General features: G+C 68.4%; 56 protein-coding genes (2 of these 56 running past the window's edge). 18 read left to right on the top strand and 38 right to left on the bottom strand.

Features of this window, described 5'->3' with window-relative positions; all coding sequences use genetic code 11:
• From ABT313_RS41800 to ABT313_RS41730, 15 genes are all read right to left on the bottom strand, one after another.
• Nucleotides 1–1,133, bottom strand: partial view of a phage baseplate assembly protein V gene (locus ABT313_RS41800; protein ID WP_350866169.1) — the 5' portion only. The gene continues 547 nt to the left of window position 1, outside the view; 1,133 of the gene's 1,680 nt are visible here — the first part of the coding sequence; its start codon is at nt 1,131–1,133; the stop codon falls past the left edge of the window.
• Nucleotides 1,130–1,819: a CIS tube protein gene (locus ABT313_RS41795; protein ID WP_350866167.1), complete on the bottom strand. Its 690-nt coding sequence runs from the start codon at nt 1,817–1,819 to the stop codon at nt 1,130–1,132. Before ABT313_RS41795 ends, ABT313_RS41800 begins: the two co-directional genes overlap by 4 nt.
• Before the next feature lies 1 nt (nt 1,820).
• Nucleotides 1,821–2,771, bottom strand: coding sequence for an eCIS core domain-containing protein (locus ABT313_RS41790; RefSeq protein ID WP_350866165.1), 951 nt, complete (start codon nt 2,769–2,771; stop codon nt 1,821–1,823).
• Between the two features lie 27 nt (nt 2,772–2,798).
• Nucleotides 2,799–2,951 carry a DUF6760 family protein gene (locus ABT313_RS41785; protein ID WP_350866163.1) on the bottom strand — a complete coding sequence of 51 codons (153 nt, stop codon included), beginning with the start codon at nt 2,949–2,951 and terminating at the stop codon, nt 2,799–2,801.
• Nucleotides 2,948–3,316, bottom strand: coding sequence for a hypothetical protein (locus ABT313_RS41780; protein ID WP_350866161.1), 369 nt, complete (start codon nt 3,314–3,316; stop codon nt 2,948–2,950). The genes ABT313_RS41785 and ABT313_RS41780 overlap by 4 nt, the downstream gene beginning before the upstream one ends.
• The gene (locus ABT313_RS41775; RefSeq protein WP_350866159.1) at nt 3,313–3,753 is read right to left on the bottom strand and encodes a phage tail protein; all 441 of its coding nucleotides are present in this window, start codon (nt 3,751–3,753) and stop codon (nt 3,313–3,315) included. The genes ABT313_RS41780 and ABT313_RS41775 overlap by 4 nt, the downstream gene beginning before the upstream one ends.
• A gap of 10 nt (nt 3,754–3,763) precedes the next feature.
• On the bottom strand, nt 3,764–4,912 hold the full coding sequence (locus tag ABT313_RS41770; RefSeq protein ID WP_350866157.1) for a phage tail sheath family protein: 1,149 nt from the start codon (nt 4,910–4,912) through the stop codon (nt 3,764–3,766).
• 25 nt (nt 4,913–4,937) lie between these two features.
• Entirely contained in the window at nt 4,938–5,762 is an 825-nt protein-coding gene (locus ABT313_RS41765; RefSeq protein WP_350866155.1) for a Pvc16 family protein, read from the bottom strand.
• A 60-nt stretch (nt 5,763–5,822) separates the two neighbouring features.
• On the bottom strand, nt 5,823–7,934 hold the full coding sequence (locus ABT313_RS41760) for an AAA family ATPase (protein WP_350866154.1): 2,112 nt from the start codon (nt 7,932–7,934) through the stop codon (nt 5,823–5,825).
• A 70-nt stretch (nt 7,935–8,004) separates the two neighbouring features.
• The gene (locus ABT313_RS41755) at nt 8,005–8,208 is read right to left on the bottom strand and encodes a hypothetical protein (RefSeq protein WP_350866152.1); all 204 of its coding nucleotides are present in this window, start codon (nt 8,206–8,208) and stop codon (nt 8,005–8,007) included.
• 24 nt (nt 8,209–8,232) lie between these two features.
• Nucleotides 8,233–8,937: an AfsR/SARP family transcriptional regulator gene (locus ABT313_RS41750; protein WP_350866150.1), complete on the bottom strand. Its 705-nt coding sequence runs from the start codon at nt 8,935–8,937 to the stop codon at nt 8,233–8,235.
• A 121-nt stretch (nt 8,938–9,058) separates the two neighbouring features.
• Nucleotides 9,059–10,510, bottom strand: coding sequence for an MGH1-like glycoside hydrolase domain-containing protein (locus ABT313_RS41745; RefSeq protein WP_350866148.1), 1,452 nt, complete (start codon nt 10,508–10,510; stop codon nt 9,059–9,061).
• A gap of 12 nt (nt 10,511–10,522) precedes the next feature.
• Entirely contained in the window at nt 10,523–11,269 is a 747-nt protein-coding gene (locus tag ABT313_RS41740) for a GntR family transcriptional regulator (protein WP_350866146.1), read from the bottom strand.
• Between the two features lie 63 nt (nt 11,270–11,332).
• A complete protein-coding gene (locus ABT313_RS41735; RefSeq protein ID WP_350866144.1) occupies nt 11,333–12,307 on the bottom strand; it encodes a glycoside hydrolase family 16 protein in 975 nt (324 codons plus the stop codon).
• 216 nt (nt 12,308–12,523) lie between these two features.
• Nucleotides 12,524–13,885 carry a M1 family metallopeptidase gene (locus ABT313_RS41730; protein WP_350866142.1) on the bottom strand — a complete coding sequence of 454 codons (1,362 nt, stop codon included), beginning with the start codon at nt 13,883–13,885 and terminating at the stop codon, nt 12,524–12,526.
• A 174-nt stretch (nt 13,886–14,059) separates the two neighbouring features.
• On the opposite strand from ABT313_RS41730, the gene ABT313_RS41725 reads away from it, so the two are divergent.
• On the top strand, nt 14,060–14,818 hold the full coding sequence (locus ABT313_RS41725) for a PIG-L deacetylase family protein (RefSeq protein WP_350866141.1): 759 nt from the start codon (nt 14,060–14,062) through the stop codon (nt 14,816–14,818).
• Between the two features lie 40 nt (nt 14,819–14,858).
• On the opposite strand, the gene ABT313_RS41720 is transcribed toward ABT313_RS41725, so the two are convergent.
• Nucleotides 14,859–15,671 carry a hypothetical protein gene (locus ABT313_RS41720; RefSeq protein ID WP_350866139.1) on the bottom strand — a complete coding sequence of 271 codons (813 nt, stop codon included), beginning with the start codon at nt 15,669–15,671 and terminating at the stop codon, nt 14,859–14,861.
• Nucleotides 15,672–15,839: 168 nt separating this feature from the next.
• On the opposite strand from ABT313_RS41720, the gene ABT313_RS41715 reads away from it, so the two are divergent.
• Complete coding sequence (locus tag ABT313_RS41715; protein WP_350866137.1) at nt 15,840–16,478, top strand: alpha/beta fold hydrolase; 639 nt, start codon at nt 15,840–15,842, stop codon at nt 16,476–16,478.
• A 133-nt stretch (nt 16,479–16,611) separates the two neighbouring features.
• Nucleotides 16,612–17,259 carry an orotate phosphoribosyltransferase gene (locus tag ABT313_RS41710; RefSeq protein WP_350866135.1) on the top strand — a complete coding sequence of 216 codons (648 nt, stop codon included), beginning with the start codon at nt 16,612–16,614 and terminating at the stop codon, nt 17,257–17,259.
• Nucleotide 17,260: 1 nt separating this feature from the next.
• On the opposite strand, the gene ABT313_RS41705 is transcribed toward ABT313_RS41710, so the two are convergent.
• From ABT313_RS41705 to ABT313_RS41690, 4 genes are all read right to left on the bottom strand, one after another.
• Nucleotides 17,261–17,890, bottom strand: coding sequence for an alpha/beta hydrolase (locus ABT313_RS41705; protein ID WP_350866133.1), 630 nt, complete (start codon nt 17,888–17,890; stop codon nt 17,261–17,263).
• Complete coding sequence (locus ABT313_RS41700) at nt 17,890–18,819, bottom strand: ring-cleaving dioxygenase (RefSeq protein WP_350866131.1); 930 nt, start codon at nt 18,817–18,819, stop codon at nt 17,890–17,892. Before ABT313_RS41700 ends, ABT313_RS41705 begins: the two co-directional genes overlap by 1 nt.
• Nucleotides 18,820–18,965: 146 nt before the next feature.
• A complete protein-coding gene (locus ABT313_RS41695) occupies nt 18,966–19,637 on the bottom strand; it encodes an alpha/beta fold hydrolase (protein WP_350866130.1) in 672 nt (223 codons plus the stop codon).
• A gap of 17 nt (nt 19,638–19,654) precedes the next feature.
• A complete protein-coding gene (locus tag ABT313_RS41690) occupies nt 19,655–20,125 on the bottom strand; it encodes a hypothetical protein (protein WP_350866128.1) in 471 nt (156 codons plus the stop codon).
• Between the two features lie 218 nt (nt 20,126–20,343).
• Here ABT313_RS41690 and ABT313_RS41685 point away from each other — a divergent pair, with 218 nt between their 5' ends.
• Entirely contained in the window at nt 20,344–20,874 is a 531-nt protein-coding gene (locus ABT313_RS41685; RefSeq protein ID WP_350866126.1) for a DUF1440 domain-containing protein, read from the top strand.
• Nucleotides 20,875–20,897: 23 nt separating this feature from the next.
• Nucleotides 20,898–21,767 carry a universal stress protein gene (locus ABT313_RS41680; protein WP_350866125.1) on the top strand — a complete coding sequence of 290 codons (870 nt, stop codon included), beginning with the start codon at nt 20,898–20,900 and terminating at the stop codon, nt 21,765–21,767.
• Between the two features lie 66 nt (nt 21,768–21,833).
• Here ABT313_RS41680 and ABT313_RS41675 read toward each other — a convergent pair whose 3' ends face one another.
• Entirely contained in the window at nt 21,834–22,445 is a 612-nt protein-coding gene (locus ABT313_RS41675; protein WP_350866123.1) for an HdeD family acid-resistance protein, read from the bottom strand.
• A 108-nt stretch (nt 22,446–22,553) separates the two neighbouring features.
• On the opposite strand from ABT313_RS41675, the gene ABT313_RS41670 reads away from it, so the two are divergent.
• Nucleotides 22,554–22,937 (top strand): PLDc N-terminal domain-containing protein, encoded by a 384-nt coding sequence (locus ABT313_RS41670; protein ID WP_350866121.1) that lies wholly within the window; start codon nt 22,554–22,556, stop codon nt 22,935–22,937.
• An 88-nt stretch (nt 22,938–23,025) separates the two neighbouring features.
• On the opposite strand, the gene ABT313_RS41665 is transcribed toward ABT313_RS41670, so the two are convergent.
• From ABT313_RS41665 to ABT313_RS41640, 6 genes are all read right to left on the bottom strand, one after another.
• Nucleotides 23,026–24,519: a DUF2252 domain-containing protein gene (locus tag ABT313_RS41665; protein WP_350866119.1), complete on the bottom strand. Its 1,494-nt coding sequence runs from the start codon at nt 24,517–24,519 to the stop codon at nt 23,026–23,028.
• A gap of 173 nt (nt 24,520–24,692) precedes the next feature.
• Entirely contained in the window at nt 24,693–26,261 is a 1,569-nt protein-coding gene (locus tag ABT313_RS41660; RefSeq protein WP_350866118.1) for an MFS transporter, read from the bottom strand.
• Nucleotides 26,262–26,269: 8 nt separating this feature from the next.
• Complete coding sequence (locus ABT313_RS41655) at nt 26,270–26,605, bottom strand: SHOCT domain-containing protein (RefSeq protein ID WP_350866116.1); 336 nt, start codon at nt 26,603–26,605, stop codon at nt 26,270–26,272.
• 10 nt (nt 26,606–26,615) lie between these two features.
• Nucleotides 26,616–27,062 (bottom strand): DUF6325 family protein, encoded by a 447-nt coding sequence (locus ABT313_RS41650; RefSeq protein ID WP_350866115.1) that lies wholly within the window; start codon nt 27,060–27,062, stop codon nt 26,616–26,618.
• 100 nt (nt 27,063–27,162) lie between these two features.
• Nucleotides 27,163–27,411 carry a hypothetical protein gene (locus tag ABT313_RS41645; protein ID WP_350866113.1) on the bottom strand — a complete coding sequence of 83 codons (249 nt, stop codon included), beginning with the start codon at nt 27,409–27,411 and terminating at the stop codon, nt 27,163–27,165.
• Nucleotides 27,398–27,664, bottom strand: coding sequence for a DUF8691 family protein (locus ABT313_RS41640; RefSeq protein ID WP_350866112.1), 267 nt, complete (start codon nt 27,662–27,664; stop codon nt 27,398–27,400). The genes ABT313_RS41645 and ABT313_RS41640 overlap by 14 nt, the downstream gene beginning before the upstream one ends.
• A gap of 270 nt (nt 27,665–27,934) precedes the next feature.
• Between ABT313_RS41640 and ABT313_RS41635 the strand changes: the two genes are divergently transcribed.
• On the top strand, nt 27,935–30,541 hold the full coding sequence (locus tag ABT313_RS41635; protein ID WP_350866110.1) for a helix-turn-helix transcriptional regulator: 2,607 nt from the start codon (nt 27,935–27,937) through the stop codon (nt 30,539–30,541).
• Between the two features lie 9 nt (nt 30,542–30,550).
• Here the strand turns inward: ABT313_RS41635 and ABT313_RS41630 are convergent, their stop codons facing one another.
• The 6 genes from ABT313_RS41630 to ABT313_RS41605 all read right to left on the bottom strand — a co-directional run bounded on the left by ABT313_RS41630 (nt 30,551) and on the right by ABT313_RS41605 (nt 36,155).
• Nucleotides 30,551–30,976 carry a DUF7144 family membrane protein gene (locus ABT313_RS41630; RefSeq protein ID WP_350866108.1) on the bottom strand — a complete coding sequence of 142 codons (426 nt, stop codon included), beginning with the start codon at nt 30,974–30,976 and terminating at the stop codon, nt 30,551–30,553.
• Nucleotides 30,977–30,986: 10 nt separating this feature from the next.
• Complete coding sequence (locus ABT313_RS41625; protein WP_350866106.1) at nt 30,987–31,469, bottom strand: RDD family protein; 483 nt, start codon at nt 31,467–31,469, stop codon at nt 30,987–30,989.
• Complete coding sequence (locus ABT313_RS41620) at nt 31,466–32,032, bottom strand: hypothetical protein (protein WP_350866104.1); 567 nt, start codon at nt 32,030–32,032, stop codon at nt 31,466–31,468. The genes ABT313_RS41625 and ABT313_RS41620 overlap by 4 nt, the downstream gene beginning before the upstream one ends.
• Before the next feature lie 70 nt (nt 32,033–32,102).
• The gene (locus ABT313_RS41615) at nt 32,103–33,698 is read right to left on the bottom strand and encodes a phospholipase D family protein (RefSeq protein ID WP_350866102.1); all 1,596 of its coding nucleotides are present in this window, start codon (nt 33,696–33,698) and stop codon (nt 32,103–32,105) included.
• Nucleotides 33,695–35,761: a phage holin family protein gene (locus ABT313_RS41610; protein ID WP_350866100.1), complete on the bottom strand. Its 2,067-nt coding sequence runs from the start codon at nt 35,759–35,761 to the stop codon at nt 33,695–33,697. Before ABT313_RS41610 ends, ABT313_RS41615 begins: the two co-directional genes overlap by 4 nt.
• Nucleotides 35,745–36,155, bottom strand: coding sequence for a DUF7144 family membrane protein (locus ABT313_RS41605; protein WP_350866098.1), 411 nt, complete (start codon nt 36,153–36,155; stop codon nt 35,745–35,747). Before ABT313_RS41605 ends, ABT313_RS41610 begins: the two co-directional genes overlap by 17 nt.
• Before the next feature lie 233 nt (nt 36,156–36,388).
• Between ABT313_RS41605 and ABT313_RS41600 the strand changes: the two genes are divergently transcribed.
• Together ABT313_RS41600 and ABT313_RS41595 are read left to right on the top strand one after the other, a co-directional pair.
• The gene (locus ABT313_RS41600) at nt 36,389–37,534 is read left to right on the top strand and encodes an AI-2E family transporter (RefSeq protein WP_350866096.1); all 1,146 of its coding nucleotides are present in this window, start codon (nt 36,389–36,391) and stop codon (nt 37,532–37,534) included.
• Between the two features lie 10 nt (nt 37,535–37,544).
• Entirely contained in the window at nt 37,545–38,159 is a 615-nt protein-coding gene (locus ABT313_RS41595; protein ID WP_350866095.1) for a hypothetical protein, read from the top strand.
• A 2-nt stretch (nt 38,160–38,161) separates the two neighbouring features.
• Here the strand turns inward: ABT313_RS41595 and ABT313_RS41590 are convergent, their stop codons facing one another.
• From ABT313_RS41590 to ABT313_RS41580, 3 genes are read right to left on the bottom strand one after another with little or no spacing between them, the layout of a single operon-like run.
• Nucleotides 38,162–38,581 (bottom strand): DUF7144 family membrane protein, encoded by a 420-nt coding sequence (locus ABT313_RS41590; protein ID WP_350866093.1) that lies wholly within the window; start codon nt 38,579–38,581, stop codon nt 38,162–38,164.
• Between the two features lie 58 nt (nt 38,582–38,639).
• Nucleotides 38,640–39,209: a phosphatase PAP2 family protein gene (locus ABT313_RS41585; protein ID WP_350866091.1), complete on the bottom strand. Its 570-nt coding sequence runs from the start codon at nt 39,207–39,209 to the stop codon at nt 38,640–38,642.
• Nucleotides 39,209–40,495, bottom strand: coding sequence for a diacylglycerol/lipid kinase family protein (locus ABT313_RS41580; protein WP_350866089.1), 1,287 nt, complete (start codon nt 40,493–40,495; stop codon nt 39,209–39,211). Before ABT313_RS41580 ends, ABT313_RS41585 begins: the two co-directional genes overlap by 1 nt.
• Nucleotides 40,496–40,747: 252 nt before the next feature.
• Here ABT313_RS41580 and ABT313_RS41575 point away from each other — a divergent pair, with 252 nt between their 5' ends.
• The 7 genes from ABT313_RS41575 to ABT313_RS41545 all read left to right on the top strand — a co-directional run bounded on the left by ABT313_RS41575 (nt 40,748) and on the right by ABT313_RS41545 (nt 53,018).
• Nucleotides 40,748–42,247 (top strand): DUF2252 domain-containing protein, encoded by a 1,500-nt coding sequence (locus ABT313_RS41575; RefSeq protein ID WP_350866087.1) that lies wholly within the window; start codon nt 40,748–40,750, stop codon nt 42,245–42,247.
• 17 nt (nt 42,248–42,264) lie between these two features.
• Complete coding sequence (locus ABT313_RS41570; RefSeq protein WP_350866085.1) at nt 42,265–43,950, top strand: SulP family inorganic anion transporter; 1,686 nt, start codon at nt 42,265–42,267, stop codon at nt 43,948–43,950.
• A 25-nt stretch (nt 43,951–43,975) separates the two neighbouring features.
• On the top strand, nt 43,976–46,843 hold the full coding sequence (locus ABT313_RS41565; RefSeq protein WP_350866083.1) for a cation-translocating P-type ATPase: 2,868 nt from the start codon (nt 43,976–43,978) through the stop codon (nt 46,841–46,843).
• 22 nt (nt 46,844–46,865) lie between these two features.
• Nucleotides 46,866–47,804: a polyphosphate kinase 2 family protein gene (locus ABT313_RS41560; RefSeq protein ID WP_350866081.1), complete on the top strand. Its 939-nt coding sequence runs from the start codon at nt 46,866–46,868 to the stop codon at nt 47,802–47,804.
• 20 nt (nt 47,805–47,824) lie between these two features.
• A complete protein-coding gene (locus ABT313_RS41555) occupies nt 47,825–49,597 on the top strand; it encodes a SulP family inorganic anion transporter (RefSeq protein WP_350866079.1) in 1,773 nt (590 codons plus the stop codon).
• 79 nt (nt 49,598–49,676) lie between these two features.
• The gene (locus tag ABT313_RS41550) at nt 49,677–52,031 is read left to right on the top strand and encodes an arylsulfatase (RefSeq protein ID WP_350866077.1); all 2,355 of its coding nucleotides are present in this window, start codon (nt 49,677–49,679) and stop codon (nt 52,029–52,031) included.
• A gap of 9 nt (nt 52,032–52,040) precedes the next feature.
• Nucleotides 52,041–53,018, top strand: coding sequence for an HAD family hydrolase (locus ABT313_RS41545; protein WP_350866075.1), 978 nt, complete (start codon nt 52,041–52,043; stop codon nt 53,016–53,018).
• On the opposite strand, the gene ABT313_RS41540 is transcribed toward ABT313_RS41545, so the two are convergent.
• Together ABT313_RS41540 and ABT313_RS41535 are read right to left on the bottom strand one after the other, a co-directional pair.
• Nucleotides 53,015–54,868, bottom strand: a complete 1,854-nt coding sequence (locus tag ABT313_RS41540) for a glycoside hydrolase family 15 protein (RefSeq protein WP_350866073.1) — start codon at nt 54,866–54,868, stop codon at nt 53,015–53,017. The genes ABT313_RS41545 and ABT313_RS41540 overlap by 4 nt on opposite strands.
• Before the next feature lie 18 nt (nt 54,869–54,886).
• Nucleotides 54,887–55,387 (bottom strand): DUF1269 domain-containing protein, encoded by a 501-nt coding sequence (locus tag ABT313_RS41535; protein ID WP_350866071.1) that lies wholly within the window; start codon nt 55,385–55,387, stop codon nt 54,887–54,889.
• A gap of 187 nt (nt 55,388–55,574) precedes the next feature.
• On the opposite strand from ABT313_RS41535, the gene ABT313_RS41530 reads away from it, so the two are divergent.
• Complete coding sequence (locus ABT313_RS41530) at nt 55,575–55,874, top strand: hypothetical protein (protein ID WP_350866069.1); 300 nt, start codon at nt 55,575–55,577, stop codon at nt 55,872–55,874.
• An 88-nt stretch (nt 55,875–55,962) separates the two neighbouring features.
• A protein-coding gene (locus ABT313_RS41525; RefSeq protein WP_350866067.1) for a hypothetical protein crosses the window boundary here: on the top strand, nt 55,963–56,162 show its 5' portion. It continues 1,105 nt past the right edge of the window; 200 of the gene's 1,305 nt are visible here — the first part of the coding sequence; its start codon is at nt 55,963–55,965; its stop codon lies beyond the right edge, outside the window.

Genomic DNA, 56,162 nt, shown 5'->3' with positions numbered 1-56,162 from the left:
TCGATCACCTCGGCGACCATGACGCCGTAGAACTTCTCGGCGTGCTCAGGGCCGGGTACGTCGACGGCCTTCTTCCGCAGCAGACCGAGCAGACTGGACTGTCCGCGCTGGCTGATCGAGAAGGTGGTGCGGAACCCTCCCGAGTCGATCGTGTGGGTCACCTTCCGCGCCCGGTAGGTGCCGGAGAAGCGCTTGCCGACGCCCTGGATCTCGACGTACTTGCCGGCGGTCAGGTCCGGGAGACCGACGCACGACCCGCTGCCTTCGTACATGCCCTCCAGCAGGTCGGCGAGCACCGAGCGCGCGATCTCCACCGCGCTGAAGGAGCTCGCGATGGTGTGGTCTCGGATCCCCTCACGGACCAGTGACATGAGCAGGTCCACGGCGGTGCTGCCCAGCCGTTCGAGCAGGTTGTCGGTGTTGAGGTCCGTCGCGAGCGCAGCCGCGTAGATGCTCTGCGCCAGCTCCTGGTTGTATCCGCGGATCACCTGTAAACCGGCCAGGCCGGCGCCGGAGATGCGGGCGTTGAAGCTGGACAGGTTCCGGCCCCACTGGAGGACCTCGGCGGCCAGTTGGGGTCGGGGGAACTGGAAGTGCAGTCGGTCCCATTCGACGTACACATCGAAGTAGTGGCGCTTGGCAAGAGACTTCAGCAGGGTGAAGTCGCTGTCGGTCTGCGAGAGGGGTTCGAGCAGTGGCGGCGTTGGGTCGACCAACGGAATGAGGCCGTTCTCGACAGCGATCCGGGCCGCGATCACGCTCGGGCTGGTGAGGCCGTACGTCGTCGGTTTCGGCTGATTGCGCCGGAGCCTGTGCGACTTGTCGTACCCGGTCACCTGGATCGTGGGTGGGCCGTCCGGCGGGAAGCTGGGCGCGACGGAGGTCACCTCACCGAGGAACGCCGGCCGAAGATCGTTGCCGTACCCGAGGTGGATCTCAACCGTCTTGCCGATGTCCAGGAGGGCGGAGTCGAGCAGCGTGTTGTCCGGGTTCCGCAGTACCAGCGTGAACGTGCCTGCCAGGTCAAGGTCGGTTTCGACGGTCAGGCTGATGATCTGCTCGGTGAGGTCCGAGGCCAGGGTGACGCCGGACAGCACGATCTCGAAGCGCGGTGCGTAGAAGGGCTGGGTCATGGCACCCGTCCTCGCGGTGGGATCACCAGCGTCGTTCCCGGCGGCACGCCGAGCGGGTCGTCGATCTTGTTCGCGCGAGCGATCTCGCGCCACAACGCGGGATCGCCGAGGTACGCCGCTGCCAGACCGGCGAGGGTGTCGTTGGCGCTCATGACGTGCAGCGTGGTGGTGACGCCGATCATCGCGCCGACGGCGTTCGCGGCCGCTGACACGGTCGGCGAGCCGAAGAACACGCCCTGATGGATATCGACCTCGAGACGCACGTACTCCTGGAAGCGGACGGACAGGCTGCTGCGCACCGGCGTACCGTCGGGCAGGAACATCGTGTAGCGCTGACCGGCGTCCACCAGCACGCATTGGAACTGCAGCCGTCCCAACGAGAACAGCAGAATCGGCGGCGCCTGCTCCTGCGGATCCTTGTCGAGCAGCTGGACGACCGGGGCTGTGAAGGTACGGACGTCCTCGCCCGTCTCGTAGGTATCGAAGAACAACTCCATCGACAGGGTCCGGGCCTTGCCGCGGACGTACTGCACCGGCGGGGTGCTCAGTCCTGGAATGCCTACCTCTGCGAAGGTGTTGCCCTGCTCGAGCTTCACCTCTTCGGGGTTGTACATCACCGAGTGGACCTCGTGCGTGAAGGTGTTGATGATCGTCGCCTTGGCCAAGGCGCGAGTCGGCTCGGTCATGTCAGCCACCTCGCTCGTACTCGCTCATGATCTGGCGCATCACGTCTGCCACCACGCCCCGCCGCAGCGACTCGAGATCGACGGCCGGAGGGCCCTCCAGATCCCGGTCGGTCGCCGCACGGGCGGCCTGGGGTGCCGTGGCGTGCACAGTCGTCCCCGGCACGCTGGCTGCTTGACTCGGCGCGCCCGTCCCCCCAGGGAAGCTCGCCAGCGTGGCACCGCTGACAGTGCCTGCCCGGGAGACACCGCCGACCGGCTGCGCGTCTGAGTCCGTACGCCGATTGTCGTCACGACGCGCACGCCCCGTCGGCTCGTGAACCGTGCCGGCGAGGACTTGGCGTTCATGGTCCCGAGCCAGTGGCTCACCGGCGTCCGCGCCGACAGCGCGCTTCCATCCCGTGCCCGGGTCGAGCAGCGCGGCGACGTGGGTGGCCTCGTGCGCGAGCAGCGCGACTCCGTCCTCCCGCTGCGGCGCATACCGATCCCGGCGTACATGGACGTCGCGGCCGACCGTCACGGCGTCCGCGTCAGCCGCCCGCGCGACCGCGTCGGCGTCCGGGCCGACGTGTACCTGCATGGCATCAGCCGCTGGGCCGACGATCTCGCGCAACCGGGACTGCACCTGCGAGGGGACTTCCCGTACGTCGCCCTGCCGAGCCTCGCCATACTCCGCAGTGCGCTCAACTGGACGGGCAGGCTGCTGGGTGGCTGCCGAGGACCGCGGGCCACGCGCTGCGATGTCCGTGCGCGGCCGTTGTTCGACGCGCTCGAACCGCTCGCCCGACATCTCCGCGAGCTGTTCGACCCGCCGCGCGAGGACAGCGAACGGCCCGGCCCACGCCAGGCTGGGCATGTAGCCGGCGATCCGCGCGCGGGCCTGCGCGTCCAGCAGCTGACCGAGTGTGGGCCGCGTCGACGTACTCCGCTCCTCCGCGGGCGATTCGTCGTCCATTGCGATCCTCCTCTCCAGTCTCCGCTGCTAGCCGTCGTCCGCGAGTTGCGCGCCGACCTCGCCGACCCAGCGCAGCCGCTGTGCGTGGTCGAGGTCGAGCAGCTCCTCGAGGGTCCAGTGGACGTGACGTCCGAGGAAGGCGACCTCGTGGTGAACCCGGTCCACGGGGTAGCCGGTCATCCCCCCAACGGCATCACCTCGACGACGTGCTGGGCGCCGCACTGCGGGCAAGTCACTGCCAGCTGGGTCGCGGTGAGCCCGTTCAGCCGGTTGTAGAGGTCCTGCAGGTACGCCAGATCCTCGGAGAACAGCCCTTCGACCACGCCGGCATGCACCTCCGGCAGGCTGCCGAGCTTGGTCACCACCCGGGCCAGCACCAGCACGACAAGGTACGCCGGCCAGTTGCGGACCCGAGGGTCCTTGAGCGGGTAGATCTCGTCCGCGGCGGTCGCCAGGCGCATCACACCCGTCCGGTGCACGGTGCCGGTCGCGTCGACGTACCCCTTCGGCAGCTCGAACTCGACCTCGGTGACGAGGGCCGTCACGCTCGCGTCAGCCCTTCGTGCGCGAGCGTCAGGGTCTCGATCGCCACCTCGTTGCCCTTGGCCGAGAACGACGGGAGCTCGCACTTCGTCGGCCAGGCGCGGATGAAGTTCCATCGGGCCCGCTCGGTACTCGCGTCGAAGTCGAACAGGATCAACGTGCCGTGCTTACGCACGACCTGACCGTCGATGATCTGCTGCCGCCAGTTCCACAGGTCGAGGTTGTCGGTGACCCCCCACTTCAGCGTGATGTCGCCGTACGCCGTCTTGCCGGGCAACTTGTGCACCGTCGTGTTGTCCCCGCCCTCGCGGTACTCGACGACCTCGGTCGTCGACGACAGGCCGCTGCACTCGCTGAAACCGGCCTGCGTGATCCCGTCGATCTGCACCAGGAAGTTGAAGTTCCGGTACGGATCGACGAGCTGTCCTGTCTGTGCCATCGTGGTCTCCCTAGCTTTCGGTGGTCCGGGAGCCGTCGTCCCACAGTCCGATCCGGATCACGACGAACTCCGCCGGCCGGACCGGCGCCACCCCGATCTCGATCACCACCTGCCCGGCGGCACGGACCGCCGCAGGGTTGAGTTCCTCGTCGATCCGCACGTAGAAGGCCTCCTTCGCCGTCCGGCCGAAGAGCGCACCGGACTGCCACACCCTGGTGAGGAACTCCGTGACAGTCAGCTCGAGGCTCTTCCACAGACCGGTGGTGTTGGGCTCGAAGACCGCCCAGCGCAACCCGTCCAGCAGCGAGGCCTCCAGGAACGCGACCAGCCGACGGACGTTCACGTACCGCCACTCGGTCCCGTCGGTGAGGGTGCGGGCGCCCCAGAGCAACGGCGGACGGCCGGGGAACACCCTGACGGCGTTGATGTTTCCGTGGTTCAGCGCACCCTGTTCGGTGTCGTTCAACAGGTACGACACGTCCCGAGCACCCCGAACCACCTGGTTCGCCGGTGCCTTGTGCACACCGACCGTGGCGTCGCAACGAGCCATGATCCCCGCCACGTGACCCGACGGCGGCGTGAACGTCGTGGACGACGGTGTCGGCGCCGGATCGTCGACGAGGATCCACGGCCAGTACAGACCGCCCCAACCGCCCTTGGACAGCAACGCACCGCGCTGGGTCTGCAGTGGCCCGTCCGCCTTGAGCGGCGCGGTGTCGTTGGCGCCGTCGAGGATCGCGAACCGGTTGGCCATCACCTCGCAGTGCGTGAGGATCGCGCCCTGGATGCCGGAGTCGACCGCGCCCGGCGCGCACACCAGGCTCGCGTCCCGCACCCTGGTCAGGCTGTCGAGCGCCGTCGTCATCCCGGCGGAGTCCTTGATGTCCTTGACCGGGACGACGTACGCCGCCGTACCGCCGTTGTCGAAGAATCCACGGACGGCATACGGCAGCGGCTCGCCGGTCTTGAAACCGCCGAACTGGTCGACGTACTCCGTCCAGGTGGTGATCGGCACGGGGATGCCGAGGTTAGCGGCCGGGACGGTTCCGACGGCTTTGCCGATCAGTGCGGCGGTACTTGTCCCGACACCCGTGATCGGCCCGGCGGCCTGTTGCTCCTCGATGTAGACGCCTGGCGCCTTGGTCTCGTAGTCGACCATGCTTTCTCTCCTCGGCGATGCCGGGTCAGGGCCCGGTCAGGATGACGTCGTGAACCTGCGCGTCGGCCGCGTAGTCGACGTGCTTTGTGGTGTCGGGACTTCCGGCCGTCTGAACGGTGAGGGTGTAGGCGCCGAAAGGTACGTCGGTGAAACTGAAGCCGCCCAGCGCATCGACACCGGCGCTCCGGCCGGCCTCCACCAACTGGACGGTGGCTTCCGGGACCGCGTCGAGTGCACTGGTCAGCACTCGACCGCGCAGCACCGGGTCCCCGACCAGTCCGCTGCGTAGCTGCACGGCTGTGACCTGTGGGTCGGTGCGAGTCTCGGGGAACGGGACCGCTGCCAGCGTCACCGTCAGGGACAACGCAGGTCGCGGCGCGATCCCCAGCGCCGTCCAGAACTCGCCGATGGACTGCCCCTCACGACGCTGGGCAACATTGACGATGACGGGGTACGGCTGAGGTGGGGACTGCAGAAGCCCTTGCAGATGGCCCGTGTCCAGCACCGGGAACCTGCAGAGCCATTGCAGCGTCAGGCCGAGGATCTCGTGCTCCTCGGCAGTCTGCAGACCGCCGGTCTTCGTCGACCAGGCTGTGACGAGGTAGGTGCAGTCGACCCGGACGGCAGGCCTTCGGGTCAGATACCCCTGGGCGACGCGTTCCGTCACCGGTGTGTCGTCTCGCAGTGCGCGGTTCTCCTCCACTTCGTGCAGGAAGAGATTGAGCGTCGCCTGGGTCGGCGCGAAGGTCTTGTCGGGCACCGCGAAACTCACCTCGGCGGTACGTACCGGCGACGGGGCCGCCGGGTCGTCCAGCATCGCGGCCAGGGTCGCGTCGAGATCGTCGAACATCCCGCCCTCCCCTCAGCTCGTGCCGGCCCGACCGATCGTGTACGCGGAACCGCGCTCCGGTCAGGGAGAGGGACCGGTTGCGACCTTGCCGATCTTTTCGTGCTCGCGCCGGGTCGCGGCGAGCAGTTGGTCCATGCCGATCGGCGTACCCTCGGCCGCCGCGAGGAACGCCGCGGCGAGCACGATGTTCTTGATGTTCCCGCCGGACAGCCGGTGTCGCGCCAGCAGGTCGAAGTCCACGTCCGCCGCCAGCGGCGCTTCCGGAGGCACACACGCCTGCCAGATCCGGAGGCGCTCGGGGACGTCCGGGAACGGGAACTCCACGACCACCTGCAACCGCCGTACGAACGCGTCGTCCAGGTGATGCCGCACGTTCGTGGCGAGGATCGCCAGCCCGTCGTACCGCTCCATCCGCTGCAGCAGATAGGCGATCTCCATGTTGGCGTAGCGGTCGTGGGAGTCGCGCACCTCCGAGCGCTTTCCGAACAGGGCGTCAGCCTCGTCGAAAAACAGGATCGCGTCCGTGTCCGCGGCGGCGGAGAACACGCGCTCGAGGTTCTTCTCGGTCTCGCCGATGTACTTGCTCACCACGCTGGACAGATCGATCGTGAAGAGGTCGAGACCGAGCTCCCCCGCGATCACCTCCGCCGCCAGGGTCTTGCCGGTCCCGGGCGGGCCGGCGAACAAGGCGGCGTTGCCCTTGCCGGTGGACAGCTTCGCGTCGAACCCCCAGTTGTCCATCACCTCGGCGCGGTACTCGATCCTGGCGGCCAACTCACGCAGCTGCTCGATCGCGTGGGCGGGCAGGACGAGGTCAGCCCAGGTGCGAGTCGGCACGATCCGGCGCGCGTAGGACTCCAGGCTCCGGCTGCCTGCTCGGCGCCCGGCGGCGTACAGGTCCGTCAGGCGAAGCCAGGTTTCGTGGCCGTTCGCTCGCAGGAGAGCACTGGTGGCGGCGGTGAGGACCGCGTCTTCGATCTGCCCGGCCGATAGGCGGAAGCGCTGCGCGACGGCGGACAGGTCGCGGTCCTGTGCACGTGCTCCGGCCGCTCGCAGCGCCTTGTCCCAGAGGCGCCGTCGACTCGCCGCCCCAGGCAGCTGGAACGGTACGTCGAGCACGCCGAGCGGAGCGTCGGCCGCGGACGGGACCCAGCGGTCTCTCGTCGCCAACACGACGGTCCCCTGGAACTGGGCCAGGGCGGCGGCGAGCTCGGCAGTCTCTGCCTCGACGTTCTCGAGGTACACCAGTGAGCCGCGCATCAGCGCCTCGCGGAAGACCAGCCGGAGCCGGTCAGGTACCTCGGCGGATTCGTCGCTGAGCGTCTTCAGGTCGACAACGAGCATTGGTAGCCCGAGGCGCGACGCGACCAGCTTCGCCGTACGCAGTCGTCCGCTGCCGGGCGGTCCGCTGAAGGACAGGCGCAGTGGGGATCGGTTCAGTGTCCGGGCCACCAGATCGGCAAGGGGCCTGACCAAGTGATCGGCATCCTCCAGCCCGGGCGTCGCCGGCACTGTGCGGCAGAACGGCACCAGTCGCGGGTCGAGGCCGTCCTGCCCGAGCAGGGCCGACGCGATCTGCGGGTCCACGGCGATGCGGTGCGCGATCAAAGGGCCATCCTCTGCGCTGAGACCGACGAGCCCGTTCGCGATCAGCGGTGCCTCGGGACCGAACAGCCCGAGTACGGCGATCCGCTGCGGCGGCGAGACCGTCAGTAGATCGAGTGCGAGATTGACGGTCGGACGGCGGGCGGTCACGTCGTCCTGGAGGTACCCGTACAACCGCTCGTACCGCAGATCGACGTCCGGACCCAGGGCGAGCAACACGACGTCGAGCTCGAGGTCGGTCAGCCCGTAGGTCTCCCGGAGCCAGCCCCAGCGAGGGCTGTCCTTGGCCACGTCGTTCCAGGACGGCAGGTCGGCGTCGAACATCGCGTTGAACGGCTCCGCCGGTGGACGGGCCAGGGACAACTCCACCTGCTCAGCCGTGAGATACAGGCCGCGGTAGTCATCAGATGCGGCGCCTGGACCGTACCGCTGTCGCGCAGCGGTGACAGCCCGGGAGAGGAAGAGGTCAAGACGGCGGAAGGCAAGGAAGCCTGGAAGTGGAGTCGGCAGCTCTGAGACAGCTGACGTAGCGTCCGCCCGGTCGGACCCCGCCGCGGCGCCGAGCATGCCGTCTCCTTTCACCGGAGTGCCCTGCGGTGCGCTCCTTGCTGAATCCCCAAGCCAACTCCGCGCCGCGTCACGGCCGCGTCACCGGACCGAGTACGTCGTCGAGCCAGCTCTCGACCAACTCGACCGCCTCACGCCGGCTGGTGACGACCTGCGTCCGTTCGGATTCCAGCCGCAGCCTGGTAGAGCTGGTGACGCGCATCCGGATGCCGCCGTCGACCTCCGTCCACAGGCGGATCACCAGGAGATCAGCAGAACGCCTGTCTGTGTCCACCACCCCATTGACCCGCCGCAGGCGTCACGTCCGCGTCAACGTCGCCCTACGCTCGGGCAGCAGGCCGGCCAACCGCCGTGACGGTTCCAGGCCCAGCTCGCGTCGAAGGAGTGCACGAAACATCTCGTACTGGTGTATTGCGTCCGATACGTTGCCCTCGGCGAGGTAGACCGACATCAGCACCGCGTTCGCGGTTTCACGCAGTGGCTCTGTCCGGACGGCTTCCAACGCGAAGCGCAAGGCCAGATCAAGCCGTTGCCTCTCCGTGAAGCGTTGCGCGGCGACTTCGAGCGCGTGCAACCGTAGCTGGTTGAGCCGTTCGCGTTCGAAGACGACCCAATCGTCGTACCAGCCGGGCAGCAGCTCAGGCTGACAGAGGATACCGACGACCGACTCGTCGACCTGCCGCGAGTCGAGCACCCTGCTGACGGCTTGCTCGAGCGCGCGGCTGTCCACCCACGCCTGCGACGACAACTGCATCCCGTCGCCGTCCACCTCGAGCAGACCCGGGGCCAGGCGCTTCGTCCGCCAGACCGCCGTACGCAAACTGGCCAGCGCCTGCTGCTCAGGCACCTCAGGCCACAACGAGCCCGCGATCAAGCACCGGTGCGACGGCCCACGCAACCCGAGAAACGCAATCAGCCGCTGCATCCCGAACGGCGACTCGATCGGCCGACCCTGCCGCTCGCACAAGAACCGGCCAAGCAGCAACAGCCGTAACCCATCCATAGCGCCCCCTGCCCCCAAGCGTCCAAGACGCCCCTGCTCCACTCTGGCACGCCCCCACGCCCCCCGCCATGCCGGATCCCCTTCCACACAACGAATTCACAACCTCAAACGTTTGACCGCCCTACCCCAGAGTGATGTCGATGGCGTGGTGTCCGTGCAGGGAGGACGGTACGGCGTGGTCCGTGCGTTCGGTGCCGTCGAGGGTGAAGGTTTGGATGGTGGTGCCTGTGCCGTGGAGGGTGACTGTTAGGACGGCGTCGCGGTACCGGATGCCGGTGAGGGTCACGTCTCCCCAGCCGGGTGGGAGGGTCGGTGCGAAGGTCAGGCCCTGGTCGTCGAAGGTCATTCCGAACAGGCCGGTGTGCATCATGTCGATGAAGGCTGTCGCCGACCAGGTCTGGTCGGGCTGTGAGTCCCAGCGGCGCTTCAGTACGCCGGTTGCGCCCTGGTAGCCGCCCTCGACGGCGCCGGTCTCGCCGTCGTAGATCTCCCAGAAACCGCCGCTGTCCCTGACCAGCTCCGCGAGCAGTCTGGTCTCGGTTGCGAAGCTCTCCACAGCGCCGTGCTTGGCCAGGGCTTTGGCCCAGAGTCCTTGCACGAGCGGCCAGACGATCGCGTTGTGCCTTCCGGGTTCCGCGGCGGAGTACCTGTCCCAGTGCGGAAAGGTGTCCGGCATTCCCCAGGTCATCCGCTGCGCATTTGCGATCACGGAATCGGCTTGCGCGGCGTCGGCGATTCCGAAGAGCAGGGTGAACGCCAGTCCCGTACCTTCCTGATATGCGCCGGGCTTTCCGTCGGCCGTGAGTTCGTAGTTGTAGCTTCCGGTGCTCGGGTTCCAGAAATACTGGTTGATCGCCTGCTTGATCGCCGCCGCCTTGGCTCGATGGCCGTCGGCGGGCCGGCCGAGCGCGTCGGCCATATCGGCCGCGCGGGCGTACGCCGCGTAGTACAGCGCGTTCGTGCTCAGGTACATGGCCGACACGACATCCGGGTACGACGTACTCTCGCTGCCCCGGCTCTCCTCCGCGTCCGCCGTCGGCGCCGGGAATCCGGAGACGCCGTCGTTGAAGAACGACGGACCGGTGAACAGGCCGTAGCGGGCGTCAAGGCCGAAGACCGCGGCCTGCTCGCGAATGCCGAGCGTGTTCGTCACGACGTCGTACGCGCTCTGCAGGAAGTCCCGATCGCCGGTCACCAAATAGTGATGCCAGGCACCGACGGCCCACGCCACCTGGTCCCACTGCTGACTGTCCTGCTGCACCACAAGCTTGCCTGCGGCATCCTTCTCGACCACCGCCCACAACGTGTTCGCGGCCAACGCCGGCGCCAACAGACTCGTCGCGTTCCAGCTGTTGATCGTCGCATCCCTGGTCCACGGCTGCTCGTACCCACCCCCGGCCCGCACCATCCCGACCGCCGGATCCATCAACCCGCTCCGGGCATACACCTCGCCGTACGGAACCGTGTTGATCCCCAGCAGGTTCTCGAGCGCCGCCGCATAGATCGCCCCGTACAACGCCTGCCCTGCCGCATCGTCGAACCGCAGCACCGGACGAGAGTCTGTCGTCGTCATACCCCTATTCCATCAGCCGCGGCCGGCGGGTCGGTCGGGGGCTTGGAGAGGCTTGGAGAGACTTAGGTGGGTTTTGATCTGGTAGCGGTCGCCGCGGTAGGCGGCGCGGGTGAATTCGAAGCGGCGGCCGGTCTGGTCGCGGGTGGTTCGTTCGACGATCAGGATCGGGGCTTCCAGGCCGACGCCGAGGAGGGCGGACTCGGTGGCGTCGGCGGCTGCGGCCGCGTGGGTTTGTTCGGCGTCGGTCGGGATCACTCCGTACCGCGTCTCGAGCAGCGCGTAGAACGACTTCTGCTCGATCGCCGGTACGTCGAAGTCCGGGACGAGCTCCTGGAGTACGTGGATGGTCTCGAGACAGATCGGGTCATCGTTGACGAAGCGTTGCCGGGCGATCCGCAGTACGGCGGTGTTCGGGCTGACCCCGAGCCGACTGCCGATCAATGTGCCGGCCGGGATCGTGCCATGGCTGAGAACCCTGCTGGTCCACGTGCCGGGTGCGGTCGGGTACGTCGCCCCGTGGGTGCCGCTGATCTGTTGAGCTACCTTCGGGCTCCCGACGAACATGCCGCGACCGTGCTCGCGGACCAGCAGGCCATCGCGCACCAAGTCGTCGACTACTGCTCGCAGGGTGGGTCGGGAGATGTCGAGCTCGGCAGACAGCTGGCGCTCGGACGGGATGGGCTGGCCGACAGCTCGTGACTCGACCAGCCCCAGCAGGTGTTCGCGCGCCAGATCTCGCTTTCGCAGGCTGCCTGCCACGAGCACCCGTCCTTCGCTATGCCGGAAGGACTCGTATGTTACGCCGCAGCAGTCGCGCAGAGGTCAGTGCTCCGGCGGCTGGTAGTTCTCGCAGCTCCCGGCGTTGCTCAACGAGTCCTCGTACGTCGTGTCGTGCTTCCGGTACTTCTGCACCTGGGCGTCGGCCTGGGCGGGTGAGACGGTGTCGTTCTTCGCGTAGTAGGCCCAGTCGACCTGCTCGCGGTACTCACTCGTCGCCGCGCCCTGGTGCCCGTCCAGATCGATGAACCAGAGGTTCCAGTTCATGCTCATGTCCTGCCGCGGGAGGACGGTGTTGCCGTCCTGGTCGACGGTGTGGTCGGCGGTGAGCTTGCCGTCGACGTAGTACCGCACGTGGCCGTTGCCGACCTGGGTGACGTAGGTATGCCAGCCGTCGAGCGACCTGTCCTGGCGGGCCTCCGCGGTCCGTGCGTCCCACGGGTCCTCGCGGAAGGTGTGCCAGCTCGTCTGGAAGTTCACGGGACCGGCTTCGCCCCACCCGCCGTTCGGCAGGTACTCCGTGAAGTCGAGCTCGCTGTAGATCGGGTCGTAGTCGAACTTCGTCGGACCGATCGCGAACGCGGTCTCGTTGATGTGGTCGCCGTCCGTCCCGGTGGCCGGCTGGTCGGCGTACCGGACGCGGGTCGCGTAGGTGCCGTTGCGCAGGTTCATCGTGGTCCGGCGGAGCTCGGCGTTCGTCGTACCGGCGACTGTGCCGTTGGTCGTCGCTCGGAGCTGGGCGACCTTCTGACCGCCGCTGCTGACGAAGGAGATGTTGCTCGCCGGCCAGGCGGTGCCCGGTACGCCGGGGCCGCCCATCTCGCTCCGGGCGTTCCAGCCGTGGTCGGCGAGCGCGGGATCGGTGGCCGACGCGTACTGGAAGTCGTCGAACAGCACACCGCAGTGGGACGACTTGGCGGCGGCGTGATCGTTCGAGCCGACGGCGGCCGAGGCGCCGCTCACCACCGAGGCGATCGACGCGGCGGCGGCCAGGACGAGGGTCGTGCGCTGACGTGACATGGCTTCAGGTCTCCTTCGCGGCAAGGATGGGGCGGAAGCCCGCCTGATGGATGAGCATGAATGCCGCGGGAGTGAACTGCAAGAGTTTCGCCGAACTTTTCGAATGGACCCGACATAAGCATTGTTCGACGGTCGCCTATTACCTGAGAACTGGTAAATACCAAGGAACCTAAATGCGGGCTCAGGCTGCCCGGATGGTATTTACCAGTTGCCGGATCAGAGTTTGGGTTTGCCCGGCTGGTAGAGCCAGGTGTCGAAGAACGTGCCGAGGTCGCGGTGGGTCAGCCGCTCGACGAACCGGATGAAGGTTCGCGTCGAGACATTGCCGTGCCGGTACGTCGCCGGCCACTGCTTCAGCACCCGGAAGAACGCCCGGTCGCCGATCTTCAGACGGAGCGCCTGCAACGTCATCGCGCCGCGGTTGTAGACCAGGTCGTCGAAGATCTGGTCCCGGCCGGGGTCGGCCACCTTGCCGGTCCAGTCCTTCTCGTCGGCGTACGTCTCCTCGAAGCTCTGTTGCACCGGAACGCCGTTGAACTTCTCCTGATAGAGCCACTCCGAATAGGTGGCGAAGCCTTCGTTCAGCCAGATGTCCGACCAGTGCACCGGCGTGAGGCTGTCCCCGAACCACTGGTGGCCGAGTTCGTGGGCGAGCAGGTCGCCGTCGACCTTGCTGCTGCGCTGGTCGTACACCGGCCGGCCCTGCGTCTCGAGGGCGTAGTGGACGCCGACGTCGGCGAGGATGCCGCCGGTCGAGTCGAACGGATAACGCCCGTACATCGACGACTCCCACTGGACGACCTGCGCCGTGGTCTGGTTGAACACCTTGCCCTGACCGGCCACGGTGTCGATCGAGTTGCCGATCGCGGTGATGTTCGGCAGGCCGCCCGACGTACTGCGAGTGATGTTGTACTTCCCGATCGCGAGCATCGCCAGCTCGCTGGCCATCGGCTGGTTCATGTGCCAACGGAAGGTGGTCCGGCCGCCGTGCTTGGTGGTCGGCCCTGGTTCGCCGTTGGCCAGCACGGTGAGCCCGGTCGGCACGCTGACGGTCTGGGTGTACGTCGCCTTGTCGTCCGTCGCGTCGTTCACCGGGAAGTACGTCGCTGCGCCGATGGGCTGGTTGAGTGCGACCGCGCCGTCCTTGGTCGCGACCCAGCCCGAAATGCCCAGCGCCGGGTCGTCGATCTTCTGCGGGACGCCGGCGTACGTCACCGAGACGGCGAAAGTGCTCCCCCGCCACAGGCCGTGCCGCGGAGTGATCACCAACTCCTGCGCGCCGCTGCGGGTGAACGACGCGTCGCGCCCGTTGACCGAGAGCTTGCTGATCTTCAGCGGTCCCTGGAAGTCCAGGTCGAACCGGGAGAGATTCTGCGTGGCCCTGGCAAGGATCGTCGTGGTCGCGCTGATCGCTTTGGTCGCGGGGTCGAACGACAGCCTGATGTCGTAGTGGCTGACGTCATAGCCGCCGTTGCCCATATCCGGGAAGTACGGATCCCCGGCCCCCGCCGCCCCCGGCGAGAACACCGACGCCCGCCCGGGCGCCGCATTCGCCGGCAGGCTCGTCGCGGACACCATTCCAAGAGCCAACGCACAGCTGATCAACAGGCAACCGCGGCGACGACCAACACGTCCCACAATTCCTCCTCGGCAGTCCTCGACGACCGGCACGACCAGATGCCCGATCCACAAGAACCACCGGGCAGATCTGGCCTAACCGTACCGCCCCGATCGCGTGCGAGGATGGCCCGTATGACGTTGGCTGTCTTGCCTGAGGAGTCGTTCCGTCGGGTGTTGTGCGTTGTCGCGCACCCCGACGACATGGAGTACGGCGCGTCCGCGGCCGTCGCCCGGTGGACCGCGCGCGGTATCGAGGTCGCCTATCTTCTGCTGACCCGCGGCGAGGCGGGTATGCCGAACCGTCCCGAGGAGACGGCACGCCTGCGTGTCGCTGAGCAACAGGCCGCCTGTGCCGTTGTCGGCGTCACGGACCTGACCGTGCTGGAGCACCCGGACGGCGTACTCGTCTACGGCCTCCATCTCCGCCGCGACATCTGCCGTGAGATCCGCCGGTTCAAGCCCGACGTCGTACTCGGCGCGGGGTACGAGGTCGAGACGCCGTTCGGCTTCGATCAGGCCGACCATCGAGCCGCCGGACTTGCGACCCTCGACGCCGTACGGGACGCGGGCAACCGCTGGGTCTTCCCGGAGCAGATCGACGACGAGAACCTCGAGATCCACTCCGCACGCTGGTACCTCGTCCCTGGCCTCCCGGGCGCCGCAACCCACGGCGTCGACGTCACCGGCGAGCCACTCCAGCGCGGCATCGCCTCACTCGAGGCCCACGCCGCTTACCTCGCCGCACTCCCGGGCCACCCTGCCCCCGCCGACTTCATCCCGAAGCTCACCGCGATGAGCGGCAAGGCCATGAACGTCGACCACGCCGTCCTCTTCCGCGCCCACGACCTCCAAGCACCCCCAGCCTTCTTCACCGAGGCCATGCAGGACTGAGCGACCGCTGCACCTTCCTCCAGCAACTCGGCGTGGAGGTCTAGGGTGGCCCGGCTTCGTCGAGGGCTGTGTGGGTCGACTCGTGTGAAGCGTCGGCGTCGAGGATGCCGACGAGGAAGGCGATGACGGTCTCGGCGAACAGGCTTGCTTCCGCGATCCGGGCGTCGTCCATCTCCTCGGACTGCACACGGGATCGGAACAGGAACCCGTCGAGCATGGCCTGCAACGCCAGCCCCACCCGCTCGATCGTCCACCCCGGCCTGAGCTGGAGCCCGAGTGCCGCGAGCAGTACGGCGTACCCCTCGAGCCACGGCTCCCGGGTACGGGCGATGTCCTGGAGGATCGCCGTTCTCAGGTCGGGATACCGGTCGAGGAGAGGTCCGATGTGGTGCAGCAGGTACGACCGCGGTCTGGACTGCAGCGACTGGAGGAGGCCGTCACACAGCTCGACGACCGAGACGGCCAGGCTCTCGGCGGTGGCGCCGGCCGGCAGCTTCGCCGCGTGCAGCGCCGGGTTGGAGTCGGGTGCGTCGCGGTACAGCATCGTGTGGATGATCGCCGCCTTGACGAACGTGTTGCGGTCGGGCCACCGGTTGCGGAACGCCTTCTCGCTCGCACCGTCACCGTGGCGCTCCTGCGCGAGGCCGACGACATCGCTGACCCGCATCCACTCGAGCGCGGCCGGAAAGTGGATGCCCCGCAGCCGTCGTGGACGTTCCCGGATCGTGTCGTCGAACATTGCGTCGATCAGCTCGGCGGCCGCGTCCAGGAAGTACCCGGCGCTGGTGTCGTCCCGTGCTGCCGGTGGCCGTGGCGTCATCTCGAACTTCTCCCCCGCCTGTACATCGGGCATCACCATCGTCACGTTACGTGGCGAGCTGTAGGGAGGCAGTTGTCCGCCTCTACGCCGTACCCGATGGACGACGCGGAACTGCTCGCTTAGCGTGATCGAACTGCCGCGCGTCCGACGGCATTTCCGAGAGGGAAGCCGAGAGGGGGATCGAACGCGCGGCAGTTCGCCGTGGGGAATGACCTGGCCGACCTTCTCGGCAACGAGCTCAGCGAGCGCGGGCTCGACCGTTTCGCTTTGATCGGGCATGACTGGGGTGCCTCGGTCGCGCTGCTGCTGGCCGCCGCCAGGCCCGAGGCGGTGAACGCGATCGTGATCGAGGAGGAGATCCTGCCTGGCATCGACGTCGCCCTCCCCGCACCAGGCGCCGAGCATTACCCGGCCTGGCACGGGCCGTTCAACCGCACACCCGGCCTCGCCGAGCAACTCGTTCCCGGCCGCGAAGACGCCTACTACGGCACCTTCCTCCGCCAGAGCGCCGGCCCGGCCGGGCTCGCCCCGGACACAGTGCGTGCCTACATCGACGCCTACACGACCTACGACGCTCTGGAGGCCGGCCTCGGCTACTACCGAACCCGCGCCGACGACATCGCCGACGTCCAACGACTGCAACAGAACCCGATCCACACCCCGGTCCTCGCGATCGGCGGCCGCTACGCCATGGGAACCGCCGTCGCCGACGGCCTCCGCACCCTCGTCACAGACATCACCGCCGTCGTCCTCGAACAATCCGGCCACTACCCCGCCGAACAAGAACCCGACGCCACAGCCCTAGCCATTACCAACTTCCTACCTCGCAAGGACTCGTAGGTACCCAGGGCGATCACCAGGGAGTACGACGGGTGCGACGGACCCGGCGTCGCGCGATCGTCGAGATATGACAACGAATCGGATGAGTTTGGCGAATCCCAAGCGGACAAGGCTTCTGGGCCGGAGCGCGGCAGTGCCGACTCTGATCACCAGGCTTGCGACGGTGCCGGGGCTGGTTCGGCCCGGTGTCTCGCACTGGGACATGAACACGCGGCTGCCGCTGCATCCGTTGTCCAACGAGAACGCGTACGGCGACCCGCACCTGCTGCACGACCTCGCCGTACCGGGAGCAGACTTCGCCCGGCGGATGGGCGCGGAGGTGGTCGTCGGCGCAGAGACCGGCGGCATCCCGCTGGCCACCGCGGTCGCGCTCGCCGGCAACCTCCCGTTCGCGTTCGCCCGCAAGCCCGGATACGTCGGACACGAGGACCACGAACCACGCGTCCGCGGAGCCTCGGTCGCCGGCCGACGGGTGCTGCTCGTCGACGACGCCGTCTCCTCGGGTACGGCGCTCGAGGCGTTCGCCGACGAGCTCCAGCGCGAGGGCGCGATCCTCGTCGGCGTCTTCACCCTCGTCGACATGCGCGACGTCGCCACCTCGGTCACACCGATCGCGAAGACCCTCCCGATCGAGTCCGTCGCCACCTACCTCGAGGTCCTCGACGCCGCGAGCGACAACGGCGTACTCGATCCCGCGGTCCACCGCCTCGCGGTCAACGCCCTGGTCAACCACTGGACCGACGACGACCCCCGCTGGTCGCTCCTCGACCAAGCAGCCTGACTCACTCCTCCGCGGCCTGGATGAAGGCTTTGATGCGGGGAAGTTGCGCGGGGTCGATGGTGTGGCCGCCGGTGAACGGCAGGAGTTGTACGTCGGCGTCACGGCGGCGGAGTTGTTCGGCCAGCCTGCTGGTCTGGGCGGGGGTGGCCATCGGGTCGGTGTCGCCGTTGACGATCAGCACGCGTTTGCCGGCCAGGCCATGGTCTTGAGGCTCGTCTGCCGCGAACGGAACCATCGCGGCCAGCAGTACGGCGCCGGCGAGCGACTCCGGGTGGCGTAGCAGCAGCGCGGACGCCATGTTGGCGCCGTTGGAGAAGCCGACCGCCATCCAGGAACCGGCGGGTACGTCGTACTTCGCCTCGGCGGCGGCGAGGAAGGCCGCCAACTCGTCGGCCCGCAGCCGGATGTCGTCTTCGTCGAACACGCCCTCCCGCAGCCTCCGGAAGAACCGTGCCATCCCCTGCTCGGACACCGTCCCGCGGGGCGACAGTACGGGTGCGTCGGGCGCTAGGTGGCGGCGCAGTACCAGAAGATCGCGCTCGTCACCGCCTGTGCCGTGCAGCAACAGCAGCGGCGGCGCGGACGAGCCCGGCTGCCAGATGTACGGCCGACCGAGCGGGTCCTCGCTCATCAGTCGCCGGGCTTCGGCGCCGGTGGAACGCGCAGCGACGGCAACGTGTTCTCGATCTGCTCGCGATTCGGCTCGAGCCAGGGCGGAAGCTTCAGGTGCTGGCCGAGCTCGAGCAGCGGTTCGTCGACGGTGAAGCCCGGTTGGTCGGTCGCGATCTCCAGCAGGACGCCGCCGGGTTCGCGGAAGTAGATGGAGGTGAAGTACTGCCGGTCGAGGATCTCGGTCACCTGTACGCCGGCCTCGATCAGCTCGAGCCGCCACTTCGCCTGGGTCTCGCCGTCAGGCGCCCGGAACGCGATGTGATGGACCGTTCCGGCAGCCTGTACGCCGCGATTCTCGCTGCTGGGCCGGACGTCCACCGCCGTACCCTCGGCTCCACCGGACATCACGAACCGTGTCCCGTCCTTGGTGTCCTGGCCGTGCTGCATGCCCAGCAGGCCGTCGAGCATCTCGGCCGTCGGGTCGAGCATCTGCTCCGTCATCGTCACCGAGAAGAGCCCGCGGATCGCGTTGTCGAACGGTATGGCGGCGACGCCGTCCCAACCGGACCGGCTGTCACCGTCGGAGGCGACCAACTCGATCACCAGGCCGTCGGGATCGCGCAGCCTCAGCACCTCCTCGTCAGCGCCGGCAACCGGAGCGTCAGCATCGACGCCAAGGGTCTGAAGCCGCTGCTGCCACCACCCGAGCGACTCCGGCGGAATACTGAACGCGGTCGCCGTCGTAAGCCCGGTCCCCTGCTTGCCGTTCGGCGCCCCGGGCCACGGGAAGAACGTCAACAGCGTCGACGGGCGGCCCGACGAGTCCCCGTAGTACAAGTGATAGGTGCTCGGAGCGTCGAAGTTCACCGTCCGCTTCACCAGCCGAAGCCCCAGCACCGTTGTGTAGAAGTCGACGTTCCGCTGCGGATCCTCCGCAATGGCAGTCACATGATGCAATCCGTGCGGTGCAACCGAATCAGCCATGAGAGTCCTCCCGTTCTCGACACTACGACCTCGGGATCGGTTCAGGAAGCAGCCCGAGACGTGGAAGAGCCGGCCGGAGACAGGCTCCGGCCGGCTCTTTGTTGCGGGTGTCAACGGGCGGCTCGTTCGATCACGGTGGTTACGGCTGCGGGTTGTGACAGCGCGACCAGGTGGGAGGCGCCGGGGATTTCGGTGATGGTGGCGTGGGCCCGGTTGGCCATGAAGCGTTCGGCGGCGACGAAGATCGCGGCCTGGCGGGCGGGCAGGTCCGCGGCGAAGACGGCGCGGGCGTTGTCGGGCTTGATCGCGAGGTCGAGACCACCGGGGTAGCTGATCGGCACGAGCTGCGGGCCGAGTTCGCTGCCGGGGAACTGCGAGTTCAGCGCGCCGAGGGTCTCGCCGGCCTGCGGGATGAACGCGGCCACGTAGACCAGCGACTTCACGTCGGGGGTGTCGGCGAGCTCGCTCACCAGCGCACCGCCGTACGAGTGGCCGACGAGGACCTTCGGACCGGGGATGGTGGCGAGGACGCCGCTCAGGTACGACGTGTCGGCGGCGATCCCGCGCAGCGGTACGGCGGGGGCGACGACGGTGTAGCCGTCGTGCTGGAGCCTGCCGGTCACCTCGGACCAGCTCGAGCCGTCGGCGAAGGCGCCGTGCAGCAGCACGATGGTCGGCTTCGCCTGGGTGGGTGCGGACTGGGCGGCCTGCGCGGTGGTCGCGCCGCCGACCAGCAGCGCGGTGCCGAGCGCTGCGAGGATCAGGTTTCTTGCCTTGGGCATCAAGTTCTTCATGGTGGTCAGACCTCGGTCCGGATGGTGGTGGTTGGGATGTTGCGGGCCTCGATGGCCCGGACGGTGTTGTCGAACGCCTTGCGGATCACGCTCTTGCCGCCGAGTGCGAACAAGGTCGCGAGCAGATGGCCCTTGAGGTTCTTGCCCTCGCGGACGATCACGACGTCGATCGTGGTCGCGCCGTCGGCGTGCTCGGTGAAGGTGTAGGAGTGTCCGGACGCGCCGCCCCAGACGTTGGAGTCGGTGGTCGTGAGGACGACGTGGTGCAGGTCGGACCAGTTGTAGTGCAGGCGCTCCCACACCCCGCCTGATCCTTCCGTGACGTCGGCGTACCCGGGTCCTTGGTCGTGCACCTTCAGGTAGTCGTCGCTGCTGTTCGCGAACAACTGCGCCCGTCCCGGCCCGAAGTCGGTCAACGCCGCGACGAACTGCGCCGGCGTCGAGGTGGTGGTCTCACTGAAGCGGATGGTGGTCATTGCCCTTTCCTTTGGCTAGGAGCCTTTCGATGACCCCACCTTCCGCCGCGGGTTGATACATCACCCCAGGGGAAACCACTGGTCCACCGCCCAGCCCTGACCCACCGGCGTGGACCCGCGTGCACACCAGGGGGGTTCACTGGTGCAATCCGGGGTGTCCGGGGGTCAGCCTGGGTGGTGACAGTTCCCCCACGAGCGCCGACGAAGGAGACCACCTGATGAAACTGAACCGTGACTGCCTGACTCCGGTCGGGGCGATTACCCGTGGTCTCCTGGCCGGGGTGGTCGGGACGATGGCGATGGATGCGCTGCTCTACTTCCGCTACCGCAAGGGCGGCGGCGACGGCGGATTCGCACGCTGGGAGTTCTCCGCCGACATCCACAGCTGGGACCAGGCGCCTGCACCGGCACAGGTCGGCAGACGTTTGTACGACGGGCTGCTGCAGCGCGAGTTGCCCGACGAGCGGGCCGCGCTGGTCAACAACATCATGCACTGGGGCTACGGCATCGCCAACGCGGCCGTGTACGGCGTCCTCGCGGGCTCGCTGCGGACTCCGCGGGTCTGGTACGGCGTACCGTTCGGCGCCGGCGTCTGGGGGTCCGGGTACGTCGTACTGCCGGCCGCGAAGCTCTACGAGCCGATCTGGAAGTACGACCGCGTGACCCTCGCCAAGGACCTGAGCGCGCACCTGGTCTACGGCCTGACCACGGCGGCGGCCTTCAGGCTCGCCCGCCGCATCCGGCTCTGACAACCGGCCTTTGGAGGCGTCGGATGAAGCTCTTTCGCGGCGGGCGGGCGGCGAGCGCCGTACCCGCGACCGCGGTTGTGGGACCGGATCATGGTCCGGTGATCGTTCTGGTCAGGGGCTCCGAGGACAGCAAGGACGCGGTGGAGTGGGCGGCCGCAGAGGCTGCGGCACGGCAGTCCGAGCTTCGGATCGTGCACGCGTTCCAGTGGGTCCGCGTACTCGACCCGTTCGGCCACACGACCGTCGACCCCCGGGTCCGCGAGAGCGCCGAGAAGGTCGTCGAGGTCGCGGAGCGCCGCGCCCGCCGGATCGCATCCGGCCTGCGGGTCAGCACCATCGTCTTCCCCGGCAAGCCCGCCGCCGCACTCGCCAGCGCGGCCGAACACGGCGGGCGGCAGAGTTTGCTGGTCGTCGGGCATGACCAGCCGTCCGGGCGGTCGTGGATCCGCCGGCTACGACGCCGTACGCCGAACTCCGTCGCCGTCGTCGGGCTGACGTCACCGTATGCGCCCGGACCGTCCGCCGGCCGGGTCGTCGTCGGCATCGACCGGACAGGCGGCCCGCAACCAGTCCTCGGATTCGCGTTCCGGGCAGCTCGCCGCCGCGGCACCGGACTGACGATCGTCCACGCGACGTCCGTCAACCGGCACGACGACATCGAGGACACCGTCCGCGTCTGGCAGATGGCCTACCCGGAAGTCGACGTCCGCTGGACCGTCACCACCGGCCCCGCCGACTCCGCCATCCTCGCCGAATCCGCCGCCGCCGCACTGACCGTCATCGGCTCCACAACCCACACCTGGCTCCGACGCCTCCTCCACGGCTCCACCGCCTGCACAGTCCAACAACTGGCTCGCGGCCCAGTCGTTGCGGTAGGCCCCGACGCCGTCTGACTGCCGGGTGTTGCCGGCCGGAATTACGGCTACGCCAATCCGCGAAGGCGTTGTTTGGCGGCAAACTCAGGCGGGTGCGGGATTGGTGGGGGCGGGCCATTGGTGTTCTCGGCGGTGGAGGAAGCCGGCGACGATCCAGACGACACCCCAGCACACGGCAATCAGACCGAGCCAGACAGCGATGCCGACGGCGGCGCGTCCTGGGTTGGCGACGAAGAAGATGCCCAGGAGGATCGACAGGGCGGCGCCGAGGAGGAGCAACCAGCGGGGTGAGAGGCGGTAACTGCTGAACGCCGCGAAGATCTCGGAGACACCGCGGACGATGAGCCAGATGCCGAAGATCCACGTCAGTGCCTTGGCTGTCACGCCCGGACTGAAGATCGCGAAGAACGCCACGATCAACGCGAGCACACCCAGCACCGCACGCCCCGCCCGGCTCCCCTGGCCATCGGATCGAAACGCCTGCACCAGCAGGCTGATGCCTTCCAGTAACGCCCAGAATCCCCACAGCAACATCAGGGCGAGCCCGGTCTCTATCGGCCAGACGATCGCCACGATCCCGAACACGACGGCGACCGCCCCGCGGACCACCATCATCTTCCAGCTCGACCCGAACAGCTCGCGATCCATCTCCAGGACCTCCCCGGCCGGCGCACACGACAAGTTCAGGCTCATCATGGTCCGGATCCACGTCCGGAAGATCATCCCCGCGAGGTGAGGCCGCCCCGGCCGCGAGACGCCAGGGTTTATCACGCGCGTTTCGCGTACCGGAGAAAGGACGCTGCAATGAGTTTCTGGGACATTGTGTGGTTCATCATCATCAGCTTCGCCTTCGTGGCGTACCTGATGATGCTGTTCTCGATCATCACGGACCTGTTCCGCGACAGCGCGACCTCAGGATGGGTCAAAGCCATCTGGCTTGTCGCCCTGCTGTTCTTCCCGTTCCTCACCGCGCTGATCTATGTCATCGCCCGCGGCAAAGGTATGGCACAGCGGACGGCCGCCAGCCACGCCGACCTCCAGCGCCAGCAGGACGACTACATCAAGCAGGTCGCGGGCTCATCGACCAGTCCGGCCGACCAGATCGCCCAGGCCAGCTCGCTGCTCGACAACGGCAAGATCTCGCAGGCCGAGTTCGACGCCCTCAAGGCGAAGGCGCTGGCGGCCTGATCGGTCGCCGACAGCCGACCTGCCTGCTCGTGCCCAACCCGGCGACGGCCGTCCGGACGAGCAGGCAGGTCCCCGTGCGTCGGCCTCGCTACAGTCCGCTCTCGGCCTCTAGCCGGCCGCTCTTGATGGCGTTCAGGAACACCTGGTAGTCGCGCTCGTTCTGGTCGGCGTACGCCTCGGCGTACTCCGCCATCGCCTCGGGGAAGGCGTCGTCGCTGTTGAGGTACGTCGCCAGCGCGATCCGGTCACCCGATCGGGCATGAGCTCTGGCGAGTGTCCAGCTGCACAGCTGGCCGTACATCGTCATGCTGCGCGGGTCCATCTTCTCCACCGCGGCCGAAACCTTCATGTCCCGCAACTGCCGGACGTAGAAGTCACGCGTCCGTCCGTCGATTCCGGTGACCCGCTGCCAGCCGAGGAAGATATCGTCCGCGGCCTGCATCAGCCGCTGCCCCACCACCACGCGCTCCCCCTCGTTGCGAGGAGCGGGCCGCTGCCTGAGTACGGTCGGCACCTTCGTCTTGAGCACCGACGGCTCGGCCTCCTTGACCTGGAGGAGAAGCGGATCACCGTCGTCCCGGCCGCGCAGCAGCACGATCCAGCACCGCGTCCCCACGCTGCCCACCCCGACCACCTTGCGGGCCAGGTCGACGTACTCGAACTGGTCGAGCAGGTCCCGGCGCTCGGGCGGCAACGACCGGCGGTAGAGGCCCAGCAGCTCGCGCATCCCGGTCTCGAACTCTTCCCGGTCGGCGCCGGACAGGAAGTCGTCGATCGGGATCATCAACGGCGGGTGCGCCTTGAGCCGTACGCCGTCATCGGTCATCTCGGTCAGCTTCGCGCACGCCTTGAGGTTCCCGCTGCCCCGTGCCCGCAGCAACGTCTCGTCGACGTTCATGCGCCGGCTCGAGGACACCTTGCTGCGCAGCGCCGCCTCCACCGCGTCGATATCGGCCCGGGCGTACCAGACGTCCAGAGCGCGCATGGTTCCGAACTCGGCGCTGGCGTCGCGATAGCGCCGGATGCTCTCCAGGACGCACTTGCGGCGTTCCTTCCGCGAGAACCCGTTGCCCCGGCCGGCCACCGCCAGACTCGCGGCGAAACGTTTGACGTCCCACTCCCACGGACCGGCGATGGTCTCGTCGAAGTCGTTGATGTCGAAGAGCAGTCGCCGCTCGGGAGATCCGGACACTCCGAAGTTCGACAGGTGGGCGTCACCGCACAGCTGCGCGCCGAGACCCGATACCGGTGCGGCGCCGAGGTCGGTGGCCATCCCGAGGGCGTTGCCCCGGAAGAAGGCGAGCGGCGACAGCATCATCCTGCCGTGCCGCACCGGCACCAGTTCGGCGATGCGGGACCGCGCCTGCTGCTCGAGCAGTGCAACCGGATCCGGACGCCTCGCGGGGAGGACCAGCTCCGCCTGCTCACGCGGTGGAAGCGCCGCCCGCGCCGCGAGCCCCAGGCGGGCCCGGTCGGCCGGCGCGAGGCGACGCGACGAGTACGCCGTCCGCCCGTCGGCGCGAGCCGCTCCCGGTGTGGGTGAACCCTTCCCAGCCTCCACCATCGTGATCCGTGCGCTCATGCTGCTCTTCCCCTCCGGACATGGTCACGCCAGGTCAGCAGACACTGATCCCCACGAGCACAGGCAACACCAGGGGTCACTCTGACGGCATCACCCCCGCCGGATGAACCGCAGGTTGCCACCATGCAGCTGATCGGTGAACGTCGCGGCGCCGTCCGGCACAGCCTCGGTCATCAGGAGTGCGGCGAGTCGCCGCGGCGAGCCATCCGGAAGGAGTTCACCAGCCCGGCCAGCCCGGCGAGAATCGGGATGCCCAGCGCCACCTGAAGGGCGATCGGCCGGGCGTCGGTGTTGATGCGGATGATCTCGTCCCGGATCGGCTGCGGTTGCTTGGCCAGCACCTTCTCGAGCTCGGTGTTGCTCATCACCTCCGCGTCGTCCTCCAGCGCCTGCGCGACCTGCTCCTGCTGCGCCGGCGGAAGAACGGTGCTCGAGTCCGACAGCTTCGTGAAGGTGAACGACAGCGTGGCCAGCATGATGGCACCGGCGAACGCCAATCCGAACGAAAGCCCGAACGAGCCCGCCGCCGAATTGACGCCCGCCGCCTCGCTGACCCGCTCCTCCGAGATCGGTCCCAGCGTGTAGTTGTTGAGCTGCGACACCAGCAGCCCCAGCCCGACGCCGGCGATGATCAGCGGCCCGACCAGGATCCAGCCCGTGTCCGCGCGGGGCACGATCGGGATCAGCAGCAGCAGGCCTGCGGTCAACAACGTGAAGCCCCACCTGATGATGCTGCTCGGGCGTCGCCCGCCGGCCTTCTTCTCGGCCAGGATCGCCGCCCCGAACATGCTGAGCGACAGCGGAGCCAGCGACAGGCCTGCCTGCATCGCGTTGTACTCGAGGACCATCTGCAGATAGATCGGCAGCACGATCATCGTGCCGCCCAGCGCGATCTGCTGGAGCATCTGCCCGGAGACACCGAGCCGGTAGACGGCGGAGCTGAACAGGCCCGGGTCGAGAAGCGTCGCCTTGCCCTGCCGCTTGCGCCGTACCAGCCAGCGAACGAGCAGCACGAGGGCGATCGCGCCCGTGCCCATGATCAGACCGACGAACTCCCCGCCTTCCTGCCACACCAGGACGCCGAGCACGATGCCACCCATGCCCAGCACCGACAAGATGGCGCCGACCACGTCCACTCGCCGGGAGCCGGTGTACGGCACGTCGTGCACGAGATGCTGGCCCGAGACAACGATGCCGATGACCAGAACCTCGAGCAAGAACGCTATCCGCCACGACAGATAGGTGGTGATGAAGCCTCCGAGCAGCGGTCCTACGGCAGCAGCCAGGGCAGCGGCGGCTCCGACCATGGCATAGGCCTTGACCTGCGCCGAGCCTTCGAAGTTGCCGTGGATCAGCGACTGCATGGCGGGCAGCAGGAGCGACGCGCCGAGCCCGCCCACCAGCGCCCAGAACACGATGATCGCGGTCAGGCTCTGGGACAGTGCCATCGCCAGCGCGCCGATCGCGTAGCCGAGCAGGCCCAGCAGGTAGGCGCGCTTGCGCCCGATCAGGTCACCGACCTTGCTCCCGATCAGGATGAACGCCGCCGATACCAGCGCCTCGAGCGCGATGGCGGACTGGACGCCGCTCACGGTCGTGTCGAGGTCTCTGACCACCGAGGAGATGGACACGTTCATCAGCGAGGTGTCGACGACGAGCACGAACATCGCCATCGCCAGGAGGACGGCGAGCCTCGGGCCGGCTGCCGTCCCCGCTGGAACGCTCCGCGCCTCCCCGGTCATGACGACACTCAGCCGGCGAGGATCTTGGCCTTCTGGGCCTCGAACTCCGCCTGGGTGAGAACACCCGCGTCCTTCAGTTCACCCAACGACTTGAGCTGCTCCAAGCGGTCCGACGTGGTGTCCTGCGGCGGTGGCGGCGCGGCGTAGGTGGGTGCCGGCGCCGGGGCGGCGTACGTCGGTGCCGGGGCGGGCGCAGGTGCGGCGGGCGCCGGCTCCTGCGCTTGTGCTGCCTCGGCGTCCTTCCTGGCGAACTTGGCGTCCTGCCGCCGCCGGACCCGCCCTGCGACAGCCGTCGCGGTGCCCGCGACAGCCGCGGTCCTCGCCAATCCTCGCAACAGTGGCATGTCAGGCTCCTCAACTCGTCGATTCCAGGGCTTCCATCGCGTCGAGGACCTCCATCACGTCCTGCGCCGGAATCCGCCCGCCGGCAATCATCTGGCCACCGGACTCCAGGGCCGCGGCGACGAACGGGATCGCCCAGGTGTTCTCGTACACGATCAGGGCCGCCAACGTGCCGGGCTGCATCGCATCGGCCACCTCGCGGAGGTCGTCCTCGGCCAGGATTCCCGTCCGGGCGCCGTCGAGGACGGCGAACTCGCCGGCCTGACCTGACGACTCGGCCAGATCGACCATGTAGATGGAGCCGTCGGCCTCCTTGCCGACCACCAGCACGTCGTACACGTGGACGATGCCGCGCTCGACGAGGCTCACCAGCTCGTCGGCCGCTCTGCCGGTCAACTTGTTGCCGGTGAACTCGAGGAGCACATAGTCGATAGGCCCATGAACCTCTGTGTCTGGCATGACTGTCCACCCCTCCGCACCGATGCCGGCGACTCTGCGTGCTGTTCATCGCCACAGTGCCGCGCGCTGCGGGCAGCGTCATCACCCACGCGGGATGAGCTCAGGAGGACAGGCTCGCGGACGCCCCGACCCGTCGCGGCGTGACCTGCCGGATGCTCAGGATCATCATGCCCGCGGTCTGGAGCATCGCCACCAGATCGGCGATCCCCTGCTCGCCGTGGACCTGCAACCGAAAGACCCCGGAAGTCCGGTGATGAGCCAGCGGGCCCGCGCAGAAGACCAGAACCGGAGGTCGCAGCTCCCCCTGAACGGCAACCTGGTACGACGAGCCGTACTCATGCGCTGCCATCGTCTCCCCCCTCCGGATCGATGTCGATCCGCTCTGCCGATTCCCGGGCCGGGCCCAGGATCCGATGGACCTCGACGACCTCGATGCCCAGGGCCCGCAGTCTGGCCAGCAGACCGTAGAGAGCCGACTCGTCGGGGATGCTGTACACGACGGTGCTGACCTGGTCGACTGCCACAGTCACAGCTTCCATGTCACGAAGGTCCTCTTCAGGTACGGCGCCCGCCACGCGGATCTCGTACGTCGCGTCGACCATCGAACCCACTCCGTTCCAACGTGTGCTTTCGACGCTCGCAAAGGTGAAGTGCCATCGCTTCATCCCTGTGGGGTGAACTCCCCCGCGCCGATCCGCAGGCAGGTCCCGCCCGCCTGCCCGACTCGACACCGGCAAGTCTCCGAATGTCCGGCAATCGGACGAGAAACGCTGGTTTTACGGGACATTCCGTGATTTCTTCGAAGGGTGCGATTCATCGCGCACCGCCTCCCCAGCGTTCAGTGATGTCGCACGCCGTCGCGAGGAGGGGAGATGCCGAGCGATCAGTACGTAGGGGTGGAAAGACAGCGCAGTACGTCCCCGGATGCACCGTTCTACGGTCACCTGAGGTCCCCGACCAGGACCACGGCGACCCCGCCGGGGACAGTACCGCGGCCGGCGCTTGTCGACCGCTTGAGCCTGGGGATCCAGCGGCCGCTCACGCTGGTCTGCGCGCCGGCAGGCTTCGGCAAGACGATGCTGCTGAAGTCGTGGGCAGCGCAGTACCAGGGCTCGGCCGTCGTCAGGCGCGTCGCGCTGGATTCGGCCACTGACGATCCGCCGGCCGTGGTGGAGTCGCTGCGCGACGGTCTGTCCCGTCGCGATCACACCGGGCTGGTGCTGGTGGTGGACTGCGGCGACCTCACGGTCACGCCGACGTTCGGACGCAGCCTGGATCGCCTCATCCGCGGCAGTGCCGGACGCATCCGGGTGGTGCTGGCGACGCGGTCCGACCCGCCGCTGCCCTTGCACCTGTATCGGTTGGCAGGCACGGTCGCCGAGATCCGGGCCAGTGACCTGGCCTTCACGATCGACGAGACCGCGGCGCTGATGCACGAGCACAAACTCGAGTTGACGATCTCGGAGGTCGCCGAACTCCAGGCCCGCACCGACGGCTGGCCGGCCGCCCTGATGTTCGCGGCCATGAACCTGACCGGGAAGGCCGACCCGGAGCAGGTCATCCGGGACTTCCGCGGCGACACCGGAAACCTCGCGGCGTACCTGATGACCGAGGTACTCGACGCCCAGCCGCCGGAGCTGCGCGAGTTCCTGCTCCGGACCTGCATCGTCGACGAGCTCCGGCCGGAGCTGGCCGCAGTGCTGACCGGCCAGGCTGCTGCCGGTCGGTCGTTGCAGTTCCTTTCCCACGGAAACTCGTTCGTCCAGCCCGTTCCGGGAACGGCGGACTGCTACAGCTACCAGGCGCTGTTCCGCGAGTTCCTTCGCGCGCAACTGATGTTCGAGTCGCCTGCCCTCGTTCCGGTACTGCACCGCGATGCCGCTGCCTGGTTCGCCCAGAACGGTCAGCCGCTGCAGGCGATCCACCACGCCGTGACGGCCGGCGAATGGCAGCACGCCGCCCGGTACCTGGTGGAGGACTTCGAGGTCGCCGGCCTGCTGGTCGGGCAGCGGCGACAACAGCTGACAACGTTGTTCGCCGGCCTGCCCGATGACCTGGACGGTTCGGAGGCCGCGATCATCCGCGCCGCCCGTGCGCTGGCCGAGTTCGATGTCGACCGCTGTACGTCGCAACTCCACCAGGCCGCGGTCCGGCTGGACCGGCAGACGTCCGCTCGACGGCAGCCGGCCGAGTCGGCCATCAAGGTGCTGCAAGCGGTCTGCGCGAGCCTCGGCGAGGATCCCGAGAGCGGGCTGGTGCCGGTGCTGATCGCCGAGGCCGACCTGAGAGCGACGTCGCCGGAGTCGGCCGTCGCGCATCCGGAGCCGAGGCTGTTGGTTGCCGGCAGCAAGGGACGCGTGCTGCTCCAGCGGGGAGACTTCCCGGCGGCCCTGGGAGCCTTCACCGAGGGCATCGCGCTCGCGGAGGAGCACGGCGCCCAGGAAGCCCTGGTCGACTTCCTCGGCATGGCCGCGCTGGTAGAAGCGGCCTGGGGACATCTGCGTCGCGCCGGCGAAGTCGTCGCGCAGGCGACCTCGGTGGCAGAGTCCGGGGCGCAGCTGCCGCAGTCCGCGATCGTGGCCGGGGCCTGGGTACACACCGATCGGAGCGAGCTGCCCAGCGCCGAAGAGATGATGCAACGTGCCGAGGAAGCCGTACCTGGCCATGACACCCGGGTCCTCGCGGCCGCACTCGCCCTGGTCAGGGCCAGGCTGCTGCGAGCGAGCGGCAAGATCGATCGTGCCGCTGCGGAGCTCCGGGCCGCGCGTGACAGCTACGGCGCGCAGGGCGGCTGGCTCGGCGAGGCTCTGACCATCGACGAGGCGAAGATGCTCGTGGCACAGCACCGGCCACGAGACGCCATCACGACGATCGAGCAGTCCGCGAGTCGTGACAACGTCGGCTCGCGGCTGGTGCTGCAGCGAGCTGCTGCCGAGGCCGGCGACCCGCCGTCCGCTGAGCCGCTCCCGGCCCCGGATCGCGCCGTCGCACTCGAGACCCAGGTGGACGGCTGGCTCGTCCAGGCCGCGGAATCGATCAGGACCGGAGACACCGGCCGCAGTGGTCTGTGCCTGGAACGGGCCCTCAGATTGGCCGCACCCGAGCAGCTCCGCCGTCCGTTCGCGGAGGCACCGCCGGTGCTGCGAACGCTCCTGCAGCCCAGCGGTGACGTGATGACACATCACCCGTGGCTCCGCGCGCCGGGTCCTCATGGTCGCGACCGGACCACCGGCCCCTGGCTGGTGTCACGACACGACCTGATCGTCACCGCGGCGCTGACCAGCAAGGAACACGAGGTGCTCGAGTACCTCGCCGAGTTGCTGACCACCGAGGAGATCGCCGAGACGATGTACGTCTCCGTCAACACCGTGCGGAGCCATGTCCGAAGCATCCTGCGCAAGCTGAGCGCATCCCGCCGGAACGAGGCCGTACGGCGTGCGTGGGAGTTAGGACTGCTGCCATCCCGCCCTGAGGCCTGACCCCGGGCCTCAGGCGCCGTGCTTGGGCCGGACATCACGACCGTGGAAGGTCAGCGCCCAGATCACCAGGACGTCGAGCGCGACCATGATCGTGACCCAGCCCGGAGATGCGGAGAGGAACGCCATGTTCGTCAGAATGCTCACGACGGCGAGGAGTACTCCGACGGCCCGCGCCCACACCTGACCCATCAGGACACCGAAGCCGGCGACCAGGACGGCGGTGCCGACGATCAGATGTGTCCAGCCCCAGCCGGTGTAGTCGACATGGATGGCCAGACCGCTCTTCGGAACCGCGTAGTAGTCGTCGTTCAGCAGCGCGACGAGCCCCTCGAAGGCGTGCATCGCACCGATCACCAGCATCACCACGGCGGCGAAGACGATTGGGCCTACCCAGCCTCCGTGCGGCGCCCGGACGCGCCTGTCGATGTCCGACATGGTCAACTCCTCATCGTGGCGGTCCGGATCGCCAGTCGTAGATGACCGACGTACCCAGGACGAAGTCCTGCACAGAGTGCTGGCGGCGGCCGGCACACAACAGCAGTCCGAGCGGGAACAACACACAGAACAAGGCCCGCAGCAGGGCGATCAGCGGACCCGTCCTTTTACCACTGCGACCGACGACCCGCAGCCCCATCAGGTGGCAGCCGTAGGTCCGTCCGGTGATCGACCAGGCGACGAAGAGGTAGCCGGTCATGACCAGCAGTACGGTCACCACGCCCGGCAGGGGCGATGCCTCACTGAACTGGAAACCCCGCGGATGGATCAGGAACCTCAGCCCGTTGAGGCCTACGTATCCGGCCAGCACCGCCACCACCACGACGATCCCGTCGATGACACCGGCGACCGACCGGGTCACGAGCCCCGCGCGTCGTCCCTGGTACTGCTGCGCCTCCCGCGGGACGATCGACACCGGCTCGTCCGTTCTCATGGCTGCTGAGGCGTCATCTCAGGTTCGGCCCGAGGGCGCCGCAGCCTCAGCCGGGCCACCACCCGGCCCACCGCCTCATCGCCGGAGATACCTTGCATGCGTACGCCGCGGACCGTCTCGGACGCGACAGACCCGGTGGACTGCCGGATCATCTCGGCGAGGTCGACCTCCGCGATGACTCCCTCCGCCAGCCCGGCCATGTCGATCCGGGCCAGCACCTCCGCCGCCACCGCGGGAACCATCCGGTCCAGCACTACAGACAGCTGGTTCCCCAGCTCTGCGCGTCCTTGGCCACCGCGCCTGGCCAGACCTTCCAGCCAGGTAGCCGCCTGGTATCGCTCCGCCAGCATCGGCGGCCGCAGGACCACGACGGCGACCGGGCCGAGGACCCCACCGACCCGTCGGCGGACCGGGCTGAGCGCTCCCCCGACCCGGCGTCCGACCGACTGCGCGGCGGCCGCTGCCAGCACAGCAGCTCCGACTGCCGCGTCGAGGACGACGATCGCGTCCGGGGTAGCCGGGGCCGCATCAGGCGGGTTCTCGGACTGCTCTGAAGTGACCACGCGACCATGCTGCGTCCCGACACCGGAGGCCACCTCATCCTCGGTGGGGGAAACCACCGGGAACGGATGGTCAGAACACCCCGCTGCGGCGCATCTGGCGGGGGCGGCCGTCGGGGTCGTAGATCACCCTGTACAGCGGTTCGGCCCAGAGCGCCTGGAAGCGGCTCACGGGTTGCGGCTCGTGCGGACGGATGCGCCCTGGCGGACGGATCCCCCTCTTGCCGCCGGCGTGCCACGACTCCAGCTCCGCGGCGGTGCGCTGCCACAGCTCGAACCCCGCCGACAGGTCGAGCTGCGCCAGACCGGACCGCGGCAAACCGAGATGCTCCGACCACACCTCGAGCCGCAGGTCGCGGGCGAGCCGACGGGTGCCCTCAGCAACCGGATCGCGGTCGTCGGGCGTCGCGTCCAGGACCGCGCAGGTGAGTTCGCTGTCACTGGTCCAGGAGCGCCGGTTGAAGTTGTCCGAGCCGCAGGTGAACCACACGTCGTCCACAATGCAGATCTTCGCGTGCACATAGATCGGCGTCCCCGCGGCATTCTCCAGGTTGTAGATCCCGACCCGGGCGGGCGCGGCCGCGCGCAGCAACCGCACTGCGCGCAACTGCCCGAAGCGTTCCGGCGGGCCGGTCACGGCGCCGTCGGCATCCGGGTACCGCGGTACGACGATGATGACGCGGAGATCGGGCGACCGCTCGAGGGCATCGCTGATCCCCCGCGCGATCAGCTCCGACCACAGGTACTGGTCCTCCAGGTAGATCAGCTTCCGCGCGTTCGCGAACGCCTTGCCGTAGGCGCGGGCGATGCTCCGCTCCCCCTGCGGCGCGAACGGATAGCCAGGACGTTTGCGGGCGTACGTCCGCAGCACCTGTACGGCGTGCGGCCCGGCCGGCGGCGGATCCGGGAACGTCTCCGACAGTGCCCGCGGATGCCGCGGCATCCGCGCCATCCGTTGCACGATCATCCGGTACGGCGTGCGCCGGTCGAGCGGTTGACCGTCGTCCCAGCGCTCGATGAAGGTGCGGAGCAGATCGCCGACGACCGGTCCGCGGATCTCCAGCGCCGCATCGTGCCAGGGCGTGCGGACGCCGTACCTGCGATCCATCGGCGCCTGCTGCGGATCCCCAAGATGGTCGCTGTCGTCGCGACGCTGGTGGGACAGGTCGATGCCGCCGACGAACGCGACCGCCCGGTCCGGCCGGCCTTTGTGCCGGATCACGAACAGCTTCTGGTGGTGCGAGGACAGATGCCTGACCCGCTGGTCGAGCAGCACCTCGGCGCCGGCCTTGTTGAGCTTCGTCCCCAGCCGCCGGTTCTCCCGTGCGTTGAACTGCAGGTGATCCGAGTGCGAGCGCCAGAGCAGCGCCCTGACCTCGACTCCCGATCGGGCCAGCTCAGCCAGCACGGTCCCGATCGCGGGGCCGTCGGGCAGCAGCTTCTCGTCCGCATCGCCACGCCAGTCGGTGAAATAGACCCGGTCACCGGCCCGTAGCGCGCACAGTTCCTCGTACAAGCGACGGAAGTAGGTTGCCCCGTGGATCAACGGCCGGACCAGGTTGCCGTCGACCCACGACCCGTCGATGTCTCCCACCCGGTCGATGTCGGTTCCGGGATTGCCGCGCTCGTCCGGCCGGAGGAACCATTGCCCGGCAGTGTCGTCGATCATCGTGCCGTCTCCCGGTCGAGTGGGCGGGACAGTCCGCTGCGCTGGCCGAGCTGTTCGAGATACCTGACCAGCACGCGGTGGAGTTGGTCCGCACCCCGGATGGGCCTGTCCGGGATCACCAGGTCCGGTGGTGCCAGCAGCAGCGCCCGTCCCTGCCACCCGCCGAGTCCGCCGTGCGAGCCGACCAGACCCTCGAACGCGGAGACCTCGCCGGTGTCCTGGTCGACCGAGCTGTTCACGTACAGGTCAGGCGCCTCCGGCATCGATACCGCTCGCAGCAGGTCTCCCGGGGCGTATGGCCCGAACGGCTCGAGCGGATCGACTCCGGTCACCTTGCCGTCGGACAGCCGGTGGACACCCGACGGCCCGAGTGCCAGCGGCCCGTGCTCGGTGCTCATCACCGCGATGAAGCCGATTCCGTCGTGGTTCACGAGCCCGGGGATCAGTGCCGGCCAGCGCCCGGTGATCTCCTCCATCGTCAGCCGGCGCTGCTCGGCGGCGTACACCAGGCCGAGGTTGCCCGAGCCGAGGACGACCAGGTCCGAACTCGTGGTGACCGCCGGTGGTGCGGCCCGGTCTTGCACGCGTAGCGCCGCATGATGGGCCACCCGTCCGGTGCCGGAGCCGCCCTTGGCCAGATCCGCCAGGAGACCGTTCAGCCGGCCCCAGCCCTCGACCGACTGCTCGACTGTTTCGACCCGGGCTGCGGTCAGCTGCGAGCAGACCGCAGCCAGGTCGGTCCCGTTCCGATCGGCGAAGATCTGTCCCTGGGACTGCCCGTGGTCGGACAGGACGACCAGCCGGTACGGGCGTGGTGCGGCTGCGGCGACGGCCGCCAAGCACCCCAGCACACGATCGAGTCGATCCAGCGTGCCCAGCGACTCCGGCCGCAGGCCGCCGGCGTGATGGGCCACCTCGTCGTAGTCGACGTAGTCGACGTACACGACCCGGGTGCCGTGCATCATCTCCTCGGCCACCAGTGCGGTGTTGAGGTCGCGGAGTACGACGTTCGTCACTGCGCGGAGGCCGGCGAACAGCCAGCCGCGCTCTCCCCGCGGGCGAACATCGAGACGGCGTTGCCGGCGCGACTCGAACCTCTCCCGGGCGATTTCCGCGACCGCTCCGGCCAGGCTGCCGGCGAACCCGTCCGGCCGGGCGAGATACCAGGCAGCGCGGCGACGCGTGTCGGCCGAACCGCGGGCGAGCTCGATCTTGCTCATGGTCAGCACCGACCGCTCGGCGTCACCGCTGAAGAGATTGGAGATACTCACGCCGCCGTCGGCCAGCAGCCCGCGGCCGTCGGAGGCCCTGTGCTCGACCTCTGCCGCGTCGGCGGCCCGGTTGGTGACCAGCACGCGCCCCAGGGTCCGGTCGTACCAACGGAAGGCGGGTACGCCGTCGATGCGGCCGTGCAGGATTCCGAGCTGACTGGCGGGCGTGGTCGGCGGCAGCACCGGCGTCCACTCCACCAGCCGATAACCGTCGTCGCGGGTCCAGCGCCCCATGGTGGGCAGCGTGCCGGCGAGAAGCTTCCAGCGCAGGACCGGGAACGGCACGCCGTCGAGCTGGATGAAGATGACGCCGGGAGCCTCGGGGTCTTCGACCGGTTTCTGGCGCCGCCTGGTCCGGCGGACGAGCGCAGCCGTGAAGGCTTCCGACGTACCGGACGTGCAGAGCCACGCCACGATCGTCGCCGTGGCCGCCGCGATCCACGCGGCGGCCAGCACGACCCAGAACGAGTCCGCCTCGACCCCCGGGATCAGGGTCAGCGCCACCGCCAGGATCACGGCCTGTCCGAGCACCGCCACGAGGAGTACTGCGAGCCACCCGATCGCGGCGCTCACGGCGACCAGCAACGGACGTACCAGCGCACCGACCAGCGCGGTTGCCGCCGCCGAGGCGAGCAACTGCCCGAACGACGAGAAGCTCAGGCCGGGCAGCACGGCGTCCGCGAGGGCCAGGGCGAGGACCGAGCTGACATAAGTCGCGACGATCCGGCCGAGATCGCCGGCGCGGACCAGCGGTGTGGACACGGTGCCGCGGCCGTCACTTACGGAGGGCACGCGGACGCGTCAGCGCCCAGATGATCCACACGTCGAGCGCGATCAGCAGCAGCGACCAGAACGGCTGGTAGGGAATGAAGAAGAAGTTGTCGACCGCGCTGAGCACCGCCAGGAACAGCGCGACGACGCCGGCCCAGACCGCACGGGAGAACAGACCGATCCCGGCCGCGATGAGGGCCAGACCGAGGACCAGGTGGATCCATCCCCAGGCGGTGATGTCGAGGTGGAAGGCATAGCCCCGGACCTGTACGAAGTACTCGTCGTTGATGATCGCCGCCAGGCCGGAGACGACCTGGAAGCCGCCGATCATCAGCAGCATCGTGGCGGCGAAGGCGACTCCGCTCATCGCCCAGCCCGAGTCGGCCTGCGACTCGACAGTGCGGTCGTCGGTCATCTGTGTCCACCTCTCCTGCCAGGATCTGCACGGATTTGCATGGTCCTCGACGGACGTCGAGCGGCGCGTCGACAGTAGGACCGCTCCGACCGTTGCTGCGTCACCCTTGGCGGACGACATCCGGCGCCCTGATGCATCAACGGCGAAGGATCATCCCAGGTGGGTGATGCCGGCCCGGGACGGTCTGCGCGATCTTCGAAGCCCGGCGCCGGTTGGGACAGGAGGTTGCGTCGATGTCCGCAGGCTCCACGGACTCCCCCAACGGCAGCGCGCCGGCCGCGCCCGAGATGCTGCCGCGCGGAGTCGTCGTCCTGCTCGGCACCGCGGCCGCAGTCGTGACGGCCGCGGGGGTACACCTGTTCGCCGGGATCCTCGGTCCGGTGTTCCTCGCGCTCGTCCTCACGATCGCGGTGAGTCCACTGCGGCGGCGGCTGATCGACCGAGGCGTCAAGGGGTGGCTGGCCGGGCTGATCGCACTGGTGGTCGTGAACGCCTTCTTGCTCGGAGTCGTGGCGATGCTGGCCTTCTCGGTCGCCGAGCTGGCCGGCCTGCTGCCGACGTACCAGGACAAGTTCACCGAGCTGGTCGCGGATGTCCGCGGCTGGCTGGCCGACCGCGGCGTGGGTCAGGAACAACTCGAGGCTGCCCTGCGCAAGCTCGACCTCGGGGCACTCTTCAACACCCTGCAAGGCTGGCTGAGCGGACTCCTGGGGATCTTCTCGCTGCTGGTGCTCGTCGTCGCCGTGCTGTTCTTCATGGGCCTCGACGCCGTGGACTTCCCGGACCGCCTGCGGCAGGCGTCGCAGGACAAGCCGGACGTCATCGCCGCTTTGATCGGCTTCACGAAAGGTACGACCCGCTATCTGATCGTCTCCACGGTCTTCGGGGTGATCGTGGCGGCGTTCGACGTCGCGGTCCTTTATCTACTGGACATTCCGCTGCCCTGGCTGTGGGGACTGCTCGCCCTGATCACCAACTACATACCCAACGTCGGCTTCTTCATCGGGGTGATCCCGCCCGCGCTGCTGGCTCTTCTCGACCAGGGCTGGGGCGCCTTCTTGTGGGTGATCGTGCTGTACAGCGTCATCAACTTCATCATCCAGTCGGTCATCCAGCCGAAGGTCGTCGGTGACACGGTCGGGCTGTCCACGACCCTGACCTTCCTCTCCCTGGTGTTCTGGGCCTGGGTCCTCGGCCCGCTGGGCGCCGTACTGGCCATTCCGCTGTCGCTTCTGGTCAAGGCCCTCCTCCTTGATGCCGCGCCCTCCACCCATTGGCTCGCCGGTCTGGTCTCCGGCGGCCCGGTACCGGAACAGGCCCCGCCCGCTTCGCCGGCCGAGCTGCCCCCGGACGAAGTCACCGCCGAGCAGGTCGGATGAGGAGGTCGCCATGTGGCGCTCAGTTCTGTTGCACGAGTTCGCGGACACCAACATCCGGAGCTTTCAAGGCCTGCCAGGCAACTTGTCGCCGGGCTCGCTCGCGCCGAGCCCGTCGGACGGCGTCCTCCTGATCGCACCGGGCCGCAGTCTCCACTACGTTCTGGAGACTCCCCTTCTCGACGTGGCCGGGGTCAGCTGCGTCGTGCGGTTCAGGCACCCTGCTCAGGCCGTCGACTCGTCGGTGCGGATCCTTCGCCTCGGCGACGAATTCGTCCTGGGTCTCGAACCGTTGACCAAGTTCCAGGCCCTGGTCCGCGTCCGGGTGCACCGGGTCTGGCACGACATCGGCCAGCTGCCGACCCCCAGTTCGCGCTTCGCGGAAGTCAGATTCGACTGGCACACCAACGGCAAGACGTACTTCCGGGTGGACGGGCGGCTCGTCGGCTACCACGACGCTCTCAGCCGGGGCAGCCGGCTCACCATCTCCGATGTCGCCTTCGGCGCGCCCGAGTCCCTCGCCACCTCGCCCGACCCGCACTATCAGCTGGGCGAGTTCTCCGTCCGCGCCCTCAGCCGCCACGCACGCTGGCCGCGCCGGCACGCGTCAGGTGTGCGCAAACCGTGAGGTCAGATGTCGGATCCCCGGGCCTGTGTGATGGACCAGATGATCCACACGCTGAGCCCGATCACCACCAGCGACCACACCGGTTGGACCGGAATGAAGAAGAAGTAGTCCAATGCGACCAGGCCCGCGATGACGATCGCGACAGTCCCCGCCCAGGCTTTGCTGGTGAAGACGCCGCCCGCGACCAGGATCGCGCCGATCCCCAGCGCCAGATGGATCCAGCCCCACGTGGTGGTGTCGAGGTCGAAGGCGTAGCGCCGGCTGACGACCAGATAGTCGTCGTCGAGGATCGCGGCCAGCCCGGCGACGACGGAGAACGTACCGATAATGAGCAGGGTGAAGCCGGCGAACGCGATGCCGCCGATCGCCCCGCTCGGGACACCCTTGTGGGTGTCCATGGGGTCCAGGTCCCTGTACGCCATCGTGCCCGCCTCCTGGTTATCCGTCTTCGTGCCCGACGATCCCCGCCGCTCCCCCGCATCACATCGTCCTGCGGGGGTGAGATGCGGGTGGTCGGAGCCGGACAGCCAGCCGCGCGGCCAATCGCCCGAACACCGCTCCGACGGCCACCCCGACCAGAACGTCGCTCGGATAGTGCACACCCGTGTACACGCGGGAGAACGCAACGGCCGACGCCATCACGCGGAGGCCCGGCCGCAGCCTGGGCAGTAGGCCTCCGACCGCGACCGCGAAGGCTGCCGCGGACGCGGAGTGCCCGGACGGAAAAGATCCCGAGGAGGGCATGCGCACCCACCGCTGCACCGGAACGCCGAGGCCGTGCCGGTCGGGCCGCCGGCGTTCACCAGCCAGCTTCTTGATCGGCTGGTTCACCACGAAGGAGGTCGCGCCGATCGCGCCGAGCCCCGACAACGCCGCGCGCCGGCCGCGCGGGCCGCCGAACAGTGCGATCCCCCCGGCCACCAGGAACCACAGCTTGGAGAAGTTGGCGAGATCGGACACCCGCCGCAGCGGCTCGTCGAGGGCCGGCGTCGACAGGCGCGCGACTGATCGGTAGACGGCGCGGTCGTAGCCGGCCAGACGGTGGTCCATCACGGCCTCCGGTGAGCCGCATCCACTGTCATCCGGTCGCGGCCGAGGGCGATACGCACCAACTCGGCCAGGCCGGCCCGAAGGCCCTCGGGAGCAAACGCCGACGGCGACGAACCGGGGTGCTGAGGCGCGATGCGTACCCGGAGAACACCGGGCCTGATCTGGAACCGCAGCGGTGTGTCGAGGACGAGCGCCTCACCGTCGACGCCGGCCGGCAGTTGGCGATCGGCATCGACCTCGAAGGACGGAGCCGTCCACTCCCGCCAGGGACGCTGACGATGCCCCTGATCGCTACCCGCCGGCGCCCCCATGACCGTGATGCCGAGAACTCCGTCGTCGATCCGCGGGCGGGTGCCGGAACCGACCGCGCGACCGAGCCGGTACCGGTTGTTCGAGACGAGGAGGGCCGCGCCGCCGCGGTGTCCGTCACCGCCCGGCCCGGTCCAGCGCATGTCCAGTTCGCTGCCACCGGCGCCGAGCGCGTCCGGCACCGTGTCGAGGATGGTCCGGATCTTGGCGGCGCGATACCCGCTGCGCTGCACCGCCTCGGCGTACAGGCCGAGCGACACGTTGTTGACGAACACCCGGCCGTTCACCTCGGCGAGGTCCACCAGCCGCTCGCCGCCGTCGACGAAGGCATCGAGGGCACCGACCACGTCGTCACGGTCGACCCCGAGGTCGAGCGCGAAATGGTTGCGCGTGCCGGCGGGTATGCAGGCGTAGGGCAGCGAGAGCTCGGCGGCGATCGCGGCGACGATCGCCTGCGATCCGTCGCCGCCGGCCATCGCGAGCCCGTTGGCGCCCCGGGCGACCGCACCGCGGACCAGAGTTTCGAGGTCGTCCCCGGCCTTGAGCTCGATCGGCTCGATGCCGCGGTCGCGTGCCTCCTTGGCGACCGCGAAGCGTGCCGCCTTTCCCCCGCCGGACTTCGGATTGAAGAACAGCACCGGATGCTCCGGAGGCGGCACGCGCGGCAGGTCCACGTGGGCGGCAAAGCTGGCTCGCGTCGCCGCCAGGGTGACCAGGAGCCCTGCCAGGACGAACAGATCGACGCCGAACTTCCCGCCCACGACAATGAAGATCACCGCACCGGCAAGCGCCAACGCGGCCACGGCCAGCCCCAGCACGCGTAAGATCCCGCGTCGCAGCACGCCGAACCATGCCGCGACCGCAGCGATCACGACGCAGGCCAGGACACCGAGCCCGCGCGGAAACTCACTCACGGCGACCGCCACGGCAAGCACGGCCGTCGCCCCGCCCACCACCAGCGCCACGACCGCAGCCATTCGGCGCCTCACGAGTTCCACCCCATCGGTCCGCCTCAGAGTCCCCGGCGCCGAGTCCCGGCGCCAGGCCCATCCTGTGCGGCCGCCATGCTCGTGGCATCCCACACCCGGGATGATCCGGCCCGATCCTCCCTGCGGGGTGATGCGGCGGCCCCTTGTTCTGCTGAATCGTCGGCGAAGTACGCGGATCGCAGGGTGGGGCCGGGCTCGTCCGACGAGCCTGGTCGGCGACGGCGAGAAGGGCGGCCGATCATGGCGACGACTGTTGAACACCTGACTCTGGACGAGCGCAGCGCACGCGGTCTGGCGGCACGTGCGCGAACCGGTCCGGACAGTCACAGCGGGTGGACGCCGGCCCCCGACCGGCCGGACCCGGTGGCGCTCATCGAGGAGCAGAACGAGCGACGGGAGCCGGATCTGGTCCCGGTCCGGCACGGCCGGATGATGGCCTCACCGTTCACGTTCTACCGTGGTGCCGCCAAGATCATGGCCGCGGACCTCGCCGGTACGCCGACCGCCGGCCTCGAGGTCCAGCTGTGCGGTGACGCGCACCTGTCGAACTTCGGCGTCTTCGCCTCACCGGAGCGGAACCTGCTGTTCGACATCAACGACTTCGACGAGACCCTTCCCGGCCCCTTCGAGTATGACGTCAAACGTCTGGCCGCGAGTCTCACCGTGGCCGCCCGCAACAACGGGTTCGCGAAGTCGGACGCGCAGGCGATCACGAAGGCCGCGGTCAGGTCCTACCGGGAGACGATGGCCCAGTTCGCCTCCATGCGAACCCTCGACGTCTGGTACGCCCACACCGCCGAGGACGAGATCAAACGGTCGGTCGCCGCCTTCCTGGCCGGTGCCGACGGCAAGGGGAAGCAGAAGGGCAAGGGGAAGGGGAAGGGAAAACACAGCGCCGACCCGGACGGCACGACCAGCATGACGGGCAAGGAGCGGAAGGAGGCGACGAAGCGGTTCGAGAAGAACGCGCAGAAGGCGCACTCCCGCAACAGCGATCAGGCGCTGTCCAAGCTCGGTGAAGAGGTCGACGGCCGCTACCGCATTGCCAGCGTCCCACCGGTGATCGTCCCCGCCCGTGACCTGCACACGGCGTACGGCATCAAGCCCGGAGAGCTCGAGGACGTCGTCTTCGAGTTGTTCCGCGACTACCGCTCCACCCTTCGGCCCGACGTCCGGCAACTGTTGGAACGCTTCGAGATCATCGACTGGGCACGCAAGGTCGTCGGCGTCGGCAGTGTCGGAACCCGAGCCTTCATCGTCCTGCTGCAGGGCCGTGACCGCGGCGATCCGCTGTTCCTCCAGGTCAAGGAAGCCACCAGGTCGGTGCTCGAAGGAGTCTTGCGCAAGAGCACGTACCGGCAACCGGGCGAGCGGGTGGTCCAGGGCCAGCGGTTGATGCAGGCCAGCAGCGACATCTTCCTCGGCTGGTCGAAAGGGGTGCAGGCCGATCGCTACTTCTACTGGCGCCAGCTCCGCGACATGAAGGGCTCCGCGCTGGTGGAGTTGATGGCGCCCGCGACGATGGCCTTCTACGCCCGCACCTGCGGATGGACCCTGGCCCGGGCGCACGCCCGCTCGGGTGACGCCGTATCCATCGCTGCGTACCTCGGCGACGACGACGCTTTCGACACGTCGATCACAGACTTCTCCGAGCGGTACGCCGCCCAGAACGAACAGGACTTCGCCGCCTTCACCGATGCGATCGGCTCGCACCGGATCGAGGCCGTCCAGCAGGTATGACCCCGGGGCCCCGACGTATGAAGCTTGTGCCCGAGTCGCTGCAGGGCTACCACAGGGCCTGGCTGACACGCGACATCATCGCGGGTCTGACGCTGGCGGCGGTGGCGATCCCCGAGGTGATGGGCTACACCTCCATCGCCGGTACGCCGATCGTCACCGGGTTGTACACGATCATCTTCCCCACCATCGTCTTCGCCCTGCTGGGCTCCTCCCGGCTGCTCGTCGTCGGCGCGGACTCGGCCACCGCCGCGGTGCTCGCCGCGGGTATGACCGGTCTCGGTATCGCCGGTGTCACCCCCGGATCGGCCGATTGGCTGGCGCTCACGAGCCTGACGGCGCTCGTCTGCGGTGTGCTGCTGCTCATCGCTCGGTTGCTGCGACTGGGCTTCGTCGGGGACTTCCTCAGCGCGTCCGTACTGATCGGGTTCCTGACCGGTGTCGGCATCCAGGTGCTGTCCGGGCAGATCCCGGACCTGCTCGGCATCCCGAAGGGCACCGGCAACTGGTTCGAGCAACAGTGGCACTGGATCAGCTCACTGTCCTCGGCCCAGGTCGGCACGGTTGTCTTCGGCCTGAGCACGATCGTGATCATCGAGGCCTTCAAGCGCTTCATCCCGGTCGTGCCGGGAGCCATTGTCGCCGTCCTCCTGCTGACTGCGATCTCGGCCCTGACCAACGCGCACGCGCACGGCGTCGCCGTCGTGGGTGCCATCAAGGGTGGCTTCCCACCGCTCGGCCTGCCGTCGGGAATCTCGTGGTCGGACGTATCCAAGGTGATGCCCACCGCCGTGTCCTGCACGGTGCTGATCATCGCCCAGAGCGCCGCCACCTCCCGCAGCTTCGCGTTCAAGCACGGAGCCGCGGTCGACATCAACCGCGACATCGTGGGACTCAGCGGGGCCAGCCTCGCCGCCGGCCTCAGCGGCACCTTCGCGGTCAACGGCAGCCCGACCAAGACGCAGATCCTCGACCAGCAGAAGGGGCGCACCCAGCTCGCCAACCTGACGATGGCGGCGGTCGCGCTGCTGTTCACGATGTTCTTCACCGGGCTGCTGGCCGACATGCCCAAGGCGGTGCTCGCCGGGATCGTCTTCCTCATCGGCGTCAGCCTGATCGACGTGCCCGGCCTCCGCCGGCTGTGGATGCGACGCCGGAACGAGTTCGTGGTGGCGCTCATCACGACGGTCACGGTCTTCGCTGTGGGCGTCGAGCAGGGAATCATCCTCGCCGTCGTCCTCTCGCTGCTCGACCTGGTCCGGCGGCAGTACGCACCGGGCGACTACGTGATCGGCCAGGACCAGGCCGGCGAGCCGACCTATCAGGCGGCGGTGCCGGGCGCGCAGAGCCTGCCCGGCCTGATCCTCTTCCGGTACGACGCGGAACTCTTCTACGCCAATGCCAACCGGTTCGCCGACGCTCTCGAGTCGGTGATCTCCGCCGCTCCCGACCCCGTCCGCTGGGTCGCGCTGGACTGCGGCGCGATCGACGACATCGACTACTCGGCCGGGGTGACGCTCGCCAACCTGGTCAAGTACTGCCAGGCGCACAACGCCCGCTTCGTGCTGGTCCGGCCCGATGACCAACTGCTTGCCACGCTCGGTACCTACCAGACGCTGGACGCGATCGGCGAGGACAACATCTTCCCGACCCTCGCTGAGACCTTCCGTGCCTATCGGGCCGACGCTGCTGCAAGCGCGCCGTAAAACTCCCTGGAGAGGAAACAGACTCATGAGCGAGACCGGCACGGCAGCGTCCTCGGCGACCGATGCCAAGGTGCCGCCGTACACCCAGGCGGCCGAGGCCGTGGTTGCCGCGGCCGGATCCGATGCCGATGCGGGGCTTACCGCAGCCGAGGCGGCGAGCCGGCTGTCGTCGTACGGCCCGAACGAGATCGCCGCGGAGAAGCCGCCCTCGATGTGGACCGTCGCCGTCCAGCAGCTGCGCGACCCGATGAACCTCATGCTGGTCGCCGTCGTGATCGTCAGCCTGCTGATCGGCGAACTCTCGACCGGCATCATCGTTGCCGTGCTCATCCTGCTGAACGTCGGGCTGGGCACCCGTCAGGAGCTGACGGCACGGGCGAGCGTCGATGCCCTGTCCAACCTGCAGGTACCGCAGGCCCGGGTGATCCGCGACGGCGAACCGGCCATGATCGCTGCCACGCAGGTGGTTCCGGGCGACATCGTGCAGGTCGAAGCGGGCGACATCGTGTCCGCCGACGGTCGCATCGTCCGGTCCGCGACGCTGGAGGCACAGGAGGCCGCGCTCACCGGGGAGAGCGCGCCGATCGCCAAGGGCACCAGCGCGCTGGCCTCCGCCGACGTCGGCCTGGGCGACCAGACCAACATGTTGTTCCAGAACACGTCGGTGACCCGGGGCACCGGCACGATCCTGGTCACCGCGACCGGGATGCACACGCAGATGGGCCGGATCGCGACGATGCTCACCTCGGTGAAGCGCACCCGGTCACCGCTCCAGCGGGAGCTGGACTCGCTGACGAAGGTCCTCGGGCTCGTTGCCTGGGGGTCGGTCGCGGTGATCGTGGTGGTCGGCCTGATCCGCGGAACGCCGGCCAAGGACCTGCTGCTGCTCGGCACCGCGATGGCCATCTCGGCGATACCGACCGGCATGCCGGCTTTCGTCTCGGCACTCCTCTCCCTCGGTGCGAAGCAGCTCGCCGAGGCGAAGGCCGTGGTGAAGAACCTCACCGACGTCGAGACGCTCGGTGCGACGAGCGTCATCAACACCGACAAGACCGGGACGCTCACGCTGAACCAGATGATGGTCTCGACGCTGTACGTGAACGGGACGTGGTTCACCGTCGAGGGAGAGGGATACCGCACCACCGGCGCGATCCGTTCGGTGGCGGGCGGTCCGGTGCCGGACTTCACCCGGCTCGGTCTCGGGCTCGCGCTCGACAGTGACGCAGTCGTCGGCGACGACGGGTCGGTGATCGGCGATCCGACCGAGGCCGCGCTGGTGGTGCTGGCCGCGAAGCTCGGCATCGACGCCGAGGAGACCCGGCACACCTACCCGCGGCTGTCGGAGGTCCCGTTCGATTCGGAGTACAAGTTCATGGCCACGTTCCACCGGGTGACCGTGGACGGCGTCGAGCAGGTCATGGAGCTGGTCAAGGGCGCACCGGACGTCGTACTCGGGCGCTGCACCCAGGCGGGTGGACCGCTCAGCGGCTCGCAGGTCCCGATCGCGCAGGCGCAGGACGGCATCGCCGAGGCCAACGAACGGATGGGTCGCAAAGGTCTGCGCGTCCTCGCGTTCGCGGCCCGTCTGGTCGCCGACCACGAGATGTCCACCATGACCGACGATCCGATGTCCTTGACCCAAGGGCTGTCCTTCGTCGGGTTGGCGGGCATCATCGACCCACTGCGCGCGGAGGCCAAGAGTGCGGTCGGTACGGCGCTCACCGCCGGCATCGACGTACGCATGATCACCGGTGACCACGCGGTCACCGCTCAGGCGATCGGCGCGGAACTGGGCCTCGGTCCGGGAGCGATCAGCGGCACGGAACTGGTCGCGCTCACCGACGAGCAACTGAAGCACCGGATGCCCGAGTTGCACGTGTTCGGACGGGTCACTCCCGAGGACAAGCTGCGGCTCGCCCGGGTCATGCAGGAGCAAGGCATGATCGTCGCGATGACCGGCGACGCCGTCAACGATGCGGCGGCCCTCAAACAGGCCGACATCGGCGTGGCGATGGGAAGCGGCAGCGAGGTCACCAAGCAGGCCGGGCGGATGGTGCTCACCGACGACAACTTCGGCACCCTCGTCCATGCCGTCGAGATCGGGCGGCGCGTCTACGACAAGGTCGTCTCGTACGTGCGGTACCAGATGACACAACTGCTGTCGCTGGTCTTCCTCTTCCTCGCCGCCACCGTGTTCAACATCAACGACGGGGTGGCGATGACTCCGTCGATGGTGCTGTTCCTGCTGTTCTTCGCCACCGCTGTCGGTGTCGTGATCATCGCCGTCGACCCCGGTGATCCCGACGTCATGCATCGTCCGCCACGCGATGCCGGCGTACCGATCTCGAACCGGAAAGCCGTGATCAGGTGGATCCTCTACGCCCTGGTCCTGTTCGTCGCCGCCTTGCTGCCGCTGGTCGCCGGGCCTGACGATCCGAGTACGACGAAGGGCACCGTGTCGATGACGATGACCTTCGTGGTGATGGGCCTGGGGACCATGTTCAATGCCGTGGTCAACCGTCGCGACCCGACCAGCGGTGTGACCCCACCGATCGTGAAAGCCCTGGCGATCGGCCTGATCCCTGTCGTCGCGCTCTTCCTGGCGACCCAGCTCCCGACGATCCAGAGTGGGCTGCTCACGGTCTCACTGTCGCCGCGACAATGGCTCGTCTGCTTCGGCCTCGCCGCGATCCTTCCGATCGTGGTCGAGTCGGACAAGGCGATCAGGAGGCGCGGGCAACGGCAGCCTGCGGCCGCCCTCGGGACGGAGCGCGCCGTCGCGCCGGCCCGCGGCCGGAGCACGTCCGGAGCCCAGGTCCACGCGGATTCGGGCTCGTCCGCACAGGGTGATGCACAGCCATCCGCCGGGCGGTCGACTGGTGTCGCCCGATGAGTGCGAAGGCAGGAGACAGCGCATGACATCTCGCGAGCGGCGGATCGCCGACTTCATCGAGCCGTTCCGGGTCGAGCCAGGCTCGAAGGTCAACCTGGCCAAGGATTTCGACCCCGGCTTCCGGGGCACGATCCGTTCCAAGAAGCGCGGCCGCAAGCTCCTGAACCAGGGCGTCGAACTGCTGGCCGAATACCAGTCCCGGCTGTACGCCGAGCACACGCACGGTGTCCTGGTGATCCTGCAGGCGCTCGACGCCGGCGGCAAGGACGGCACCATCCGCCACGTCATGACCGGGGTCAACCCCCAGGGCGTCTCGGTGAGCGGCTTCAAGGTCCCCTCCAACGAAGAGCTGGATCACGACTACCTGTGGCGCTACGGACTGCGCCTGCCGGCTCGCGGCGAGATCGGGATCTTCAACCGCTCGCACTACGAGGAGGTCCTGGTCGTCCGCGTGCACCCCGAACTCCTCGAGCGTCAGAAACTCCCGGACGACTCCCGCAAAGGGCTGTGGAGACGACGCTTTCGCGAGATCAACCAGTGGGAGCGGACCCTCAGCGACAACGGCTTCAAGATCGTGAAGCTGTTCCTGAACCTGTCCAACGAGGAACAGCGGATCCGCTTCCTGCGCCGGATCGACCTTCGCGACCACAACTGGAAGTTCTCCGCCGCCGACATCCGCGAGCGTGAGTACTGGGACGACTACCAGCGCGCGTTCTCGAAGATGCTGTCCAGGACCAGCACCGAGTGGGCGCCCTGGTACGTGATTCCCGCCGACCGCAAGTGGTACGCGCGGATCGCCGCGGGCGCCGTGATCGCGAACACCTTGATGGAGATCGATCCTCGCTATCCCAAGGTCGGCAAGGACGCACGGGCGGCGCTGCAGAAGATCAAGCTCGAGCTCGAGGCACAGGCCGCGGAGGGCGCGGCGGCCGACCCGTTCGAGGAAGAGCAAGAAGCCTAGACCGAGGAGGTACGACGACGGTGGCTCACGACGGCGGCCCTCCGGCGGTACGTACTCCTGCGTGGCAGGAGTACGTACCCGGCGTGGGCGTGGCCAGGTCGTACCAGCGGGCGTGGCTGACCAAGGACATCGTCGCCGGCCTGGTCCTGTCCGCACTCCTTGTGCCGCAGGGCATGGCGTACGCCGAACTCGCCGGACTGCCGCCGGTCACCGGGCTCTACACCTCGATCCTGTGCCTGCTCGGCTACGCGGTCTTCGGGCCGTCCAAGGTGCTGGTGCTCGGCCCCGACTCGTCGCTGGGCCCGATGATCGCGGCGACGATAGCGCCGCTCCTGCTGGCCAACGGCGATCCCGCCCGGGCCGTCGCGCTCGCCTCGATGCTGGCGGTGATGGTCGGCGTGGTGATGACGGTCGCCGGGCTGGCCCGGTTCGGGTTCGTCGCGGACCTGCTGTCGAAGCCGACCCAGATCGGCTACATGAACGGGCTCGCGCTGACCATCGTGATCGGCCAGTTGGCCAAGCTGTTCGGGTTCTCGGTCGACGCCGACGGGCTGCTGGCCGAGGCAAAGGGCTTCGTATCGGGACTCGCCAACGGTGATGCCAACACGACGGCCGCACTCCTCGGGGTCGGTTCGCTCGCCGGCATCCTGCTGCTGAACCGGTGGCTGCCCAAGCTGCCGAGCGTGCTGATCATCGTCGTGCTCGCCTCGATCCTGGTCAGCGCGTTCGACCTGCAGTCCCACGACGTCGATACGGTCGGCAAGCTCCCCCAGGGATTCCCGCCGTTCACTGTCCCAGGGGTCGGCTGGGGCGATCTGCCGCCGCTGTTCGTCGGGGCACTGGCCATCGCCGTCGTCGCACTCGCCGACACGATGTCGACGGCATCGGCTTTCGCCGCGCGCAGAGGCGACCGGGTCCGCGGGAACCAGGAGATGGTCGGCATTGGTGCCGCCAACATCGCCGCCGGTTTCTTCCAGGGCTTCCCGGTCAGCACCAGCGGATCCCGCACGGCCGTCGCCGAGCAGGCCGGTTCCCGGTCCCAGGTGACCGGCATCGTCGGCGCCGCGATGATCACCGTGGTCCTGGTCGTCGCCAACTCCCTGATGCAGTACGTGCCGCAGCCGGCTCTCGGCGCGATCGTCATCGCCGCCGCGCTGTCGCTGGCCGACATCGCCGGCACGCGCCGGCTGTGGCATCAGCGGCGGACCGAGTTCGGGCTGTCGATCATCGCGCTGCTCGGCGTGGCGCTCCTGGGGGTACTGCCCGGCATTCTCATTGCCGTCGGCCTGTCCATCCTGAACGTGTTCCGTCGTACCTGGTGGCCGCACGAGGCCGAGCTCGGCCGGGTGGAGGGCATCGCCGGCCTGCACGACACCAAGAGCTATCCCGACGCCGAGCTTCTCCCAGGTCTGGTCGTCTACCGTTTCGACGCGCCGCTGATCTTCGCGAACGCGCGGATGTTCGGCGAGAAGGTACGGGAGATCGTCACCGACGATCCCGCCGTCCGGTGGATCATCGTGGCCGCCGAGCCGATCACCGACGTCGACACCACTGCCTCCGACATGCTGCAGGAGCTGGATGCGTGGCTGAACGCGCACGATGTGTCCCTGGTGTTCGCGGAGATGAAGGATCCGGTCCGTTCGAAGATCGAGCGGTACGAGCTGACCCGGACGATCAACCCGGCGCACTTCCTGCCGACCCTCGACGCGGCGGTCGCGGAGTACGTACGGGAGACCGGCGCGAGCTGGCACAGTCCGCAGCCGAGGACCGACGACGAGGGCTCGCGGCGGTGAGCCGGATCATCCCTCGGGGGTGACGACTCAGGATCGCGCCCGCTCGACGCTGGACGGACACCCGAGGATGGAGGACGTCATGCCTGTGCAGTTCCGGGGAACGATCAACGTAGATATTCGTGACTCCGTACCGGACTGGTCGCCGTTCGAGCCGGCCAAGGCGCCGGACGGCGCGCCGAATGTCGTCTACATCGTCCTGGACGACGTCGGCTACTCGGCCATGAGCTGCTACGGCGGGCCGATCGAGACCCCCAACATCGACGCGATCGCCGCTCGCGGCGTGCGCTTCACCCAGTGGCACACGACCGCGCTGTGCTCACCGACCCGGTCGTGTCTGCTGACCGGGCGCAACCACACGCGCAACAGCATGGCCTGCATCACCGAGGCGGCAATCGGATTCCCGAACGCGAGCGGCACGATCCCACCGGAGAACGGGATGCTGTCGGAGATCCTCGGCGAGCGGGGCTGGAACACCTACATGGTGGGCAAGTGGCACCTGTGCCCGACCGACGAGATGAACCTCGCGTCGACCCGGCGCAACTGGCCGACCGGCCGCGGCTTCGAACGGTGGTACGGCTTCCTGGGCGCCGAGACCAACCAGTGGTATCCCGATCTGGTCTACGACAACCACCCGGTCGCGCAGCCGCGCTCGCCCGAGCAGGGCTACCACCTCACCGACGACATCACCGACAAGGCGATCGAGTTCATCAAGGACGCCAAGGCGATCGCTCCGGAGAAGCCGTTCCTGCTGTACTACGCACCCGGTGCCTGTCACGCGCCGCACCACGCGCCGAAGGAGTGGATCGCCAAGTTCGCCGGCCGCTTCGACCAGGGGTACGAGGCGATGCGGGAGGAGACCCTGGCCCGCCAGAAGAAGCTCGGTCTGGTGCCGGCCGACACCGAACTGCCGCCGGTGAACCCGATCGGCACCCCCGAATCGCGCAGCGGCCCGGACCACCAGCCGTTCCCGGCCTTGGACTACACCCGTCCGTGGGACTCGCTGAACGCCGACGAGCGCCGCCTGTTCGCCCGGATGGCCGAGGTGTACGCCGGATTCCTCGCCCACGCCGACCACCACATCGGCCGGTTGCTCGCGTACCTCGAGCAGACCGATCAGCTCGAGAACACCCTGGTCGTGGTCGTGTCCGACAACGGTGCGAGCGGCGAGGGCGGCCCGAACGGCTCGGTCAACGAGATGAAGTTCGCCAACGGGATCGACGACGACCTGGCGGAGAACCTGGCCAAGCTCGACGACCTGGGTGGCACGAAGACCTACAACCACTACGCGAACGGCTGGGCGATGGCCTTCAACACCCCGTTCAAGATGTGGAAGCGGTACGAGTTCACCGGCGGCACCGCAGACCCCTGCATCATCTCGTGGCCGGCGGGTGCTCCGGCGCGCGGCGAGCTCCGCCACCAGTACCACCACGCGATCGACATCGTCCCGACGATCCTCGACGTCCTGGGCGTCGAAGCCCCGGAGACGATCAAGGGACACACCCAGTCCGACCTCGACGGGATGAGCATGCGGCCCAGCATGGCCGACGCGAGCGCCGACTCCGGCCGGCGGACGCAGTTCTACTCGATGCTGGGATCCCGCGCGATCTACCACGAGGGCTGGAAGGCGGTCACCACCCACCCCACCATCGCCGGCTGGGGCGACTTCAACGCCGACGAGTGGGAGCTCTACCACGTCGAGACCGACCGGTCGGAGACCAAGAACCTCGCGGCGGAGCACCCGGACAAACTGCGCCAGCTGGTGAACGGCTGGTACGCCGAGGCCGGCGCGAACAAGGCCTTCCCGCTCGACGACCGTTCCGCGGTGGAGATCCTCGGCACCGCGCGGCCCCAGCTCACGGCGGCCAAGAACCGGTACGTGTACTACCCGGACACGGCGCCGGTCTCGGAGTGGCAGGCGGTCAACACCCGGAACCGGTCGTTCGCGATCGGCGCGCTGGTCGACATCCCCGCCCCGGGGGCCGAAGGTGTGCTGTTCGCCATGGGTGCCAGGTTCGGCGGCCATGCGCTGTACGTGAAGAACAACCGGCTGCACTACGTGAACAGCTTCGTCGGCGCGGTCGAGCAGCAGGTCGTCGGGACGAAGGACATTCCCACCGGAACGAACCTGCTCCTGTCGGCCGCGTTCGAGAAACAAGGGATGGACCGTGACGGCGCGACCGGCACCCTCTCGCTGTACCACGGCGACGAGAAGGTCGGCGAGGGACGCATCAAGACCCAGCTCGGAGCCTTCGCCATCGCCGGCGCGGGTCTGTACGTCGGCAGGCACAGCGGCGAGCCGATCACCGACGACTACCCGGGCGAGCCGCCGCACCACTTCACCGGCGGCACGATCAACCGAGTGGCCGTCGACGTCAGCGGCGAGCCGTACCTGGATCTCGAACGCGAAGCCGCGCTGATGCTGATGCGGGAGTAGGACCCGGCCGTGACGACGGATAACGAAGCAGCCGTGCGGCCGGACGTCCTGCTGTCGTCCTGGCAGGACACCCCGGCACGGCAGGCGATCGTGGACTACGTCGACCGGGCCGTGCGGGAGGGCGGAGCGCAGTACGTCCCGCCCTCCGAGCGGATCGCGGTGTTCGACAACGACGGCACGCTGTGGTGCGAGAAGCCGATGCCGGTCGAGCTCGGCTTCATCCTGCAGCAACTCGCCGAGGCGGCCGAACGGGATTCGAGCCTTCGCGCACAGCAGCCGTGGCAGGCCGCCCGGGACAAGGACTACGCCTGGCTCGGGGAGGTCATCACCAAGCACTACCAGGGTGACGACAGCGGTCTGGCCGTGCTCCTGGACGGCGTCCTCCGGACGTTCGCCGGCATGAGCGTCGACACCTACGCGGAGATCGCCGAGCGCTTCCTCCGGACGACGCCGCATCCGACGCTCGGTCGGCTGCTCCGGGAGTGCACCTACCTCCCGATGGTCGAACTGTTGCGTTACCTGGAGGCCAACGGGTTCACGACGTACATCGCGTCCGGAGGCGATCGCGACTTCATGCGAGCGATCGCCGAGGAGGCGTACGGCATCCCGGCCGAGCGCATCATCGGCAGCTCGGCCGGGCTCCGGTACCGCGATGACGACACCGGAGGCTCGGTCGTCTACCAGGCGAAGATGGACGGCTTCGACGACGGGCCGATGAAACCGGTACGGATCTGGAGCCGGACCGGCCGCCGACCGGTCGTTGCCGGCGGCAACTCCAACGGCGACGTCCCGATGCTCAGCTACACCGGGCATCCGTCGCGTCCCGGGCTCCGGCTGCTGATCCTGCACGACGACGAGGAACGCGAGTTCGGCTACACCGCCGGGGCGGAGGCGTCACTCGAGCAGGCCCGCACCGAGGGCTGGACGACGGTCAGCATCAAGCACGACTGGGCGACCGTCTTCGCCGACAGCGTCCGGGACGGCTAGAAGCTCCGGTTCACCGAAGCTGTTCGCGGGTCGAGCTGGGCGTCCAGGGTCATGGCCGCGTCGATCAGGGCGAGATGGGTGAACGCCTGCGGGAAGTTGCCGATCTGCTCGCCGGTCAGCGCGATCTCCTCGGAGTACAGGCCGAGGTGGTTGGCGTAGGTGAGCATCTTCTCGAAGGTGAGTCGTGCCTCCTCGAGCCTGCCGGCCTTGCCGAGCGCGTTGACGTACATGAACGTGCACAGTGAGAACGTGCCCTCCGACCCGCGGAGGCCGTCCGGCGACGCCTCGGGGTTGTAGCGGTAGACGAGGCTGTCGGTGACCAGCTCGGAGTCCATCGCCCGCAAGGTCGACAGCCACTGCGGATCCTGTGGCGCGACGAACCCGACGGTGGGCATCCGCAGTAGCGACGAGTCGAGCACCTTGCTGCCGTACTGCTGCACGAAGGCGCCGCGCTCGGTATCGAAGCCGCGCGCCATGACCTGGTCATAGATCGCATCCCGGGCGCTGATCCACCGGTCCAGCGGAGCCGGCCGCGACCGGGCGGCGGCGAGCCGGATCGCCCGGTCGAACGCGGTCCAGCACATCACCCGGCCATAGGTGAAGTCCTTACGCCCGCCCCGGGTCTCCCAGATGCCCTCCTCGGGCTGGTCCCAGTTGTCGGTGAGCCAGTCGAGCAGGTCCCGGACCGCGACCCAGCCCTCGTGGCCCATGGTGAGCCCCCGCTGGTCGCCGCAGTACATGCTGTCCAGCGCTTCGCCATAGATGTCCAGCTGCAACTGGCTAGCGGCGCCGTTGCCGATGTGCACCGGGCGGGATCCGCGGTACCCCTCCCAGTGCTCGAGTGTCTCCTCGGTGAGGTCGGACGAGCCGTCGACGCGGTACATGATGTTCAACGGCCCGGCCCCACCCGCTGTGTCCTGCACGCGATCCCGCAGCCAGCCGCTGAAGGCCGCGGCCTCCTCGGTGAACCCCATCCGAAGCAGGGCACTGATGGAGAAGGAGGCGTCCCGGATCCAGGTGTAGCGGTAGTCCCAGTTCCGCTCGCCGCCGATCTGCTCCGGCAGCGCAGCCGTCGGCGCGGCCACCAGCCCGCCGCTGGGTGCGTACGTCATCAGCTTCAATGTGATCGCCGAACGCTGGAGCATCTCGCGCCAGCGACCTGTGTACGTCGACTGCGCCAGCCAGGTCCGCCAGAAGGCGGCCGTGTCGTCCAGCAGTTGCTGTGCCTCGGCGACGCGGATCTCCCGCGGCGGCCCGTCGGCCGCCGTCTCGAGCATCAGCCCGCGCAGTTGCCCGGCCTCGAGGGTCAACGAGAACTGCAGGTCGCCGGTGTCGCCCACCCGGGGTTCGACGAGGCGTGCGTCGTCGGGCTCCCGTACGACGTGGAAGGTCAGCGCCGAGTCCTCGCTCGTGCACACCCCGCCGTGCTCGGTCGCGTGCCACTGATGCGGCTTGCGCCCGTAGTCGAACCGCGGCGCGATGTCGAGGTCGAACGTCATCCGGCCGCGGACACAGCGCAGCAGCCGCACGATCCGGTGGTTCCGGGTCGCGTGCGTACTGCTGGTCGCTGGCATGAAGTCGATCACCTCACCGACACCGGCCTCGGTCAGGAACCTGGTGATCAGGATCGCCGTGTCCGGGAAGTACAACTGCTTGGTCTCGAAGGTGCCGTACGCCGGACGGATCCGCAGGTGGCCGCCGTTCTCATGATCCAGCAGCGCCCCGAACACGCTGGGCGAGTCGAAACGGGGCGCGCAGAACCAGTCGATCGAGCCGTCGGTACTGACCAGGGCGGCGGTCTGCAGATCCCCGATCAACCCGTGGTCCGCGATCAACGGATAGTCCTTCACGGCGGCACTCCCCCACGACTACTCGGCGGCCTTCTTGACCTCCTCGGCACTGTCCGCGTCGACCTCCTCCTTGGTGACCTTCGCGGCATGCGACAGCGCCTTGTCCACATCCGTGATCCACGTCGCTTCGAAGAGCGCGACGATGCCCGAACTGTCGGGCGGCAGGGCGTCTTCGACGTCGGCCTTGATCGCCTTCTTCTCCCGGTGCGACTTCAGGCCGCCGATACCGAGTCCGGCACCCGCACCCAAGGCTGCCCCCGCCAACAGGCTCGGCGGGAAGATCAGCCCGACGACCGCACCCCCGACCGCTCCCCACATCGCACCCTTCCTGGCCGTGTGGAAATCGTCGTCGACATGGATCTTGCCGTCGGAGTCGCGGCTGACGAGGACGAGCCCCTCGACCTTGATCACGTCGTCCGAAGCGGCCTGCTTGATGGCGTCCCAGTCACCCTGTGCTGCCCCTGCCTCCGAATACGCGGCGATGTACAGACAGACTGGAGCCTTACTGTCAGATCCCACGGGTCTCTCCTCTGGATCGGGCGACCGCGACCGCGCGCGGTCCGACGTACTTTCTCGCCCTCACCCTCGCCGCGACTCCGGGTGGAAAGCCTCACCCCGGGCGGATGATGCTCACGATCCGCGGTCGCGCAACGATCCAAGTCGGCTGTCGCCATCAGGGGCGACCCGAGCGCGCGAAGGGAATGACATGGGGTGCTTCTTCGCCTTGTTTGCCGGGCTCTTTCCGCGCCTGGGACTGCTGATCGTCTGGGTGGCGCGCCCCAAACTGGTGGATGCCGCCTTCGACACGTGGATCTGGCCGCTGCTCGGCATCATCTTCCTTCCGTTCGCGACGCTGATGTACGTCGTCCTCTACACCGGAGGCGGCCTGTCCGGCTTCGACTGGTTCTGGGTCGTCTTCGCCGGATTCCTCGACCTCGTCCATTGGGGTGCCGGCTGGACCCAGCGGCGCCAGGCCCCGGGCTACCCGGGCGGCGTCCAGGCCTGACGCCGAGGTTCATCCATGAAGGGTGAGGTTCTGTTCGGCCGGGGCGGAGACGATCGATCCCCTAGCCCGAGCGGCGAGGAGGCGCGGCATGGCTGTTCCAGACCCCACGCTGTCCGGTCGTGCGGAAGCCGGCGTGCCGGCCGGGACGGCCGACGTGAAGCGGCCGTCGAAGGGGCGGTCGGCCGCGGTGATCGTCTGCCTGGTGCTGGCGGCGTTGCTGACCACACCGGCGGCGATCGCCTACTGGGGACAGCGCACGCTGAACGACACCACGCGCTACGTCAACAC

The organism is Kribbella sp. NPDC000426 (assembly GCF_040300265.1).
Taxonomy (GTDB): Bacteria; Actinomycetota; Actinomycetes; order Propionibacteriales; family Kribbellaceae; genus Kribbella.
Note: the sequence above shows the minus strand (reverse complement) of the source record. Positions and strands in the feature narration are given on the sequence as shown.

Excerpts from the sequence above, each read along its gene's own strand:
- ABT313_RS41645 (WP_350866113.1), bottom strand. The coding sequence starts at position 27,411 with ATGGCAGCGCATGAGTACGGCTCGTCGTACCAGGTTGCCGTTCAGGGG.
- ABT313_RS41615 (WP_350866102.1), bottom strand. The coding sequence starts at position 33,698 with ATGATCGACGACACTGCCGGGCAATGGTTCCTCCGGCCGGACGAGCGC.
- ABT313_RS41790 (WP_350866165.1), bottom strand. The coding sequence starts at position 2,771 with ATGGACGACGAATCGCCCGCGGAGGAGCGGAGTACGTCGACGCGGCCC.
- ABT313_RS41630 (WP_350866108.1), bottom strand. The coding sequence starts at position 30,976 with ATGTCGGACATCGACAGGCGCGTCCGGGCGCCGCACGGAGGCTGGGTA.
- ABT313_RS41765 (WP_350866155.1), bottom strand. The coding sequence starts at position 5,762 with ATGTTCGACGATCTCGACGCGACCCTGGCCGCGATGCTGGACGACCCG.
- ABT313_RS41690 (WP_350866128.1), bottom strand. The coding sequence starts at position 20,125 with ATGACCACCATCCGCTTCAGTGAGACCACCACCTCGACGCCGGCGCAG.
- ABT313_RS41600 (WP_350866096.1), top strand. The coding sequence starts at position 36,389 with ATGTCCGCAGGCTCCACGGACTCCCCCAACGGCAGCGCGCCGGCCGCG.
- ABT313_RS41770 (WP_350866157.1), bottom strand. The coding sequence starts at position 4,912 with ATGGTCGACTACGAGACCAAGGCGCCAGGCGTCTACATCGAGGAGCAA.
- ABT313_RS41570 (WP_350866085.1), top strand. The coding sequence starts at position 42,265 with ATGAAGCTTGTGCCCGAGTCGCTGCAGGGCTACCACAGGGCCTGGCTG.
- ABT313_RS41575 (WP_350866087.1), top strand. The coding sequence starts at position 40,748 with ATGGCGACGACTGTTGAACACCTGACTCTGGACGAGCGCAGCGCACGC.
- ABT313_RS41640 (WP_350866112.1), bottom strand. The coding sequence starts at position 27,664 with ATGGTCGACGCGACGTACGAGATCCGCGTGGCGGGCGCCGTACCTGAA.
- ABT313_RS41795 (WP_350866167.1), bottom strand. The coding sequence starts at position 1,819 with ATGACCGAGCCGACTCGCGCCTTGGCCAAGGCGACGATCATCAACACC.
- ABT313_RS41530 (WP_350866069.1), top strand. The coding sequence starts at position 55,575 with ATGGGGTGCTTCTTCGCCTTGTTTGCCGGGCTCTTTCCGCGCCTGGGA.
- ABT313_RS41695 (WP_350866130.1), bottom strand. The coding sequence starts at position 19,637 with ATGCCCAAGGCAAGAAACCTGATCCTCGCAGCGCTCGGCACCGCGCTG.
- ABT313_RS41635 (WP_350866110.1), top strand. The coding sequence starts at position 27,935 with ATGCCGAGCGATCAGTACGTAGGGGTGGAAAGACAGCGCAGTACGTCC.
- ABT313_RS41670 (WP_350866121.1), top strand. The coding sequence starts at position 22,554 with ATGAGTTTCTGGGACATTGTGTGGTTCATCATCATCAGCTTCGCCTTC.
- ABT313_RS41750 (WP_350866150.1), bottom strand. The coding sequence starts at position 8,937 with ATGGATGGGTTACGGCTGTTGCTGCTTGGCCGGTTCTTGTGCGAGCGG.
- ABT313_RS41550 (WP_350866077.1), top strand. The coding sequence starts at position 49,677 with ATGCCTGTGCAGTTCCGGGGAACGATCAACGTAGATATTCGTGACTCC.
- ABT313_RS41745 (WP_350866148.1), bottom strand. The coding sequence starts at position 10,510 with ATGACGACGACAGACTCTCGTCCGGTGCTGCGGTTCGACGATGCGGCA.
- ABT313_RS41665 (WP_350866119.1), bottom strand. The coding sequence starts at position 24,519 with ATGAGCGCACGGATCACGATGGTGGAGGCTGGGAAGGGTTCACCCACA.
- ABT313_RS41735 (WP_350866144.1), bottom strand. The coding sequence starts at position 12,307 with ATGTCACGTCAGCGCACGACCCTCGTCCTGGCCGCCGCCGCGTCGATC.
- ABT313_RS41655 (WP_350866116.1), bottom strand. The coding sequence starts at position 26,605 with ATGCCACTGTTGCGAGGATTGGCGAGGACCGCGGCTGTCGCGGGCACC.
- ABT313_RS41675 (WP_350866123.1), bottom strand. The coding sequence starts at position 22,445 with ATGATGAGCCTGAACTTGTCGTGTGCGCCGGCCGGGGAGGTCCTGGAG.
- ABT313_RS41775 (WP_350866159.1), bottom strand. The coding sequence starts at position 3,753 with ATGGCACAGACAGGACAGCTCGTCGATCCGTACCGGAACTTCAACTTC.
- ABT313_RS41560 (WP_350866081.1), top strand. The coding sequence starts at position 46,866 with ATGACATCTCGCGAGCGGCGGATCGCCGACTTCATCGAGCCGTTCCGG.
- ABT313_RS41760 (WP_350866154.1), bottom strand. The coding sequence starts at position 7,934 with ATGCTCGGCGCCGCGGCGGGGTCCGACCGGGCGGACGCTACGTCAGCT.
- ABT313_RS41725 (WP_350866141.1), top strand. The coding sequence starts at position 14,060 with ATGACGTTGGCTGTCTTGCCTGAGGAGTCGTTCCGTCGGGTGTTGTGC.
- ABT313_RS41585 (WP_350866091.1), bottom strand. The coding sequence starts at position 39,209 with ATGGACCACCGTCTGGCCGGCTACGACCGCGCCGTCTACCGATCAGTC.
- ABT313_RS41595 (WP_350866095.1), top strand. The coding sequence starts at position 37,545 with ATGTGGCGCTCAGTTCTGTTGCACGAGTTCGCGGACACCAACATCCGG.
- ABT313_RS41680 (WP_350866125.1), top strand. The coding sequence starts at position 20,898 with ATGAAGCTCTTTCGCGGCGGGCGGGCGGCGAGCGCCGTACCCGCGACC.
- ABT313_RS41685 (WP_350866126.1), top strand. The coding sequence starts at position 20,344 with ATGAAACTGAACCGTGACTGCCTGACTCCGGTCGGGGCGATTACCCGT.
- ABT313_RS41705 (WP_350866133.1), bottom strand. The coding sequence starts at position 17,890 with ATGAGCGAGGACCCGCTCGGTCGGCCGTACATCTGGCAGCCGGGCTCG.
- ABT313_RS41785 (WP_350866163.1), bottom strand. The coding sequence starts at position 2,951 with ATGACCGGCTACCCCGTGGACCGGGTTCACCACGAGGTCGCCTTCCTC.
- ABT313_RS41590 (WP_350866093.1), bottom strand. The coding sequence starts at position 38,581 with ATGGCGTACAGGGACCTGGACCCCATGGACACCCACAAGGGTGTCCCG.
- ABT313_RS41660 (WP_350866118.1), bottom strand. The coding sequence starts at position 26,261 with ATGACCGGGGAGGCGCGGAGCGTTCCAGCGGGGACGGCAGCCGGCCCG.
- ABT313_RS41580 (WP_350866089.1), bottom strand. The coding sequence starts at position 40,495 with ATGGCTGCGGTCGTGGCGCTGGTGGTGGGCGGGGCGACGGCCGTGCTT.
- ABT313_RS41730 (WP_350866142.1), bottom strand. The coding sequence starts at position 13,885 with ATGGTGTCCGCGACGAGCCTGCCGGCGAATGCGGCGCCCGGGCGGGCG.
- ABT313_RS41565 (WP_350866083.1), top strand. The coding sequence starts at position 43,976 with ATGAGCGAGACCGGCACGGCAGCGTCCTCGGCGACCGATGCCAAGGTG.
- ABT313_RS41650 (WP_350866115.1), bottom strand. The coding sequence starts at position 27,062 with ATGCCAGACACAGAGGTTCATGGGCCTATCGACTATGTGCTCCTCGAG.
- ABT313_RS41720 (WP_350866139.1), bottom strand. The coding sequence starts at position 15,671 with ATGCCCGATGTACAGGCGGGGGAGAAGTTCGAGATGACGCCACGGCCA.
- ABT313_RS41605 (WP_350866098.1), bottom strand. The coding sequence starts at position 36,155 with ATGACCGACGACCGCACTGTCGAGTCGCAGGCCGACTCGGGCTGGGCG.
- ABT313_RS41625 (WP_350866106.1), bottom strand. The coding sequence starts at position 31,469 with ATGAGAACGGACGAGCCGGTGTCGATCGTCCCGCGGGAGGCGCAGCAG.